Raw genomic sequence first — 57,671 nt, 5'->3', positions numbered from 1 at the left:
AATAGTTCTTCTCTACAAGGAATCGTTCTAAAGACTTCATAAGATGGGAAAGGAATATGTAAAAAGAAACCTATAGTTACGTTCGGTTTCTTTTTGCGAATCATCTCGGGTAGCAATAATAGTTGATAATCGTGTACCCAGATAGTATCATTTTCTCCGAGATTTTCTATTATTACATCTGCAAATTTTTGATTTACCTGTTGATATACTTCCCAACTGTCTTTGTTGAATTCTGTATATTCCATAAAATAATGGAATAATGGCCATAAAGTATTATTGCTAAAACCATAATAGAATCCATCTATTTCTAATTCTGTAAGTGGTACACCAACACATTGATGTTTTTTTAGTGCATTATTAACTAAATTTCTTTTTTCAGTATCTAATTGTTCTTCGGTTAGACCACTCCATCCTATCCAAATGCTATCACTTCCGGAGTGCACAGACTTCATTCCTGTTGCTAATCCTCCAACACTTGGAGTAGTTTTAATAGAATTATTGTCAATTTCTAATTGTAAGGGTAGTCGATTTGAGATTATGATAGTTTTGCTCATAAAGGGTGGCGAAAGTTGGTTGACTAAATTTGATTGATTAAATTTCGGTTCAGTGAATAAAGGTACGTTTATTTAAAAGAACTTGAGGTTATATGGACAATTTGGACTACGGAATTATAGGGAATTGTAAAAGTGCAGCGTTGATTTCTAAACAAGGAGCAATTGATTGGTGTTGTTTGCCAAATTTTGATTCTTCGTCAGTTTTTGCAAAAATTTTAGATGAAAAAAAAGGAGGCTCTTTTGAAATTTTAGTTTCAGATGAATATACTATTTCCCAAAAGTATATCGCCAAAACAAATATTTTAGTTACCGAATTTAATAATGGTACAGATGCTTTCGAAAGTATAGATTTTATGCCTAGATATCAGAATGAAGATGGTACTTATCATACACCTGCTGATATCATACGATATATTAAATTGATTTCAGGAAAGCCATCTTTTAGAGTTAGATATAATCCTAGATTGGAGTATGCCAAAGAGGAAACTTATTCTAAAAAAACTGATGAATATATAAAAAGTATAACAGATAAAGATAAATATGATACTTTATACCTTTATTCGGATTTAGATTTAGAAGCTATTTTAAATTCAGAAGAGATAGTTTTATCTGGTAATGCTTATTTTTTAATCAGTTATCACGAAAAAATTCTAAAGCAATCCTTAGAACTATGTTATCTTAAATTACAGAGAACACGTGTGTACTGGATGAATTGGAGTGAGAAAACTACTTCGTATGCAGTTTACAATGATCAGATTCTAAGAAGTGCATTGGTACTTAAATTGCTTAGTTATGAAAAATCTGGAGCTGTTTTGGCTGCTGCGACTACATCTTTACCCGAAACAATAGGAGAAGTTCGTAACTGGGATTATCGTTTTTGTTGGATTAGAGATGCCTCTATGGTAATAAAAGTGATTTCTGATTTAGGACATAAAAGGGTAGCGCAACGTTTTCTTCAGTTTATTATAGATATTATACCAGATAAAGATGAAAAGATCCAGATTATGTATGGTATTAATGGCGAAAAGGATCTTACGGAGAAAACATTGGATCATTTAAGCGGTTATAAAAATTCTAGTCCCGTACGTATTGGTAATGCTGCTTTTCATCAAAAACAGAATGATATTTATGGGATTCTGATGAATGTAATTTACCAACAATTCGTGAAATTTGATTGCGCCGTAGATGATAGTGAGAGTTTATGGACCATAAGTAAGAGTATTGTTCATATTGTAAATGTAAACTGGGAAAAACCAGACAAAGGTATTTGGGAATTTAGAACAGAAGAAAGACATTTTACATTCTCTAAATTGTTATGTTGGGTGGCTGTAGATAGAGCTATTAAGATAGGAGAGCTTATTGGTAAAACAGAAAATAATACGAGGTGGATTGAGCTTAGAGATCGGATTTATAATGATATTTATAAGAATGCTTGGAATGAAGAGGTACAGGCTTATACCCAATCTTACGGATCCTCTGATTTAGATGCTTCTACGTTATTAATGGAATCTTATGGTTTTATAGAGCCAATGGATCCAAGATTTATAAGTACTGTAAAAGCTACAGAAAAAGAATTATGTAATGATGGGTTATTATATCGTTATAAGAATAAAGATGATTTTGGGTTGCCTTCTTCGTCATTTACTATTTGTAGTTTTTGGTTTATCAATAGTTTAAATAAAATAGGAGAGAAAGCAAAAGCAAAAGCAATGTTTGATCAATTGTTATCTTATAGCAATCACTTAGGGCTTTTTAGTGAAGATATAGACTTTAAGTCTAAAAGATTGTTAGGGAATTTTCCGCAAGCATATTCTCATTTAGCACTTATTGAAACCGCAGTTAATTTTTCTGAAGACGTATCTAAAGATGAACAATTGATGGAAACAATGTTATAAGAGTATCACAACGGAAAATTCCTTTTCTATATTTTTAGAGATTTATTTTACTCAATAAGAACTATAGTACCGAAGATATCAGCATTAATCCAGCCTTGATTTTTATCTTCGCCAGGTACGAAGACAGAACCCATGAAATTTTCTCTTTCTTTACTCGTATCATTATCGTTATAGGCTATAGCGAAACCTAATTTTTGATCTTTAGATAAAACCACAGGATCATTGGCTTTGCCTTCTTGGTAAGTATCATCATATACGGTCAGTTCGAATTCCCATATAGAAACATCATCTTTTGTTGTACGTTTCATTTTTACATGATTATTATAAAGTAATGGTTTTTTCTGTGAATCTAGATCTACAACATTACCATCCAATGCTACATGATATGCAAACGCATTGTTGTTGTATTGATGTTCTCCTCCGGAATTATCGGCGTCTATAAATATCTCAACACAATCATCATCCCACCATAATTTAAGTGGGTCTTTATATTGATCATATAAAATATCATCTTTAATTTCTACTAAAATGTACAAAGCTTCTGGAGTCCAAGTCATTTTATACCTACCAAAGAAATCTTTGATATCTGGAAATTCCCCAATCCAATTCTGATCCATTGGATACCATTTCGTTTGATTCCAGATTGGATCATCCATATCTCCATCTACGTTGGGAGCTATTTCTGCTTTTTTAATATCTCGAATTTGATGATCTTTTTTTTCTTTTTTTGGAAGTGCAGTTTTTTCTGTTGAATCTGCAATTGTTTTATCAGAACTTTTTGGTTCTTGATTTTTGCAAGATATCAATATAATTAGAGATAAAATGAAAGCTATTTTTTTCAAAGTTTGAGTATTATAGTTAATAAATTGAATTTTTAAAGAGTGGAAAGATATTAAAAACAATACGCTTTTTATTGGCGATATATAAAAGTTAAGATTTTGTAAAGTTAATAGAAAAGATATCAGAATTAAATAAGGTTAAAAAAGCGGTCGTTTTATTAAAACGACCGCTTCTTGACTAACATATCAACTTGTGATAATTATTGGTAAGTAATTAGGACAAAAAAATTATTGTTTTACAATTTTAATTCTTTTAAGTTTTTTACCATTTAATGTTATGGTACCAAAATAGATGCCGGATTCTCGCATATCACTTGAATTAATTTCTATAGTTTGATTCCCTACTTGCGTGTTTTGGCTGTATATAGTTTTAGTTTGACCTAAAATATTAGAGATACTAACTTTTAAAACACCATTTTCTGATGTATTTACGCTTAATGTACCTCTATCTTTAATTGGATTTGGCCAAAGAGTAACAATACTTTTCTCTATGATGGAAGTATTCTCTTTATCAGCTGTATCAGCTAATTCCATTGCTCTGTTAGAAGGACAATTATTAGTACAGTTATTAGACCAAGTTCCGGTTCTTTTTCCATTACTGCTTCCGGTTACTATAAACCATCCATCGGTACCTCTTGTGAGATCAACTGTTTGTTGACCATTTCCATTATTGAAAACCACTCCAACATCATTTGTAGCAACTCCATTAGGTAATGTAAATGTTTTTCTACACCAAGATGTACCACTTAAGTTGTTCATAATTGTTCCAGGCCAACCTGCAGTTCCAGACAATGTTTGGTTTGTGGATTTATTATATAAGTACATGTTGGTATTAGTACCCCATCCACCGCCAGGTTTTTGGAAGTTTAATGTTACATCATTAGTTGTTCCTGATCCACTACCACTACAATCGCTAGGACAATTGTCGGACCAACTATTTCCTCGGTACCAACCATTGGCACTTCTCGAAAGATCATCAGTTTGGTTATTTCCATCATTGAAGATGACTCTAAGATTTGCTGCAGAAACACCTGCAGGAGGAGTAATGGTAAAAGAATACCAATCTGTTCCTGAAATGTTCGTCATATTGTTTCCAGGCCAATCACTAGTCCCAGGAAGTGTAGTGTTTGCTCCTGAATCGAATACATAAGCATTGATATTAGATCCCCAACCTGATGGTTTAAAGAAGTTAACAGTATAAGGAGGTACCGTTTCTCCGCCGCCAGTATTTGCACCTTGTGTCCATACTGCATAATCAGTACCAGAAGTTTGTAGTGTCCATCCACTTCCGTTAGGAGACCAATTACCAGATCCTAGTTTCATTGCTAGTGTTCCAGATCTTCCATCGATGTAAGCGGCATATAAATCTCCTCTTGCTTCATCAATACTTATAGTAGATCCAGAGTGAATTCTTACACTTTTTCTTGCTGCAATAAGGTCCTTAATAGCATTTTGTACGCCTGCGCCAGTATCAAAGAAATGAGTCCAGAATACCATTGGGTTTCCAGGATGTGTTAAAATATAAGCATATCCTTTTCTAAGATTTGTCTCTCCACCTGGAAAAACAAAATTTGAGCCACAACATTGTTGTGCGAAACCAGTATCATGATTATCAAGAAAAGTAACTGATTTAGATGGATTGATACCCATCATACCAGAAGGCCTACCTTGACCATCTCTTAAATAAGATAAATTATTATCTCTAATCGCATTTTGTAAACTTACTTTTGTGTTAAAATCAAAAGCAGAAGATGAACCTTGTGTTCTATTCACAAAATTATTCGTTTGTACTCTGCTACTTTCTAGTAATTCTCCTACCGCAAAGTAAGGGTTTGTAGCATCGTTGTATTCTTTATTATATATAGGATCATATCCGTGAACAAAATCATACCTCCATCCATCAAAACCAAGATCATCTTGTAACTTTTTCATCCATTTTATAATCTCTGCTCTTACTGCTGGATTTCTGTGATCTAAGTCTCTGGCAGCTGCAAATCCTCCACTAGAACCATCTGCTTTTAAATCAAATCCAGGTACAAAATCATTATTAATACTAAACTCTACAGGACCATTTACAAAATTTCTACCTTCATCATCGGCTGTAATATAAAATGTTGGCCAAGCCGGATTTGTAAATGTAACTGCGTCGTTAGTACCTACTCGATGATTCACTACAATATCGCTTATTACTTTAATGTCTAAATTATGATATTGATCGATCAATGACTTCAGTTGATTAGTAGTACCATAGGCGCTATCGAAGTTATTAATCTCTCTAGGCAGATATCCTTGTGGGGCGGCAGAATTACTTGGAGGAGGCATCCAGATTAGGTCAATTCCTGCATCACTGATGGTATTTCTAACACTAGAAACAACATCATACCAAGTTTGACCTGCAGGTTGGTTTTGTACATTCCAGTCAAAAGCCTGAAACATTACATCTTCATCTTGTGCCTGTAACTGTAAAAATGGTAAGCAACATAAAAAGCTTACCAGGATTTTTAAGAGGTTTTTTCTTTTCATTTTAAGATTTTTTGTTCTGTTGAAAACAGTAGTTTGTAATAAGTGAGTAAGTTTTTTTCGCAAATTTTCGTTCTTAGGTAAATAAGAATATGAAATAAATAACTTATGGAAAGACGTATATATACAAGAAAATAGAAGTTTGTCTGACAACCAGCGAAACTTACTTTGTTTGTTTTAATGAAAAGATAATCAAGAATTTGGTGCTCTTAATTATAAAAACAGTAATTATGACGACTATAGATAAGTGATTTTTTCAAAATTTTTATTCAAAAAAACAGGTTCTATTTATTCTGACTGATTAGTTAATAGAACTATTTTATTTAATTAGAGTAGCTCAAATAATTTCGAAATTTTCGGAGGAGGGGAAATTGATTTCATAATTCATAAGTTTTAGTTTGTAAAAGTGTTTCTTGTGTTAAATTTCTACTAAGTTATTACGAAATATTCAATTCTTATCTTCCGAAAAGTTACTACAACGTTTTCGTGTTGATAAATTCTCATTATTTCACATAATATATTGAAAAACAACATATAATTAACAGTTGTTTATTGTGTTTGTAAAAATTTGAGGCTCTTTTAATGAATTATTAGCGTACTTATTTATTGTTTTTTTAAAAATTTCTTAATGAACTATAATGTGATATTTCCATAATATTAAATTAGATTAATGTTTTGATAATCATTTGGTAGTAAGAAATTTAGATTAGTAAAGTATTTTAGTATAACTAACTTAAATATATCAAATCATGAAAATTCAATTTAAATTTTTAGTAAACATCTTTTTGTTTTTATTTTTATTAAACTCTTGTGATAATCAAGAGGACTCCAATAATGATGAAACAATTGGATTAGAAATTCATCAAGAAGATCAATTAGAAGGAAAAAAAGAACTTAACGGTTTCCAGATAGCATATAAAGTTGTAGAAAAATCGAATTATTATACTGTTAAAGTAGCGATAAATGATGTAAGGCTAGTCGCTTCAATAGATTATGATACAGAATTTATTGAAATCGATGGTAAGAATGTTGTGTTATCTAGTAAAGAGAAAGAAACATTATTAATGATAGGAGAAGAGATCTCTGCATATCTATTTAAGGATGGTTCTGTGGATGATTTTACGATGGCAGAATTCACCTTATTGAAATTACTAGAATATTGGGCTAAATCTCCAAGTAATTATAGTTACGAAAAAATTGTTTTTAAAGGGAACCAAACCAATCTAGTGAAAGGTAATGTTGATGGAATAACTTGTATTAGAAAAAATACATATGTTACTGCTGTGTACGATGATAATGAAGGCCAAATATATAGAGATCGTGAATTAGTAAATGGTGATCGTTGTTTAGGCCGTTGCGGTTTTGGTTGTCCGGGTGTTTTTTCTATCGCTAGTGCTTGGACTAAAGATTGTTTAGATCATGATCAATGCGGACGTGTATTAGGTGGAAGTACGAATCCTTTTGATCGTAATTGTGGAGATGAATATGCGCAAGCTGCTGATGATTTCCTTTTTGGAGTATTACGTGGATGTAGAGGGTAGATAAAATTTGATAAATAAAAAAACCGTCTTTCCCCAACAGAAAGACGGTTTCTTAAATCAAAATTAAACAACTTCCTAGTTTTAATCCTTAGGAACGGATATATTATTATTGTTATGAAAAGCAGTATCCGTTTTCGGCAGCTACTTTATCAGCAATTTTTGTTCTTAATGCAACCACATTTGGTTGGTTCGCATATTTAGTGAAACGTTTAAGTCCCATTAACATCATGCGTTGCTCATCTCCTTCAGCAAAAGAAACGATTCCTTCTTTTCCTTTTTTAATAACGATATCTACTGCGTTATATAAGTATAATTGAGACATTGCAATTTGAATCTCTTGAGAATCTTCTCCAAAACGCTTAGCATTTTTCTCTGTACGTAGAATTGTAGATTCCGCCATATAGATTTCAATTAGAATGTCAGAGGCAGCCATTAATAATTGTTGGTGCTCTTCTAATTGCGGACCAAATTTCTGCATAGCAGCTCCTGCCACCATTAAGAATACTTTCTTTAATTTTGCAATGATCTCTTTTTCTTCTGCAAATAAAGCAGAGTAATCAGGAGTGTCAAAAGAAGGAATTCCTGTTAATTCATCAGCAACCTTCATAGCAGGATTTAAAAGATCTACATGACCTTTCATTGCTTTCTTTACTAGCATACCTACAGCTAACATACGGTTGATCTCATTAGTACCTTCATAGATACGAGAAATACGAGCATCTCTCCAAGCAGATTCCATAGGAGTATCTGCAGAGAATCCCATTCCTCCAAATATTTGAATACCTTCATCTGTAGTATTCTGAACATCTTCAGAAACCGCTACTTTTAGTATAGAACACTCGATAGCGTATTCTTCAACTCCTTTTAATTCAGCTTCTTGATGTGTATTTCCTTCCGCTTGTCGGATAGCAATTCTATCTTCGATATTTTTTGCAGCACGGTAACTTGCAGATTCATCTGCATAGGTATTCGTAGCCATTTCAGCGATCTTAGATTTGATTGCTCCAAAATTCATAATTGGAGTTTTAAACTGAATACGCTCATTAGCATATTTAGTAGCTTCTCCAATTACTCTACGTTGCGCATCTAAACAAGCTGCTGCTAATTTGATACGTCCAACGTTTAAAGCATTCATCGCAATTTTAAATCCATTACCTCTTTCTGATAACATATTCTCTACAGGGACCTTAGTGTCACTAAAGAAAACTTGACGAGTAGAAGAGGAGTGGATACCTAATTTCTTTTCTTCATCACCTAATGAGATACCGTTAGAATTGTTAGGATCATATTCTACAATAAATCCAGTGATATTTTTGTCATCCTCAATACGAGCAAAAACAATCATTACATTACAGAATCCTGCATTAGAGATCCACATTTTTTGACCTGAGATCAAATAATGTTTACCATCTTCTGATAATACAGCTTTTGTTTTTCCAGAATTTGCATCAGATCCTGCGCCCGGTTCTGTTAAGCAATATGCTCCCATCCACTCTCCAGTAGCTAATTTCGAAACATATTTCTTCTTTTGCTCTTCGTTTCCATATAATGATATTGGCATAGTACCGATACCTGTATGTGCTCCAAAAGCAGTACTAAATGATCCTGTAGCACCTGATATATAATCACATACTAACATTGTAGAAACAAATCCCATTCCTAGACCGTCATATGCTTCTGGTACGGCAACACCAAGAAGACCAAGTTCTCCGGCTTTTTTCATACACTCTGCAGTAAAAGCATAATCTTTTGATTCGAATTTTTCCCAGTGTGCCCAAAGTTCTCTATCTACAAATTCTTTGGTACTATCACGCATCATCTTTTGCTCTTCAGAAAAATCTTCTGGAGTAAATACATCTTCAGCTTTCGTTTCTTTCACAAGGAATTGTCCTCCTCTAAGAATGTCTTTATTTAAAGTTTCTGTACTCATTTTATTAGTGTTATTTCTTTATTCTATTTTTTTAGTTCAAAAATTCAAAAATACCTGCAGCACCTTGTCCCGTTCCAACACACATGGTTACCATTCCGTATTTACCTTTCATATCACGTTTGCGCATCTCATCAAATAACTGAACAGAAAGTTTAGCTCCAGTACAGCCAAGTGGGTGACCTAAAGCAATAGCACCTCCATTTACGTTCACTATATCTTGATTGATGTTTAGCTCACGCATTACCGCTAATGATTGTGAAGCAAAAGCTTCATTAAGTTCAATCAGATCGATATCATCTTGTTTTAAACCAGCTTGTTTTAATGCTTTAGGAATAGCCTTTACAGGACCGATTCCCATAATTCTAGGCTCTACACCGGCTGCAGCATAGTTTACAAGTCTTGCGATTGGCTCTAGGTTTAATTCTTTTACCATATCCTCACTCATTACCATTACAAAAGCTGCACCATCACTCATTTGAGAAGAATTACCAGCAGTCACACTTCCGTCAGCTGCAAATACAGGTCTTAGTTTACCTAATACTTGTTTGCTAGTTCCGGCACGTGGTCCTTCATCTTTATTTACGGTGTATGATTTGCTAGCTTTTTTACCATTTTCATCAACATAAATCTGTTCAACATTGATAGGAACAATTTGATCCTGAAAACGATCCTCTGCTTGCGCTTTTAAAGCTTTCATATGAGAATTGTAAGCAAACTCATCTTGATCTTCTCTAGAAACATTAAATTGATTGGCAACCGCTTCTGCAGTATTTCCCATTCCCCAATAGTAATCTTCATGACCAGACTTTGCTAAATCATAGTTTAATTCTGTTTTGTATCCAGTCATAGGAACTGAACTCATGCTTTCTGCACCACCAGCTATAATACAATCTGCCATTCCAGCTTGTATTTTTGCAGTAGCCATACCTATGGTTTCAATTCCAGAAGAACAGAATCTATTTACAGTAACACCTGGTACATCAATAGATTCTAATCCCATCAATGATATTAAACGTGCCATATTAAGACCCTGAGATCCTTCTGGCATAGCATTACCAACAATAACATCATCAATACGGCTTTTGTCTAATTGTGGTAGCTCTTTCATCATATGCTGAATTGTTTCAGCAGCTAACTCATCAGTTCTTTTAAATCTGAACACTCCGCGAGGCGCTTTTCCTACGGCTGTTCTATATGCTTTTACTATATATGCGGTTTTCATTTCTTTTTCTTTTTTCTAGTTTCTTAAAGGTTTACCTTTCTTAAGCATATGTTCAATACGCTCTAACGTTTTGCGTTCTGTACATAAAGACAAGAAAGCTTCGCGCTCTAGATCTAATAGGTATTGCTCTGTTACAAGGGTAGGTTCTGATAAATCTCCTCCAGCCATAACATATCCTAACTTATTTGCTATTTTATGATCATGCTCTGAGATATATTTACTTGCTTCCATTGAATCTGTTCCAACTAAAAACATACCTAGTGCTTGTTTTCCAAGGACTTTTACATCTTTTCTTCTAACAGGTTGTGTATATCCTTGTTCTGCCATTAATTTTGCATATGCTTTCGCTGTAGCGATCTGACGATCTTTATTAACAACAACTATATCTTTTCCTTTTTGAAGTAAGTTTGTATCAAATGCTTCGTAAGCAGAAGTGGATACTTTAGCCATACCAATAGTTAAGAAATGTTCCTGTAATACATTAAGTTCTACATCATCTTTCTTAAAAAGATCTGAAGCTCTTAAAGCCATTTCTTTTGATCCACCACCACCAGGGATTACACCAACACCAAATTCTACTAATCCCATATAGGTTTCTGCAGCAGCAACTACTTTATCAGCGTGCAATGAAATTTCGCATCCACCACCTAATGCCATGCCGTGAGGAGCAACAATTGTAGGGATCGAAGAATAACGCATACGCATCATAGAATCTTGGAAATACTTAATAGCCATATTTAGCTCATCGTATTCCTGCTCTACAGCCATCATAAAAATCATTCCGATATTTGCTCCAACAGAAAAGTTAGCGGCTTGATTACCTACAACTAATCCCTGGAAGTTTTTTTCAGCCATATCAATAGCTGTATTTAATCCTGCAAGTACATCACCACCTATAGTATTCATCTTACTTTGGAATTCTACATTAAGGATTCCATCGCCAAGATCTTCTACTACAACACCGCTGTTTTTGAAAACTTCTGATGATTTACGAATATTATCAAGAATGATAAATGCGTCTTGTCCAGGAACTTTTACTTGTTCCTTTTTCGGAATGTCGTAATAATTAGTAGCTCCATTCTTTACAGTGTAAAAAGAAGTACTTCCTGAAGCGATCATATCATGTACCCAAGCAGCTGGTTCGTACCCTTCTGCTTTCATTATTTCGATTCCTTTTTCTACTCCGATAGCATCCCATATTTGGAAAGGTCCGTGTTCCCATCCAAATCCTGCTTTCATGGCATCATCAATCTTATAAAGATCATCAGTGATTTCAGGGATGCGATTTGATACATATGCAAATAATGCAGCAAAACTTTTACGATAAAACTCGCCTGCTTTATCTTTTCCGGCTACAAGTACTTTAAAACGATCCACTACTTTATCAATAGTCTTGGTCATTTCTAAAGTAGTAAATGAAGCTCTTTTTTTGCTTCTATATTCTAAAGTGTCAAGATCTAAAGAAAGGATTTCCTTTTTTCCTTCTGGCGAAACACTCTTTTTATAAAATCCTTGTTTTGTTTTACTCCCTAACCATTTGTTCTCCATCATTGTATTGATGAAAGCAGGAAGTTTAAATAATTCGTGACGTTCATCATCAGGACAATTATCAGCAATACCGTTAGCCACATGTACTAAAGTATCTAACCCTACTACATCAACTGTACGAAAAGTAGCAGATTTAGGGCGTCCTATTACTGGACCTGATAATTTGTCTACTTCTTCTATAGTTAATCCCATATCTTTTACCATATGGAATAAGCTCATAATACTAAAAATACCTATTCTGTTTCCAATAAAAGCTGGAGTATCTTTAGCTACTACTGATGTTTTTCCTAAGAATTGTTCTCCATATCCGTTAAGGAATTCTAGAACTTCTGTAGAAGTATTTGGACCAGGAATAATCTCAAATAATTTTAAGTATCGTGCCGGGTTAAAGAAATGTGTTCCACAGAAATGTTTCTGGAAATCTTCACTTCTTCCTTCATTCATAAATTTTATTGGTATACCTGAGGTATTGGAAGTTATTAGTGTTCCAGGAGTTCTATGTTTCTCCAGGTTTTCAAAAACTAGTTTTTTGATATCCAGTCTTTCTACTACTACTTCTATGATCCAGTCTACGTCTGCTACTTTTGCAACATCATCTTCTAGGTTACCCGTAGTGATACGATTTGCAAATTTTTGACTGTAAATAGGAGAGGGTTTAGACTTAAGAGCGGCGGTTAGTGAATCATTTACTAACCTATTACGAACCACTTTGCTTTCTAATGTAAGACCCTTGGCCTTTTCTTTGTCGTTTAATTCTCTTGGTACTATATCTAACAATAGTACTTCGACGCCTATATTAGCGAAATGACATGCAATACCGGATCCCATAATTCCTGAACCAACTACTGCAACTTTTTTAATGACTCTTTTCATTTTTTTTAACTTCTGGTTGTTAAGATGTTATAGATTCTTGTTTTGTGTATATTTTCTTCGTAGCAATGAGATCATTGATCAATTGAAATACTTCTAAGAAAGTATCTAACTTTTCTTTAGAAACATGTTTTCTTACGGCATGATCAAATGTAAAAACTACGTCTTTTGAAAAATTTCTCATTTCTACACCGAAAGGTGTTAGATAAATTAAAACACCACGGCCGTCTTGAGGATTCTTCTTTCTAAAGATTAATCCTTTTTCTTCCATGGTTTTTAAAGTTCTAGATAAACTGGTGGCTTCCATACCCATTTTAGGGCCTAATGAGGTAGATGGTGTTCCGTTTTCAGGATCAATGCTAATTAAAGCAAAACCTGTTGCCATTGTACTACCTTTTTTACCTGCTTCTTCGTTATACATCTTGGCAACTGCCATCCATGTAGCTCGTAGTGCATAATCAATCGTTTTTTCTCTCATTCAGAAAATTTGTTATGCAGTAAAGGTAAGAAAAATTTACTATGCACGCATAATAAATTGTGTAAAAAATCAAAAAAAGAGTAAGTAATTTACGTTTTTCTATTGAATTAATAAAAAAACTCCTCATAAAATGAGGAGTTTACTGATTTAAAGTTAAAGTTTTACACTATACATTTGTAATCAGTGAATTGAATTAGCCATAAATTTTACTGTATAGATCTTGGTATTTTGCCTTGATCACTCTTCTTTTTAATTTCATTGTAGGGGTAAGGTGTTCCGCTTCAATACTCCATTCATCAGATGTAAGTTCGAATCGTTTGATGCGTTCCCATTTTCCAAATTTTTCATTATGTTCATCTACTTCTTCTTGGAAACGATCAATTACTATCTGATTACTAACAATTTCTTCATTAGTAGTTCCAATAGATATACCTTTTCGGTTTGCCCAGTCTTTTACAAATTCGAAATTTGGTTGGATAAATGCAGCTGGCATTTTTTCTCCATCTCCAATTACCATTATTTGTTCAATAAAACGAGATTGTTTCATTGCGTTTTCGATTACTTGAGGCGCTACATATTTTCCACCTGAAGTCTTGAACATTTCTTTTTTACGGTCTGTAATTCTTAAGAAACCTTCATTATCTATTTCTCCTATATCTCCAGTATGAAAATATCCATCTTTTAATACTTCTTTACTTTTTACCTCATCTTTGTAATATCCCATCATAACTTGAGGACCTTTTACAAGAATTTCTCCGTCTTCCGCAATTTTTACTTCGGTATCCGGAAGCATTTTTCCAACAGTACCAATTTTAAACCCTCTGTCTCTAATATCATTAACGGAGACTACAGGTGACGTTTCGGTTAATCCATAACCTTCCATTACGTTAATACCAGCAGCATTGAACACTCTAGCTAGTCTGGATTGTAAAGCAGCACTACCGGAAGCTATTACTTTAAGATTTCCTCCTAATGCTTCTTGCCATTTACTAAATATTAATTTTTTGGCAATACCTAATTTCTTTTCATACCACCAACCATTTGCTTCATATGGTTCATATTCAAGACCAAGCTCTACCGCCCAGAAAAACAATTTCTTTTTGATACCAGTGAGGTCAGCTCCTTTAGCAATAATTTTATCATATACTTTTTCTAGAAGTCTAGGAACAGCAGTCATCATATCCGGCTGTATCTCTTTTAAGTTGTCACTTATAGTTTCTAGAGATTCTGCAAAGTAAATACCAATACCTCTATACTGGTATAGATACATTAACATTCTTTCATAAATATGGCAAACCGGTAAAAAACTCAATGCTTTAACTTCTCCTCCAAAATCTGCAAATCTCGTAGAGCTATGTAAAGCGTTAGATACAATGTTTTTATGACTTAGCATTACACCCTTAGGTCTCCCAGTGGTTCCAGAAGTATAAATTAATGTAGCTAAATCGTCTTCTTTAACAGAAGCCATTATTTTTTCTACTTCTTCTTGATTACTATCATCTTTACCAAGTTCTAATACTTTATTCCAGCTATCACATCCATCAAGATCATTAAAAGAATATACTCCTTTTAATGAAGGGACATTGCCTTTTATGTTATTTACTTTTTGTAAAACTTCATCATCAGATACAAAACAATAAACAGATTCTGAGTGATTTAGAACATATTCGTAATCTTCTTGGGAAATAGTAGGGTAGATAGGTACATCTTGTGCAGCGATCTGTAAAACTCCAATATCCACAATATTCCATTCAGTTCTATTATTGGAAGAAATAATTGCGACCTTATCATTAGGCTTAACTCCTAATCGTAATAGACCACGACTAATCTGATTTGCTTTATCTACATACTCCTTAGTTGAAGTTGCAACCCACTCACCATTATATTTCGTAATTAAAGCTTTGTCTAAGTTGTATTTTTCTAATTGATAATGCGGAAAATCAAATAATCTAGTAATTGTATTCATACGTTGTTTCAGATATTTTTACTCTGTTTAAAAGACCTTCAGTTAACTGTATTTTTAAGAAAAATGATAGTTAACCGTTATTATAAAGTTGCACAAAATTTATTTTATATTCTTAAAATTCTCGTACTTTTTATTCTATAGAGAATTTTTTGAAAATTACTATGCGCGCATAGTTTCGCAAATTATAAAAAATCTAACAATACACAACCCTAATATATAAAAAAAGGAGCTATCTTTTGATAACTCCTTAAGTTTTATGGGATTTAATTGAATAATTATTGTTTTAGAATTTTAAAAGTTTTGACGTTTTCTTCCATTTCAATCGTTAAAAAGTACAATCCTACATTTAATTTTGAAATATCAAATTCTTGATTTCCAGAAACTTTGTTTTTTGTAGCAACCTTTTGTCCAATGACATTTCTTAAATGTAGATTGAAATTGGAGGAAGAAGTTGCTGATATTTGCAGTAGATCTTTTACGGGGTTTGGAAAAACTTTGAATTCTGAAAATAAATTTTCTTCAATAGTTAATACATTTTCATTGATACCATTTATTATTAAATCATCGAAAAAGAATCCATCACTTTCGATGTCACTATCTGAAACAAATTGAAAACGTATTTTAATCGTTTCTCCTAAATAATCACTAAGATCAATTTCTTCTAATATCCAATCCGTTTGAGTTCCATCGTATAGAGGCTCTCCTGTTGGTTGACCTGGATTTGTACTTCCCGAGTTGGTAAATTTTCCACATTGAGGAGTCCAAGAAGATCCATTATCGATAGAAACTTCAAATTGAGTATAGTCCCAATTATTTTCGATATCCCATTTGGCATTAAATTGAACATTAGCAAAAGCCGCTGTGGTAAGATCGATACTTTGGGCAAGTTCAATTGTTTTGTTTTCATTAGCGCCATAGTTTCCAGTAGGAGATTCAGTTATTGATGCATTGGCAGAAACAAATGTAGTTGTTGTTGTGGACCATCCAGATTGCGTATAATCTGTTAAACTATTAGCGTCATTATTTACAATACTCTGTAATGATCCATATTTTTTAATGACATTTATGGATTCAGTAATCGTACCTCCATCTATTTCAATAGTATAAGAGATCTCATCACCAACTTTTATTGTATTATCAACGTTGATCTGGATATTATCTGTAATATCTTCTCCGATTTGGGTATTGTTATACGTTTTAGTGTTACCAACGCTAGTAATATTATTTGATATTGGTATAATAGCTACAGTAAAGTTTCCATTTCCAGTTATACCAAGTCTTTTTAGTGTATACTCTGCATTAAAAGAAGTCATTTCTCCTACAAAAAGGCTTCCTGTACTTGCTAATTGTGCATAATTGTTAGTCATTTTTGCAGCGGTAAGATTTAGATACATCATTTCTTTGCAGATCCCATCTATTTGGTTAAAAGCAGGCCAGAAGGCGGTACCAACTTCTGGAGTAAAAGAAAATATTTTATTGTGAGATGATGATACACCTCCGTACATAAAATCATCACTATCACCAGCAAATGGAGCGTCTCTTAATGGGTTATAACCGTTTTGAGAAGTAAGTTCGGCTCCTATTGCAATAAAAATATCCTCATCAGGAGTTGGCGTATTGGCAGCATAGGAATATGGGAAATATAATAACTCGCCAAAAGTATGGTTGTTTAAAGCAATGACAAACTCGTGTTGTTCAGTAAACCATTTCATTGCTTGGTTTTCTACCTCAGAAAAAGCGCTAGTACCGTGATAGGTTTGATCATTTGTATTACTAGATGAGCCTGGACCTCCCCAAGTAGCTGCTGTAGAATTTCCATTAGGATAGTGGTCGTAATTTCTATTATTATCAACCCCGTGTGTATTGAATCTATTTTTTCTCCATAATCCACCTCCGTTTGGATTTGTTACTTGATTATAAAGATATCCGTCTGGGTTTATGACAGGTACGAAATATAACTCAGTATTATCTACAATTTGTTTAATATCAGGATCAGTATTGTAATTCTCTAATAAATACCACATATAATAGATAAGTTGCGATAAACTTGCAGGTTCTCTCGCATGATGTATGGCATCATATAATATTTCAGATTCGTTTTCATCTACATTAGGATTATCAGAAATACGCACCCATTGTATTGTATTTCCTCCTATGGATGGAGAAACGGAATTATCAGGTGTACCATTCGTAACAAATGTACCGATGTCCGCTCTTGCCGAAATTAATGTTGGGTATTGTACTCGCATGGCATCAAGATTATCTAACATTTCTTGATAAGTTAGATATCCGCCCATAGATCCAAGAGAAAAGTTAGATGGAGTTGGGTAGTTGTTAACGGTTCCGTTTCCGGACGGACATGTTAAATTCTGAATCGCTTTTTGATTTTTCGCTATCTCATTTCTTCGTATAAAATCGGCCTCTGCATCTTCAATTATAATTTCTACATTAAACCCAAGACCTTTTGCAGTCTGAATCTCTTCATTAGAAAAATCGGAAATAATGAACATCCCTCGTTTATGTTGTCCGTGGTCCATTGGTACTCCAGCGTCCATTAAGATCTTAAAATTAGCTGAAGTATTATAAATAATTTTTGCTCTGCTATATGACGGTTTTGTTTGCGCTATAATCGTGGCCGAGACCAAAAAAAACAGGAAAATAATTTTTTTTTTCAAGGGTTTAGGTGTTTAGGTTTTAAAATAGTTAATAGCAATGGGATAAAAATACTGATTAAATCTTCAATCGTAATATTCCATTGATCAATCTAACTAGTATAGATATATAACAGTTAGACTATAATAAACCCTAAACAGATTAAACTAATAATGTACTGAATTCGTATAACTATTGATTTTTAATCCACTTTCTAGCATTTACGAAAGCTTCTATCCATGGTGATACTTCATCCTGTCTTCCTTCGGGATAATTTGCCCAATTCCATTGAAATGTAGAACGTTCTATATGTGGCATCATTACTAAATGACGTCCAGATGTGTCGCACATCATAGCAGTGTTATAATCTGACCCGTTAGGATTTGCAGGGTATCCTTCATACCCATATTTAGCAACAATGTTATATTGATCCTCAGAAAGAGGAAGGTTAAATTTCCCTTCACCATGAGAAATCCATACTCCTAATGTGCTTCCTGCTAATGTGGATAACATAATCGAATTGTTTTCTTGTATTTTAACAGAAGTAAAATTGCTTTCGTGTTTATGAGAATTATTATGATGCATTTTCCCATGCTCGCTATGCTCAGGATTGATTACTTCTAATTCCATAAATAATTGACACCCATTACAAATCCCTACGGATAAGGTATCTTCTCTTTTGAAAAAGTTTTTGAGTGCAGTATTTGCCTTTTCGTTATAAAGAAAAGCGCCGGCCCAACCTTTTGCGGAACCTAAAACATCACTGTTAGAAAATCCACCTACAGCTCCAATAAATTGGATGTCTTCTAATGTTTCTCGACCAGATATTAGGTCAGTCATATGAACATCTTTAACATCGAAACCTGCTAAATACATAGCATTTGCCATTTCACGCTCAGAATTACTTCCTTTTTCACGGATGATAGCAGCTTTAGGTCTTGGTTGATCATTAGTAATTACTGGAAGCTGTCCTGTAAAATGTTTAGGGAAACTATATTGTAAAGCTTGATTTTCAAAATTTTCAAAACGATCTTTTGCTAGATTATTGGCAGTTTGCTTTTGATCTAATAAATAGGATGTCTTGAACCAAGTTTTTCTAAGTTTTTCGATATCAAAATTGTAAGAATCATCTACATTTTTAATTTCTAATGAACCTTTATTGGTTACTGTACCAATATTGAAAAACTGGATGTTATTCTGAGAAAGTACGGTCTCTATATTACAATTATTAGCACTTTGGAATACAATACCAGCGTTTTCAGCAAATAGTAACTTGATAGTATCTTGTTCTCCAAGTTTAGAAAGGTCTAAGGTTGCTCCCAGATTAATATCTGCAAAACATAATTCAAGTAGTGTAGTAATTAACCCTCCAGAAGCAATGTCGTGTCCAGCAACTATTTTATTTTCTCTTATTAGTTGTTGGATAGTATTAAAAGTGTTTTTAAAACTTTGAGCATCCTTAATATTAGGAGCTTTAGAACCAATTTTATTTGTTATTTGTGAAAAAGATGAACCACCTAATTCATAATTGTCTTGTGATAAATTGATATAATAGATATCTCCACCATTTTTTTGAAGAACTGGCTCTATCACTTTAGTAATATCATTACAATTGGCAGCTGCAGAAATAATTACAGTACCCGGAGAGATTACTTCTTCATTAGGATATTTTTGCTTCATCGAAAGAGAATCTTTACCAGTAGGCACGTTGATTCCTAAATCAATAGCAAAATCGGAAATTGCTTTTACTGCTTTATACAATCTGGCATCTTCACCTTCATTTTTACAGGGCCACATCCAGTTTGCCGATAGAGAAATAGATTGTAATCCATCTTTAAGTGGAGCCCAAACGATATTGGTTAAAGCTTCTGCGATAGAATTTTTGCTTCCCGCTTCGGGATTAATAAGTCCAGAAATAGGGGAGTGTCCAATAGATGTAGCGATACCTTCTTTAGAGGTGTAATCTAAAGCCATTACTCCACAATTATTAAGTGGTAATTGTAAGGGTCCAGCACATTGTTGTTTGGCAACTTTTCCACCTACACAACGGTCTACTTTGTTTGTTAGCCAATCTTTACAAGCAACAGCTTCTAACTGCAATACTTGTTCTAGATAGTCATGAATATTTTCTTTTTGATAAGATATCTCCTTATAATTACGATCAATTGTTTTGTCATTCATGATCGTTTTAGGAGAACTACCGAACATATCTTCTAGTGCAAGATCCATTGGTTTATCACCTTTGGTTTTTGATTGAAAAGTAAAACGATCATCACCTGTAACATCACCTACTTGATACATTGGAGAACGTTCACGATCAGCTATACGTTCTAAAGTGTCAATATCTTTTTGCCCAATGACTAATCCCATACGCTCCTGAGATTCATTACCAATAATTTCTTTTGCAGAAAGGGTAGGATCTCCAACAGGTAATTTATCAAGATCAATTTTTCCTCCTGTTTCTTCTACTAATTCAGAAAGACAATTTAAATGACCTCCAGCTCCATGATCATGAATAGAAACAATAGTATTTGTATCACTTTCTACCATACCTCTAATAGCGTTGGCAGCACGTTTTTGCATTTCTGGATTAGAACGTTGGATTGCATTTAATTCGATTCCACTACTAAATTCCCCAGTATCTGCAGAAGATACTGCAGCTCCACCCATACCAATTCGATAATTTTCTCCACCAAGAATAACGATTTTATCACCAGTTTCAGGTTTGTCCTTTAGTGCTTGTTCGTTCTTACCATATCCGATACCACCAGCTTGCATAATAACTTTGTCAAAACCTAATTTACGAGCATCTTCTTCGTGTTCAAAAGTTAATATAGATCCAGTAATTAAGGGTTGCCCAAATTTGTTACCAAAATCTGAAGCTCCATTAGAAGCTTTGATTAAAATATCTACTGGAGTTTGATATAACCATTTTCTTTCTTCGACCGACTGTTCCCAAGGACGATTTTCTTCTAATCGAGAATAGGAGGTCATATATACAGCAGTTCCCGCTAGCGGTAAAGAACCTTTTCCACCTGCAAGACGATCTCTAATTTCTCCACCAGAACCTGTAGCAGCGCCATTAAATGGTTCTACTGTAGTAGGGAAATTGTGTGTTTCAGCTTTAAGTGAGATTACACTTTCGTAAGGTGTTTCTTGATAAAAGTCTGGTTTGTCAGCACTTTTTGGCGCAAATTGAGTAACCTTAGGACCTTTTATAAAAGCTACATTATCTTTGTATGCAGAAACAATATCATTAGGATTTGTTTCTGAAGTTTTCTTTATCAATTTAAAAAGAGAGGTTGGCTGTTCTTCTCCATCGATGATAAAAGTACCGTTGAATATTTTGTGTCTACAGTGTTCTGAATTTACCTGAGAGAAACCAAAGACTTCCGAATCTGTAAGTTTTCTTCCGATTTTTTTAGAAACTTCTTCTAAATACACTACTTCTTCTGCGCTTAATGCTAAACCTTCTGCTTTATTATATACATCGATATCATCAATTTCTAGAATGGCTTCAGGCTCAATATCAATGGTATAAATATCTTGGTTTAAATTAGAATACTTTTGCGAAAGCATAGGGTCAAAATCAGTGTAATTTTCAGTAACCGCTTCGAACTCTTCAATTCTGATAATTCCCGATATCCCCATATTTTGAGTGATTTCCACTGCGTTGGTACTCCATGGAGTTATCATAGCGGCCCGTGGACCAACAAAAAAAGCGTCAATAGACGCCGTTGAGATTTTAGGTTGGTTGCCAAATAACCATACTAATTTTTTGATGTTTTCTGTTGAGATTTCGTCAGTGGTTTGTACTGCAAATACTTTCTCATTTTGGTTTCCGAAGAAGTGGATCATGCTCCCAGACTTTGTGTTGTTTTTAATAAGCTGCAAATTTACTACTTTTCTTAAGAAAGTATTGTATAAAACTTTATCGTAATGATAGAGTTATTCACTAAATTTTAAACAACGATTAAAAATAAAAAAAAGCGGCTTTTCTAGCCGCTTTTCGTTTTATCGTATGATTACCTTTTTGGTAATACTTCTTTTAGAAGAAATAATTTCTAAGAGCAGCACACCTTGAGGTAAATTATTTAATTGAATGGTTTCGTCAATATTCTTTTTAGAGACTATTCGCTTACCAGTAATATCATAAACATTTACTTCATTATTTACACTATTTGAAATGTCTATCGTCAGTCTTCTATCTAAAGAAGGGTTTGGATATACCGTTATAAGGTTATCCAGATCAAGATCATCCACCCCTAATGTTGGATCATAGCAGGTCCAGGATAAATCATCAATAATTACTCGGTCACTAGTTGTAGCTTTATCAGTAAAAGAAACTATAATATTTCCAGTTACATTGATGTTATTAATAGTAGTCGTTTCTTGAACATCGCTATAAGGTATTGTTCCCACTTCAGTTCCGTTAACTCTAATGGTAAATGTTCCTGTACCACCACTAAAGGCTCTTAGCGTAGTAACAGTAAGTGATCCAATTCCTCCAGAAATTGAAGAAGAAGTTAGTTCACCATTTCTAATAGTAATTGCACTTGCAGTTAATGTCTGGTCTGTTCTGGCATCCGTAGCGGTCCATTCTCCTCCGTCATCACCAGTCCAAGTACGTTCGGAATATGAACTAGAAGCGGCTCCAATATTACCAAACGTTTCTGTAGCACAAGCAGTTCCGCCAGTTCCTCCAGTTAATGTGGTTCCGTTCACAGGAGCACTTTGAGAGGATTCGTTTCCTGCAGCATCTTTTGCCAATACTGTAAAAGCATATGTTGTTTCCGAACTTAAACCACCTACTGTGGTGGTTGTAGAAGAAACAGATTTATTAAAAACACTATTTACATATATATCATACTCAGTTACGGCTATATTATCTGTAGAAGCTGTCCAAGACAAGTCGATACTATTAGAAGTTTCATTAGATACCATTATGTTAGTAGGTGATGTTGGAGCTTCTGAATCAATTACAGTACTCCATATCATTTCTACGTATTCTGGGTGATCAATAAATGGATTTCTGTTACTCTGTCTTCCAAAAATTGCATTATTTCTGTCGATTTCTCTTGTTGATACAGGATCTTGATTATGCCAAGTTATAAGAATGTTTAAAAAGGTTTGATCAAAAACTTGATCACTTGTTCCATTAAACATGGTATATGAATAACCAGCTACGTCATCTTCATAGCGAGTGGCAAAGTAAAAATGCATTCTGGCAATATCTCCTTTAAACTCATCTATTGGCTCAAAAACGGTAGCTGCATATCCTGCTGAATATCCTGAATTTACATTATTCCCTCTTTTAGAACCATTTGTGGTAGTTAAGTTAGCTGTTTCCACTCTTCCAAATGGTAAACTACCACGAGCACCATTTACGAATTTGTCAGAAGGAACCACAAAATGAGCATCTGAACGTTGAGGAGTTACTTGATTAAAAACAGATTGTGGTATTATATGTTCTCTATTGTAAAATTCTCCTTCTGAAGTTCCTCCAGATCCAGGGTCTTGATCTGTAAAGTGAGTATATTCGTAATCATCAGCTCCTGTCGGGTTTTCTGAGTACATATCTAGTACACTTCCGTTATTTTCATAATATGAGTCAGAATCTGACGCTACATATGTAGTGTACAGCCCGCTATATCCGGGATCTGTTGATTGAAACTCTGGAGATAATCCATCATTATCACTATCAATAATATTTTTTAATTGTGTTTTTAGCGTATATCCTGATCCAGTAGCAGAATTATAATATCCGGTAGGAACTTGACTATATCCTATATAAAATGTACAAAGTGCAATAAGAAGTAGTTTTGTTTTCATTGTTTGTTACGTAAGTTGAGTTATTTTCTTTCTAGCAATGCCATGTAAAATCCATCATATCCAGATTCTGAAGAAAGCACTTTTTTATCTTTTATAAAAGTAAAACCTTTTCCTATTTCTTTAGTTAAGAAAGCTTTAACTTGATCTTGATTTTCAGAAGGAAGTATGGAGCAAGTTGCATATACCAGCTTTCCACCTGGTTTAACCATTTTAGAATAACTTTCTAAAATCTGTGATTGAGTTTGTTTAATTTTATCTAGAAACTCTGGTTGCAATTTCCATTTAGCATCTGGATTTCTACTTAAAACACCTAATCCACTACAGGGAGCATCGATTAAAACGCGATCTGCTTTGGCACGTAGTTTCTTGATATCTTTAGAACTCTCTATAGTTCTTGGCTCTATATTATGAGCACCTGCTCTTCTTGCTCTTCTTTTAAGTTCTTTTAACTTATTGCCATAGATATCCATGGCAATTATTTGCCCTTTATTTTCCATTAAAGCAGCCAGGTGTAGTGTTTTTCCTCCTGCTCCGGCACAAGTGTCTACTACTCGTTGACCAGGTTTTACATCTAAGAAATCGGCTACCAATTGAGAAGAAGCGTCCTGTACCTCGAAGAATCCCTTTTTAAAAGCTTCTGTAGAAAAGACATTAGCTCTTTCTGTGAGCTGAAGCGCTGATGAATATCCTTTTATAAATTCGGTATCTATATTTTCATCTTCAAGGATACTTCTAAGTTTATCTCTAGATATTTTTAATGCATTAGTTCTAAGTACTACAGGTGCTTGTTCATTTAAAGCAGCAATTTCCTTTTCCCATTTTTTTCCAAGCTCTTTTTCGCCTAATTCATCCATCCAATCAGGAATAGATTCTCTAAACTTGCGAATTTGACTTAATTCGTCGAAACGACCTTTGATACGTCTTGTTGGTGTAGGAACAATCTGTTTCCAATCGGGTAAAGTAATTCCTCTAAGTGTCGCCCAAACCGCAAAAATCCTCCAAAGATTTTCTCTTGAAAATGGTTCCGAAACATCAGCAATCTCTGCATAAAGACGTTTCCATCGTACAATGTCATAAACGGTTTCTGCAACAAAACTTCTGTCGCGAGAACCCCATCTTTTGTCTCGTTTTAGTAATTTCTGAACTACCTTATCCGCATAAGCTTCTTCATTAAAAATTTCATTGAGTCCATCAATTACAGCAAAGACCAGATTTCTATGTAAACGCATCCTTTATTTTTTTAAGGTTTGCAAAGGTAATCCTTTGCTTTAGAATAGTGTTATATTTGGTTTAAAAATATTGGGTATGAGATTTTTACTGTCACTAATTGTTGTAATATCTCTTTTTAGTTGTAGTACTGAAAAGCGTATGATCATTAAACATGATTTTTCTGCGGTAACAGTAATGCCTTTTTATAATGATACAGTAAGCATAAGAGCTATCGAAATAAGTGATGATCAATTAATGTTTGCTGGAAGTAATGGAATATATGGAACTTTTGATATTGATGAGAAATTTAATATAAATAATAAGAAAATTGACATCTTAGGTTTTGAAGGAAAGAAAAATCAATTTAGAGCTATTGCACAAACCAAAACGAACTTTTTTGTATTGAGTATTGAATCGCCAGCGCTATTGTACCAAGTAAATAAGGAAAGTAGAGAGGTGAAATTGGTTTATAAAGAACATCATGATAAAGTATTTTATGATGCTATGGTGTTTTGGGATGATACTGAAGGAATTGCCATGGGAGATCCAACAGACGGATGTTTATCTGTTATAATTACCAGAGATGGAGGCGAAACTTGGAGCAAACTTTCTTGCGATGTATTACCCAATACAGCAGAAGGTGAGGCTGCGTTTGCGGCTAGTAATGGAAATATAAGAATAATAGGTAATGATGTTTGGATTGTATCTGGAGGGATAAAATCCAGAGTGTTTTATTCATCAGATAGAGGTAATAGTTGGGATGTTTCTACAACCCCTATACTTCAGGGAACCGAGACTTCGGGAGCTTATTCATTGGATTTTTATGATAAAAGTAATGGAATAATTTTCGGAGGAGATTATACAAAACCAGAAGTAAACAAAAAAAACAAAGCCATTACCAATGATGGAGGTAAGAATTGGAATTTAATTGCTGATGGAGTGGGAGCCGGATATAAGAGTTGTGTACGTTATGTACCTAATAGTGGAGGAAAAGAAATTGTAGCGGTTGGCTTTACAGGAATATCTATTTCAAGTGATTCGGGAAACACTTGGAAAGATATTAGTAAAGAAAGCTTTTATACAATTCGTTTTATAAATGATAGTATTGCAGTTGCTGCTGGAAAAAATAGGATGGCAAAATTAATTTTTAAAACAAAAAAAGTAAATGATCAATAGGCTTCATTTACTTTTTGTACAATATAGGTAAGATCTATTATTACTTTCCTTGCCGCCTATTACGTAATTGTTTTAATAGACGTTTATTGAAATCCATTTCTGCTTTTACCAGTTTTAGGATTTTTTTATGCGGAATCACTTGTCTTAAATCTGAAATTAGTTTTTTACGAGTAAGGAATTTTTTTTCTTCTGCTTTAATGTAGTTGTTTAAAAATTCTTCTGATTCTTTTTCACTTAAGTTTTCGAAACCATTTGCCTCTTTTATTGCTTTAATTGACTTACGCTCCTTTCTTTTGAACCCTTCCATAGTCTCCTCATGCTCATTATAAATAGGCCAAAATTGTTGTGCTTCCTTGCTGCTCAAGTCTAGTTGTTCCGTTATGTAAGCTATTTTTAAAGCTTTTACTTTTCCTCTAGGTCCTCTTTGACCAAAAGAGAAGTTAATAGTAAAAACGATAATAAATAGTAGTAATATCTTTTTCATGTGCTCTTTTTTATTCAACATATATAATTTCATCCTCTAATTCTTCATCTGATAAATAGTTTTCTAATTCTTCATCAGTAATATCTTCGTCACTAAATGTATTCGTTAGGTTAATTTCTTCGTCTAATAATTCTGCAATTTCAGAATCACTAAATTCTGCATTTCCTTCATCGAAATATTCTTGAATATCTACTATATCAACAGAATCAAAACTAAAAGAATCTTGTCCTTTATTTATTGATATAGAAATTATAATAGCTATCATAGCAGCTATACCAGAGATATATAAAATGTTTTTCCGAGATAAAAGTGATATTATTTTAGATTCTTGATTGGTATTTATTGTTTTTTGTAGAATAGTGTTCTCTACATTTTCAAAGTATTTGTCAGGAGCGCTTAATCCTGTTTTGATACTACCAGCAAGTATAGAGGATTCCTGATTCTCAGAATTTACGTTTTTAAATATATCGCGCTCAAGCTTATCAAAATAGTTTTCTGGAACTTTTAAACCAGAGTTAGCTTTATTGGGGAGTGCAGAATTGACTTGATCATCTTTAGAAATTTTTTCAAAAAGTTTCTCTTCGAAATTCTCGAAATAATCACTGGGAACTTTAAATCCTCCTTTTTTGTTATGTAAATTATTTTTTTTCACTATATCTAGGACGCTGTAAATGTAAAAAGGTTTAATTAGTTTTTAAATATTCTTCAATTTTTTTAGACGCTAGATGGTAAGAAGCTTTTAGAGCTCCCTCGCTAGTTTCCAAGATTTCAGAGATTTCTTTATATTTTAATTCTTGAAAATATTTCATATTGAATACTTGTTGTTGTTTTTGAGGTAATAATGCTATTGCTTTTTGTAGCTTAAGTTGGATTTCATCTCCTTCAAAATATACATCGGCTTCTAAGTTTTCAATAAGTTGTTTTTGTAGTTCTTCATTACTAATATTATACTTTTTTGCTTTTTGGTTCAAGAAGGTGATTGATTCATTGGTTGCAATTCTATACATCCAAGAATATAGTTTACTATCCCCTTTAAATTTTGAAATGTTCTTATATACTTTTATAAAGACATTTTGTAGGATATCATCGGTGTCGTCATGATTTTTGACCATATTTCTTATGTGCCAGTATAACCGTTGCTTATACATAGATACAAGCTTAGTAAAGGCATTATTTATGTCTTTATCTGTTTGTAATGCTATAAGTAAGTCCTCTTCTTGAATATTCAATAGTAAATAATGATTTAAGTAATGATTAGTATACGCTAGTTTACTATTAGACTAAAATAACAAAAAAAGGTTTAATATGATGTTGAATTATTTTATTTGTAAGAATTTGTAGGAATAATTATATTATTTAGGTTAAAACAATATATTTTTTAGACAAAATACACAATAAATTTGTTTTATTAAAAAAATGTATTATCTTTACATTGTAATTTAGAAAAGATACTTTCACATTTTTTAAATGTAGAGTTCAAAAAAATAATTTTAGTTTTTATTTTATATTAAGCCCCTATATTAAGATGATTTGTTTCAATTAAAAGAGTGTTTCCGCACTCTTTTTTTTGTTTTCATTGTTTCTTTAGTTTCTTATTTTTTTATTATTAAAGTAAGAAAAATACTACTTTATTGTTGTTTTTGATTTAATTTTTGTGTTTTAATACATTTTTTATAGATAAAAAACACATAAAGTTTGCGAGTTTAAAAAATTATAATATCTTTACATTGTAAATAAGAGTTAACGCTTTCATTTTCCCCAAGATGAAAGATTTTAATAAAAGTGAGTTTTAATTTTAGATTAAGCCCCTAAATTAAGATGATTTGTGTGAAGAAAAAGAGCGTGGAGACGCTCTTTTTTGTTTATACGCATATTTGCCTTCATATACTATAATTAAATAATAAGTATTTGATAAGTAACAAAAAAGTAGGTTTTTACTGACTTTTTAATTGTTTTATGTGTTTTTAAATGTTAAAAAGCATATTTTTACAGATAAAATACATTTTTTGTTTGCGTTATACAAAAATAGTTCTATCTTTACACTGTGAAAATGAGTTAGTACTTTCATTTCCCCCAAAATGAAGGTTTTTATAAAAGTGAGTTTTAATTTTAGATTAAGCCCCTAAATTAAGATGATTTGTGTGAAGAAAAAGAGCGTGGAGACGCTCTTTTTTGTTTATATGTATTTGATAATCTGAATTTTAATTATCAAATGATTGCATGGTAACTAGTTTTTGGTATGCACCATTTTTAGCAATAAGTTCTTCGTGAGTACCTTGTTCTACAATACGTCCTTTTTGCATTACAACGATTAAATCAGAATTTTGTATAGTTGATAGCCTATGTGCTATTACAATACTTGTTCTATTTTTCATCATATTTTCTAAGGCAGATTGAACTAAACGTTCACTTTCTGTATCTAATGCTGAGGTAGCTTCATCCAGAATCATTATGGGCGGATTTTTAAGTACTGCTCTTGCAATAGAAAGCCTTTGTTTCTGCCCACCACTCAGTTTATCACCACTATCGCCAATAACGGAATTAAGTCCTTCTGGTTTTTCTTTTACAAATTCCCAAGCATTAGCAACTTTTAGAGCATTAATAATCTCTTCATCGGTCGCATCTTCTTTACCAATTAGTAAATTATTTTTAATAGTATCATGAAATAAAATAGAGTCCTGAGTAACTAAGCCCATTAATCCTCTAAGAGAATTTTTGGTAATATCTTTAATATCAGTACCATCAATTTTTATAGCTCCCTTGTTTACATCATAAAATCGGGTCACTAAGTTTGCTATAGTAGATTTACCACTACCTGATTGACCAACTAAGGCTACTGATTTTCCTTTTGGGACAGTAAGGTTAAAATCGTTTAAAACATATTCTTCTTCATATTTAAATGAAATATTTTCTAGCTTTATATCAGTAGTAAAGTCGTTTTTAGTTGTAGCTTCTGTTTTATCTTTTAATGGAGATTCTGTATTAAGAATTTCTAATACACGTTCTGCTGCCGCATTTCCTCTTTTTACACCATAACTTGCTTTAGAAATAGCTTTGGCAGGAGTTAGAATGTTATATGCAAGTCCCATATAGACAATAAAAAGACCTGGATCTAATGATTTTTCAACGAGTACCATTTGACCACCATACCATAATAGTATAGCTATTACAGTAATTCCTAAAAATTCGCTTGTAGGCGATGCTAGGTTTTGCCTATTTAATAGTGAATTCGAAAAATTGTAAAACCTTAATGTAGATTCTTGAAACTTTTTCCCAAAAATATTCTCGGCATTAAACCCTTTAATAACTTTTAATCCTCCTAACGTTTCTTCTACTATGGATAGAAAGTACCCTTGCTCTTTCTGAACTTTATCAGAGTGTTTTTTAAGTTTTTTTCCGATTAAGGAAATTAAAAAACCTGAAACTGGAATAAAAATAAAAACAAATATCGTTAGCTTCACACTAATTAATAACATCGCACATATAGTGAATATAATCATTAGCGGTTCTCTTACTATCAATTCTAATATTGATAAAAAGGAATGTTGAATCTCCAATACGTCTGTAGAAATTCTGGCGATAGTGTCTCCTTTTCTTTTTTCTGAAAAGTAGGAAAGAGGAAGGTCTATTGTTTTTTGATATAATTCATTTCGAATATCTTTTAATACTCCATTTCTTAAAAACGTAATGAAATACATAGCTAAATAGCTAAAGATATTTTTCATGAAAAACATAGTAATGACTAATACAACCATAAATAGGAGTACATCATCATTTCCTTGTTCTGCTTTTTGAGTAACAAAATAGTTAAGATAACTTTCCGCGTATTCTCTAATGTTTAAAATACCATTCCATTCAGGCTCTTGACTAACTCTTTTAGTCTGGTCAAAAAGAACATTTAACATTGGGAATAAAGATACCATTGCAAGTGTTCCAAATAGCGCATAGAAAATATTTGATATGATATTTAATATTGCATATATTTTATAAGGTTTCGCAAAGCGAAGGATTTGTTTAAAGTAATTCATTAATTATTTTAGAAACGGTAATAACCGTCATTTAAGTTAATTGTAAATCTTTTTTGATTGCTGCTATTTTAGTATTCAGTTTTTGTTCCACAGTATCAAAAGCTGACAAATCGTCAATAGATTCTTGTACACTCATATAGAACTTGATTTTTGGCTCGGTTCCACTTGGTCTTGCAGCTATTTTGCTTCCTGCTTCAGTGTAAAAAATCAATACATTAGATTTTGGGATTTCCATCGAATGTTCAGTTTTATCTAAAGTATTTGTTGCTATGCTTGTTTGATAATCTTCAATTAATACAATCTTTTCTTCAGCGATCTCGGTAGGAGGATTGTTTCTTAAATCGATCATTGTTTGCTTGATTTCCTCAGCTCCTTTTATTCCTTTTTTTACAAGAGAAACAAGGTTTTCTTTGTAAAAGCCGTGATCAACATATAGGTTTAATAGCTCTTTATAAAATGAACTTCCATGAGATTTTGTGTACGCAACAATCTCACAGGCCAGAAGGGTAGAGGTAACGGCATCTTTATCTCTAACGAAGTCACCTACCATAAAACCAAAGCTCTCTTCACCACCACCAATAAAATGTTTGTCAGGGAAGTCTTTAATAAGTTTAGCGATCCATTTAAAACCAGTAAGTACTTCTTTGTATTCTACCTCATATGCTGCTGCAAGGTTTTTCATCATTGGAGTGGATACGATAGTAGAGGCAATAAATTCGTTTCCTTTTATTCCTTTTGATTTATAATGTTTTAATAAAAACCAAGTCATTACAATCATGGTTTGATTTCCGTTAAGTAATTGTAATTCTCCGTTAGTATTTCTAACAGCAATCCCTAGTCGGTCGCAATCTGGATCTGTTCCGATTACAATATCGGCATTCACTTTTTCGGCAAGTGCTGTTGCCATTGCAAGTGCTTCTGGCTCTTCTGGATTTGGAGATTTTACAGTTGGGAAATTACCATCAGGTACTTCCTGTTCTTTTACAATATGTACATTGCTGTATCCTGCCTTCTTCAAAGTTTCAGGAACCGCAGTGATGGATGTGCCATGTAGTGAGGTAAATACAATGGTCGTATTATCTTTTGCTTCTTGTGTAGCAGCAAAACTTCCATTCTTTACACTATTCTCTATAAAAGGAGTATCAATTTCTTTATCTATTTTTTTTATAAGTTCTGTATTTGCATCAAACTTAATATCAGCATAATTCAGAGTGTTTATTTCGGCAATGATTTCGCCATCTTGTGGTGGTACTAATTGTCCTCCATCTTGCCAGTATACTTTGTATCCATTATACTCAGGAGGGTTATGACTAGCAGTTAGTACGATTCCACAATGGCATCCTAATTCTTTTACAGCGTACGAAAGTTCTGGTGTTGGTCGCAAACTAGAAAATAGATAAACTTGTATGCCATTAGCAGAAAATACATCGGCTACTAATTGTGCCAGTGTATCACTATTATTTCTACAATCGTATGCGATTACTGCCTTTGCTTGTTCACCATGGAATTGTTTCTGTAAATAATTACTCAACCCTTGTGTACTTTTTCCTAAGGTGTATTTATTTATGCGATTTGTTCCTACTCCCATAATACCTCGCATACCACCAGTTCCAAACTCTAAGTCTTTGTAAAAACTCTCCTTTAATACATCAGAGTCTTGTTGTTGTAGTTTTACAATTTCTTCTTGCGTTTGTTTGTCAAAAACAGGTGATAACCATTCTTCAACTCTAGTGTGGATTAAGGATTCTGAAACTTGCATTTGTTTAGGTTTTGTTGATAAAAGTATTATTTAATTTTGTTAGAAAATTCCTGTAAAAAGGAAGATCCACGTTAAATTTAAGTTATTTAATAATCTAATGATAAAAGGGGTGTTCGTTTATATTTTTATTATACAATAGAGGGTTATAAATGTATTTTTTCAGAAATATGATATCGTTCTTTATCACGTTTGCTGGTTAACATAATTTCTCCTAGAAAGCCAGCTAAGAAAAACTGCGTTCCTAGTATCATCGATGTCAAAGCGATATAAAATTCTGGTCGCGAGGCTATCAATCTTCCTGTTTTTTCTATAAAGAGTTTATCTATCCCTAAATATAATGAAAAACAGAACCCTATTATAAAAAGAATTGTACCAATCAGACCAAAGAAATGCATAGGTCGTTTTCCAAAACGTGACATAAACCAAATGGTGATCAAATCTAAGAACCCATTTACGAAACGGTTCATCCCGAATTTAGTTTTACCATATTTTCTCGCTTGATGTAAAACAACTTTTTCGCCGATCTTATTAAATCCTGCATTTTTTGCTAATACAGGTATGTAACGATGCATTTCTCCATGAACATCTACCTGCTTAACTACTTGATTTTTATATGCTTTTAATCCGCAATTAAAATCGTGCAACTTTAAACCAGATGTTTTTCTTGCAGCTGCATTAAAAAGTTTAGAGGGTAAATTTTTAGCAATTACAGAATCATATCGTTTCTTTTTCCAACCAGATATTAAATCGTATCCATCTTTAATGATCATATCATACATCTCCGGAATCTCCTCTGGATTATCTTGTAGATCTGCGTCCATAGTAATGATTACATCACCTTGCGCTTCTGCAAAACCAGCATGTAACGCTTGCGATTTACCATAATTCTTAAGGAATTGTATTCCCTTTACATTTTGATCTTGTTTTGATAGAGAGGTAATAGTATCCCACGATTTATCGGTACTACCATCATCAATAAAAAGAATTTCATACGTATATTGCTTGGATTGCATAACTTTTACAATCCAATTATAAAGTTCGGTAAGTGATTCTTGCTCGTTAAGCAATGGTATGACTACAGAAATATCCATACTATGATGATGCTACTTTAGTTTTAAAAACAGAACCTGCAATTAATGATATCACAGCTCCAATAAATATGAACCATATGGTATACATGATTACACCGATATAGGATTTACTACTATCTTGGTTTTCTAAATTTTGTTTTACCTGATCCAATTGCTCGGGAGTAAACTGTTCTGTAAAACGTAATGTCATATTAGTTTGAAAATCAGGATCTATATAAACATCATATATATATGCCATAGAACAGTAACATAAGCCAACTATACCCATTATTATAATCCCAACTTTTAATGCATCAGTAATATTTAATACACTTTTATGTGTTTTATACTTTTTGATTACATATATAATGATAACAATCTCCAATATCAACGCGATCAAAAAAGTAAGATAATATAAGATGGGAGATATGTTTAATATTCTTGATAGGTAATCCAACGCTACTCTAGCGATACCGGTGGATATAGCTATGGTAATAATATAAGTAAGAAAATTTTTATGAGAAACCCCCATTGATAATTTAGTAAAATGATTTGGTTGACAAATATAGGTATTCCATTTATAGAAAATTACATAAAAAAATTGGATTGCCGTTTAGGCAATCCAATTGTATTTTTTACTTTATGTGTGTTCTAGTATAAAGGTTCTTTCTTTTTTATTGCTAAAGAAGCTAATAATCCAATAATGATATATATAAGCATTCCCCAGAACCAACCTTTTATTTGATTAACAAGGCTAAATTGATTTTCTTCTTGCATTTTTGCTACCGCTTTCTCAATTTCTGATTCTGGTGTTCCGAATTTTTCCATGAAACCAACAGTAGATTCTATAATTTGTTCGTTAATAGCCGTGGCTGCATCTGGATCAACTGCAACATATATTAAAATAGTAATAACTGTACTAATTAATGTTCCTATGGCAACGGTTATTAAATAAGAAGTAAATGCTTTTTTGAAGTCTATAAAACCTCCTAGTAACTTTCTGCTTTTTACTGCAGATACGATACCGAATACAATAATCATAACAGATATACCAATTCCGGCCATCCAATTAGTATACATTCCTTGATATACAGTATAGGCAAGAACAGTTACAAGTGATAGGACTACTCCTAAAATCACCCCAAGAGATATCGCATTAGATTTAACAGATTTTTCCATAATTATATAGTTTTGGTTATTTAGATATAACACATAAGTACACAAATTTACGAATTTGTTACATTTTGCTCAGAAAAATATTAATATGTATGTATAATTTAGTGTGGAGCTGGTTTACTTAAAAGGATCTCTTTTTTTTCTTATTACAAGTCCAACGATTAGTGATAGGAAAAATCCAATAAAGAAATTTTCGACAATTGCTATCCCGATTAATACTAGAGGAGAAGTAAACTTTTGGGTAATGGCTATTTTTCTGTCAATATTTTCTTGAGTCAAATCTTTAGAAACCTCTGCAATTCGTTTAATTTGTTTGTTTTCTAGTTGAGTAATTATTTCAGGATCAATTACTTGCATTAACATTATTTTCCAAAGAATAGCAATTAATCCTCCTAGCATCGTTATTCCAATTCCAATTTTTAAGGCTTCCTTTAGACTAATGAATTCATTTTTCTTTTTGTAAGCTATTAAGCCTAACATATTACTAAAAACGATTATTAAAAAAAGAATTAAGTAATGAAAAAGATTTTGATTAGTATAATATCCAGTTAAATAGATAACAAGGCTAAAAATAACACTAATAACTCCTAAAAAAGCACCATATTTTAGGATATATGTTTTTATAGGAATACTCTTACTCTTCATTGTTTTATTTTGGGTTGTTAAACTGTTTTCTCCCATCAAATATACTAAAATGTTAATAACAAGAGAGTTGTTTTTTACTTTTTAGATCAAAAATTGATAAAAAAAGACTACATTTACGTTATATAATTACGGTTAAACCATCGTTTTTGTTGTTTTTTACAAGTCAAAGATAATAAAAGTAGAAATGTAGTTTAGCTGTTTTTTTAGCTTTTTAACTCCCAAAATTTAATAATATGAAAACAAAATTACTTTACGTAGCTAGTTTTATGCTTGTTTTATTTACATCTTGTTCAGTAGAAGAAAATAATCAATTATCAGATCAAGAAAAAGATCTTAAAGTAAAAAGTTTGGTAAAAACTTTTGCTGAAGAAGTTCAACCTTCTGCTAGCTATAAAAAAATTATAGAAGAGATAAAATTAAGATCCAAAAACTCTTCTGGATATACGGAAGAAGAGTTAGAACTTTTGGAACAAGAATTTCTAAGTCAACAAAGTGAGGATTTTGTTATGCTGTATCATTACGTAGTTAATTTAAATTTATCCGAAGAGGAATTGAGAACTTTTGTGATGGAATACTTTTCTTTAAAGAATGAAAAAAGTGTTCGAATGAAGAATGATGGTGATGATTGTGCATTTTCAAGTGCGGTGGGTTCATTATTCTTTGGTGTACTTTCTAGATTAATATGTGAAGTTCAAAATGAACAAAATGGAGATGATTAATTCAAATAAATTATTTTATTTAATCTTGCTATTTTATAAAAAATGTTTAAATTTGCACCTCGAAAATGATAATATAATATAAATGAGAAAAGATATTCACCCAGATAATTACAGACTAGTTGCCTTTAAGGATATGTCAAATGATGAGGTTTTTTTAACTAAATCTACTGCGAATACTAAAGAAACACTTGAAGTTGATGGTGTTGAGTATCCGTTAGTGAAATTAGAAATTTCAAGAACTTCTCATCCTTTCTATACAGGTAAATCAAAACTTATAGATACTGCAGGACGTATCGACAAGTTCAAAAACAAATATGCTAAATTCAAAAAGTAATTTAGTACATAACGATTTTAAGAAGCCTTTCTTTTCAGAAAGGCTTTTTTGTTTTTATACGTTACCGTATTTTTGATTCGCAATACAAATTTTTCACTTTTAGAGTTATGAATTATATTCTTTTTGATGGAGCTTCCAGACATTCACTTCTTCCTTTTACGTATACCAGACCTGTTGCTGATATTAGAATAGGAATTTTGACCATTCGAGAGAAATGGGAAAAATATTTAGGGTATGCTACTTCTACGATTACAGAGGATTATCTTAGTGAGAAATATCCAATGGTAGAATTAGAGGAGAACGTGATGATCAATGCTTCATTTCTTCCAACAGAAAATTTGGTAAGGATGGTTTCAAATTTAGAGTCAGATCAAGCTATTTTTTATGATGATGAGCCAATTGCTTTTTATGCAAAAGAAGATCAAGAGGTAGATTTTGATGTGTATGAAGTGATACAATATAATTACGATGTGTTTACGGTTAAATATACTTGGGATATTTTTTCTAAAAATGAACGGGCAATCAAAGAAGATTTTGATTTGTTGACTAAGGATAGAGAAAGTCAAGCGATACCAGAAAGTAATAATGTAATTGCACCAGAAAAAGTTTTTTTAGAAGAAGGTGCTAAATTAGAGTTTACTACGCTCAATGCTTCTGCAGGACCTATTTATATTGGTAAGGATGCAGAGATTATGGAGGGGAGTTTAATCAGAGGGCCTTTTGTGTTGTGTGATCATGCTACTGTAAAAATGGGCGCTAAAATATATGGAGGAACTACAATTGGCCCCCATTCTAAAATAGGAGGAGAGGTTAGTAATTCTGTGGTGTTTGGATATTCTAATAAAGGGCATGATGGTTTTATAGGGAATACAGTATTAGGGGAATGGTGTAATCTTGGTGCAGACACCAATACATCAAATCTTAAAAATAATTATGCTCCAGTGCGATTATGGAGTTATGAAACTGAAGGTTTTGCAAAAATAGGGTTACAATTTTGTGGATTAATGATGGGAGATCACTCTAAATGTGGTATTAATACAATGTTTAATACGGGAACTGTAGTAGGAGTAAATGCTAATGTATTCGGAAGTGGATTTCCACGTAATTTTGTGCCTAGTTATAGTTGGGGAGGAAGTAGTGGTTTTACTACGTATTTGACCAAAAAAGCTTTTGAAGTAGCAAAAGTAGTGATGTCTCGACGCAGTATTGAATTAACTGAAGAAGATCAGAAAATCTTAGAACATATTTTTGAAGAAACCAAAACGTGGCGTAAAAGTTATGAGTAATAAAATTTATTTTTTTTCTACAAAAAAAGGTAGTAATATTCTTTATTACTACCTTTCTTAAATTTGATTTTGCATATATGTTTTATAAACTATAGCATTTTTCTTATTCTTATTGCTTAGTAAAGAAAGACTTAATAGCCTCTTCTCCAGGATCATTTATGGTAAATGTAGTACCCGTTACCTCTTCAAGAGTAATAGAATATGCATCACCGTTTTCGTAATTTGTAGTCGTTCCGTCAATAGTTTCGTTAAAAACCACTAAAGTTAATAATGACTCTTCCTCATCATATGCCCAATATCCTGTAGCTGAATAGTTATATTCTTCTTCGTCTAAATAAGTTGCTTCGCAATTTTCTCTAGAATTGGTATAATCATAATCTCTACTTGTCTCCTTAAATGTCTCAGATAATGTACCATCAGTATTAAATGTAATTGTTGCTAGGTCAATTGTATAACAGTAAGCATCTTCAATAGTAAGGCTAGAATCATTTGTACAGTTAATTGTAGCAGAATCGCATGTTTCTTCACCTACAGTATCGGTATCTGTTTCTCCTTCATATGTGATTTCTTCTTTAGTAAGGTTCCAAGTACCAACTAAGTTAGGGTTTCCTCCCCACGCTTCAACTTCTACACATACTTCTACCGGTTGGCTAATGTTTCCATCAGTATCGTAAATACATATTAAGTAACAAAATTTACCTGGGCTAACAGTGTCTTCAAAATCTACATCAATATTAATTTCTTGATCATTTTGTTTAGAGATCTGTTTGCTTATGTGCTTACTAAATAGCCCTTTTCTTTTCTTTTCATTGGAAGTTACATTTGATCTACCAGGAATAGAAACATTCCAGTATTCATCAGCTGTTGTTCCGCCTTCGGATTGCACCTGGATATAAGCTCCTGCATAATTAGATGGTGCGTCAAAAGTAATATCGAAACCATTTTTCTGAAAACCAGATTGCGAAGTTTCGTCTAAGCTAAAAGGTAGTGTTCCAGTAGGTGTTGGTGCATTTCCAGAAACTTGCGTTCCGTTGTCAATGATAATACCTCCAGATACGTCATCAGGATTAAGAGAGATTTCTTCTGTTGGATCCGGAGTAACTGTTACGATTCCTGGGTTAGAGTCATCGTCACTACAAGATACTGCTGCTAGCATTAAGGATGCTAAGGCAAATACATAGGTTTTTTTCATAAGATTTTGGTTAAAATAATATTAATTGATGGCGAATATAGTAAAAAACATCGATTAAGTGTGTTTTTTAGTCGATAAAGTGTTTTGTTCTTCGTTTAGAGGAATTATAAAAGAGTTATTTTTCTTTCCAAACGCGTTTTAGAACTAAGAAATTTTGCGGATTATTGGTTAATCCTTTTACATTTTTCCGGGTAAAACGAACTACTTGATCGTAGTACAGAGGTACGATAGGAGCGTGGGCAATTACAATCGAATCCATTTTAGCGTAATACGCTTCCCGTATTTTTATATCCTTAATAGAAAAGCTTTCTTCATACAATCGATCAAAAGTTTCATTCTTAAAATGTGTGTAATTAGGACCGTTAGGTGTAAAATTCTTGCTATAGTATGGTGATAAGAAATTTTCGGCATCTGGGTAATCCGCAATCCAACTCGCTCTGAATACATCTAATTCTCCGCTCCATTTCTTTTTTCTGATGGTGGATGGCGGCATCACATCTACAATAATGTTAAGGCCAATCTTTTCTAGTTCACGTTGTATAAATTCACAAATACTTTGATAATTACTATCGGTTGCAATGCTAATGGTTGGGTTTTGGTTTCCGGTAAGTTTGATATATTCTTTAATGAGTTTACGAGATTTTTTTGGGTTATAGGTAAATCCCTTTTGATTATTAAAACCGGGTAAACCTTTTGGAATAAAACCATTCGTGGCAGGAGTTCCAACACCATTTTTTAGATACGTAATCATTTTTTCTCTGTCAAAACCATAGTTAATAGCTTTGCGTAGTAGTTCGGATTTTACTTCATCTTTATCTCCATCCAAGTAGAATCCAAGATACTCGGAGTTTAGATATGGTCCTTTGGATAAGTTTACTTGATCTTTATATTTATCTCTAAGTTTTCCACTTGGAGTTAATAATTCATCTTTGTAAGATGCATCCAGACTATTTAAGAAATCAATTTCTCCTTTCGCAAATTGTAAAAATTCTGTTTGCTTGTCTGGTAAAAATGTTACAGCTACAGCCTCTAAGTATGGTAATTGTTTCCCGTTCTTGTCTTTTTCAAAATATAGTTCATTACGACGTAAGACTAATTTAACGTTCTCTTCCCATAATTTAAATTTAAAAGGACCGGTGCCAATTGGATTCGCTCTGAAGTCACTTCCGTAAAATTCAACAATTTCTTTTGGAACTACTGAGCAATAGCGCATACTCATTAAACCCAAAAATGCTGGAAATGGCTTTTTTAATTGTATCCGGAATGTTGTGTCATTGACTGCTTTGTACGTGTCTACATTTTTTAAAACCCAGTTTCCGGGAGATGCTACTTTTGGATCATTTAATCTATCAAAACTGTATTTGAAATCATTAGCAGTTACGATTCTTGTACTATCTGTAGTTTTAAATTCAGCATGTTTATGAAACTTTACATCGTTTCTTAATGTGAAGGTGTAAATTAAATTGTCATCAGAAATTTTCCAGTTTTTGGCTATATCGGGTTGTATGTTTAAAGAATCATCAAGTTGAATTAAGCTATTAAATAATTGATTAGTAGGCCAAATAATAGATGGGTTACGAGCAAATGCTGGATCTAAGGTAAGTGTGTTAGAGTATTCATTATATCTAAATACTAGATGATCTTTGTTTTCTTCAGAAGGGGTTCCGCAAGAAAAGCACAGTGTGCAGAGGTAAACTATTGCTAAATAGTGAATTATATAAGTTGATTGGTTGATTTTCAATTTTAGTAAACGGATTATTGTTGGTATCTTTGACGGCTTTTAATTACGATACTAACGAAGGTCGGGATCTTTTGGTTAAAAACAAGTGTAAATATAAATAGATTTCTGTCTTTGCAGAAATGACTTCATAATTGTTGATGAGAAAGAAAGTAGCTTTTTATACCTTAGGTTGTAAACTGAATTTTTCGGAAACCTCTACTATAGCTAGAGATTTTACGAATGAGGGTTTTGATCGTGTAGATTTTTCTGAAAATGCCGATATCTATGTGATTAATACCTGTTCTGTAACAGAAAATGCTGATAAGAGATTTAAAACCATAGTAAAACAGGCTCAAAAAGTAAATCCAGATGCTTTTGTAGCTGCAGTTGGTTGTTATGCACAATTAAAGCCAGAAGAGTTGGCTGCGGTAGATGGAGTGGATTTGGTGTTAGGTGCTACCGAGAAGTTTAAAATTACTGATTATATTAATGACTTGTCTAAGAATGAGTTTGGAGAAGTTCATTCTTGTGAAATTGAGGAAGCAGATTTTTATGTTGGGAGTTATTCTATTGGTGATCGTACGAGAGCTTTTTTAAAAGTTCAGGATGGGTGTGATTATAAATGTACATATTGCACAATTCCATTAGCAAGAGGTATTTCTCGTAGTGATACATTAAATAATGTGTTGAAAAATGCAAAAGAGATTTCTGAAAAAGGTATTAAAGAAATAGTACTTACCGGAGTTAATATTGGTGATTATGGAAAAGGAGAGTTCGGTAATAAGAAGCACGAGCATACTTTTTATGAATTAGTACAAGCTCTTGATGAAGTAGATGGTATAGAAAGACTTCGTATTTCATCTATAGAACCTAATCTTTTAAAGAATGAGACGATTGATTTTGTGTCAAAATCACGAACATTTGTACCTCATTTTCATATTCCATTGCAGTCTGGTAGTGACGAGATATTAAAGTTAATGCGTCGCAGGTATTTAAGTGACTTGTATGTAGATCGCGTGCGAAAAATAAAAGAAGTGATGCCTCATGCGTGTATTGGAGTTGATGTGATTGTTGGTTTTCCTGGAGAAACAGATGATCATTTTTTAGATACTTATAATTTCTTATCCGAATTGGATATTTCTTATCTACATGTATTTACCTACTCCGAACGAGAGAATACAGTAGCGGCTTCGTTGGATAATGTGGTTCCGCAAGATGTAAGAAAGAAGAGAAGTAAAATGTTACGAGGTTTGTCTGTTAAAAAACGTAGAGCTTTTTATGAAAGTCAATTGAAAACAGAAAGAACTGTATTGTTTGAGTCAGAAAATAAAGAAGGATATATTCATGGATTTACAGAGAATTATGTAAAGGTAAAGATGCCTTGGAACCCTTCTTATGTAAATACATTATGTCCCGTACAGCTAACAGATATTGATGATGATGGTTTGGTGCGGTTTGAGTTTTTAAAGTAATACCGCTTTAAGGATTCAAAAGTATGTGTGATTGTTAGGCTGAAAACGAGTTGTTTTTTGTCTATACTAGATAAATTAGTACTAATAGAACATAAAAAAACCTGCTGAATAGCAGGTTTTTTTATGTTTCTAAAGATACTTCTATATGTTGATTCCAACAGGAAGTAAATCTTTGTATTTTCTTCTATTCTTTCGCATGAATTTTGCGATAATAGGGCTTGTAGGAACAAGTCTAATATTACGTTCTTCGATAATATTAAAAACAGCTACTATAAATTCTTCGGAATATCCCTTTTCCATTTGCTCCTCGCTCATCACGAGTTTAGTAAGGAATATTTTTCTCTCTTGTTGAGCATATTCGATCTTTGATTTTTGACCTTCAATAGTAGTTTCGAATTGTCTTAAAAATTCGTTGTCTACTATTTCTAATTCCACATCGCTCATGTTCTCCATATTTTTTTTAATTTACTATTGATAAAAATTAAAATGGGTTCTAAAACTCATAATTTTTCTTTGTCAGAAATCTGATAATAATTATAAAAAATTAAGATATTGTGTAGATTAAATTTTAGTATTCCTTACTTAGCCTAACTAAGATTTGTTAGTTAAAATTTTCCCTTTTACAATAATTTAATATCCTGTTTACTTTTTTCTGATAAAGTATTACTATAGTTTTGAGCTGCAAAGATAAGAAAATTAGAACTTTAAAACGTATAAACCATTGTTAAAATACCTAGTATGAAGGAAGTTACCCATGTTTATTTTGTTCCTGGTATGGCTGCAGACGTATCTATTTTTGAATATATAAATCTCTCAGAAGAAAAATATAAAACATATACCATTCCGTGGAAGATTCCCAAAAAAAATGAATCAATGGAGTCTTACGCAAAACGAATGTGTGAAGAAGTTGAACATAAGAAATGTGTACTTATTGGTGTTTCTTTTGGTGGTATTATGGTTCAAGAAATGAGTAAGTACCTTAATGTTAGTAAACTAGTTGTAATTTCTAGTGTTAAGACAAAACATGAACTCCCTAAGCGAATGCGATTAGTAAGAAAGACAAAAGCGTATAAATTGATGCCAACATCATTAGTTTCTAAAATAGATAATTGGGAGAAACTGGCGTTTGGTGATTTTGCAAAAAAGAGAGCTGCGATGTATCAAAAATATTTATCTGTAAATGACAAAACCTATTTGGATTGGGCAATCGAGAAGATAGTTTGTTGGGATCAAGAAGAGGTTATTGATGGAATTGTTCATATACATGGTAGTAAAGATATCGTTTTTCCGATCTCTTACATTGATAACTGTATAACTGTAGAAAAGGGAACTCATGTGATGATTATTAATAGAGCGCGTTGGTTTAACAAGCATCTTCCAGAAATAATTGAGAATTAATAGCCAATATTCCAATATTTTACATTATTTTGGAAACTTAAGAATTTATTCCCCAATAAAACCTACTTAAAGATGAAGATGATAAAAAAAATGTTAGTTTTTTTAGGTGTGCTATTTACCTTTGGAATTTTAGTAAATGCTACACAACAAGAACCTCAGAAGCCAATTGCCCAGGAACTTTTAGAAGAAAAATTGATTAACGACTACAATGTCTATGCAGTTCCTATGCCTGATAACATGAATTTTGCAGGAGAATTAGTTCCTGTAGAAAATCCAGATATTCGAGAACGAATGGATAGGGAGTTGTTGGTTAACACCTATTGGCAATCGAATGGTTTATTGCTTTTTAAAAGAGCGAATAAGTATTTTCCGATTATAGAGCCAATATTGAAAGAAGAAGGCGTTCCAGATGATTTTAAATATTTAGCAGTTATAGAAAGTAGTTTAACTCAGGCTGTTTCTCCAGCTAGAGCTACCGGTTTCTGGCAAATATTAAAAAATACAGGAAAAGAATATGGTTTAGAAGTAAACAACAATGTAGATGAACGTTATCATATCGAAAAGTCAACAAGAGTTGCTTGTAAGTATTTAAAGAATGCTAAAAAGCGTTTTGGAAGCTGGACTTTGGCAGCAGCAGCTTATAATGCTGGTCCTGGAGGAATAAATAAGCAATTAAAAAGACAAAATGCTACTACATATTACGATCTTCTTTTAGGTCAGGAAACAGGAAGGTATGTTTTTAGAATTACAGCAGTAAAAGAGATCCTAAGTAATCCTAAAAAGTATGGGTTTAACTTTACTAAAAATGATTTATACGAGTATATTCCTACTTTTAATGTTTTAGTTGATGAGCCAATAGTAGATTTTAATGAGTTCGCAGCTAAATATAATATCAATTATAAGATTTTGAAATTACATAACCCTTGGTTGCGTGAAACTCATCTTAATAATGGTACCGGAAAGGAGTATTTAATTAAAATTCCAAGAGAAGGGTATTATAAAACTGGACTAGGACAATAATATCTAGTGTTTACCTAAATTATTTCTACATTTTATATTGCCATATCTACAATTATTGTAAAATTGTAGTATGGATACAATGACAATTATTTCATTAGTAGTTATAGGGTTATTGGCTGGCTTTCTTAGCGGCACTATGGGTATTGGTGGTAGTGTAGTAATGATACCTTTATTGATATTATGGGTTGGATTTACACAGCATCAAGCACAAGGTACAAGTCTTGCGGTACTTTCTGTTCCTGTAACTTTATTGGCGGCTTTTAACTACTATAAAGAAGGTCACGTAAATTGGAAGTTCGCTGCTATAATGGCGATTACTTTTATTATAGGAGGCTATTTGGGAAGTAAGTTTGCAGTTTCTCTAAATCAAACGACTTTGAAAAAAATCTTTGGTGGGATTCTTTTACTCGTGGCCTTAAAAATGATTTTTGGGAAATAAACAAAGATATAAATAATTCTTATCTATTGTTTCCTCTCGTTTAAAGAATCTTTCTCTCGTCTATAACGCTCATATTCTTCATCTATATCGCGTTCTTCTTGTGTTCTTGAGTCACCTTTAACTTTAAGCTCTTTTTTATCTTCCTCCGCAGGAACAGCTAATGCACCTTTGGCATCAAGATCAGCTATTAAAAGAGAAACCCCTTTAGATAGAGAATTATAATGTATTGTATAAGAGTTACTGAGAGTTTCGCTAGAATGATGAGTAACAATTTTACGAATATCTAACAATTTTTTATCGCTATCCATAAAGTACATCATAGGGAATCCAAGAGAATGCTTCAGGTTGTTAATGATATAAGAATTTTGATTAGTAAGTTCATTAACATATAATAGTTGAATGTTTTCACTGTACTCACCAACTTTTTCCTTCAGTCTCTCTTTTGTGTCCCAGAATAAGACAATGAAATCTATTTGATCATGAAATTTATCCGATAAGTCATTCAATGCTGGTATTTCTCCAATACCAGGAACACACCAAGTGGCATATGTAATTAAGAATATAGGTTTTTCAATTTCTTTAAAAGAGATTGGTTCTCCTTTTAAAGGACTCATCTTAAAATCATCCATATAAGTTCCAACCAGATGATTTTGAACAAGTGAATCAAATAAGAATTTAGCATATTCTAGATCTTGATCCTTGTATGCTTCATTACTTTTTAAATTATATTTTTTGATATGGGCTGCAACAGCAATTGAAAAAGGAATCTTTCTTTCTAGCTGTCCAAAAACATTTCCTATATATAAAAAAAGTATTCCTAGAATTAATATTTTCTTCATTACAACTTTATTACGCGAGCTAATGTACTATAAAGTCTTTAAAAATAACAGTTTTAGTGTCTTAAAACATTATTTATTAGATTTAGTACTGCCCTTATTTTACCCTTTGAACTACTAGATAACGTAATTATAAGAACAATTAGTGTGCCTAAATCTTTTTCATTTGTTGTTTCATCATAGTGATTTGCTCTTTTAGCATACCATGCTTATCTAATTTCTTAGCTTCGGTAAGTAAATTTTGAGCTTCTCTTTTTCTTCTTTTGGTCATGGCAATACCTGCAAGATTAAGTTTAGCAACGGCTAAATCTTGATTCATGGATAGCCCTAATTTTATAGCTTTTTTGAGATATTTTTCTGCTTGCGTGATATTTGTTTGTGATAACATAATACCTAAAAGATAGTTGTAATATCCTTGTTGCTTAGTGGTAAGAGCACTTTCAGGGTTCTTAATTCTATCTAACCATTTTTTTGCTCCTGGAAAATCTTGTTTACGTAATCTTAAGAATGAAAGTAAAATTAATTCGTTTTTAAAATATAAAAAGACAAAAATCGAAGCTAGTAAAATCAGCATAATTCCATTTCCAATATATCCTTCTATCATTTGCCAAATGGCAGTACCAACAATTAATGCTGCAATTACTAATTTAATGTTTTTGTTGTACATAAAATGTATTATTTTTTTTGTCGCGGCAAAGGTAATAAAAACAATTATAAATATTTTGATATTTAGGTTTGTGAAAGTAAAAACTCTTCGTATATTTGCCCGCAGTTTTGGGATGAGATTCCAACTAGTTTTACAAAAAAGAGATTTCAAGAAGATATATAAAGATAGATAGCAATGAAAAGAACGTTTCAACCATCGAAGAGAAAGAGAAAAAACAAACACGGTTTTAGAGAGCGTATGGCTTCTGCTAATGGTAGAAAGGTCCTTGCTCGTAGAAGAGCTAAAGGCAGAAAGAAGCTATCTGTTTCTTCAGAATTAAGACATAAGCACTAATGATTGTAGTGCGACGAAAATATTTAAGGTGTTACTTTTAGGAGTAACGCCTTTTTTTATATCTAGTTGATTCCTAAATTATTTTTTAAATTTCAATACCAACACCAAAATGCCAAAAAACGAAAAACTCAAAAGTATATTGATCATTGGATCAGGACCAATCATTATTGGCCAGGCATGTGAGTTTGACTATTCCGGATCACAAGCTTTACGTTCTTTACGTGAAGATGGAATAGAAACCATATTGATAAATTCTAATCCGGCAACTATAATGACGGATCCTTCAATGGCAGATCATGTATATCTGAAACCATTGAATACCAAATCTATTATCGAAATCCTTAAAAATCATCCAAACATAGACGCAGTACTGCCAACTATGGGAGGTCAAACTGCCTTAAATCTTTGTATTGAAGCAGATGAGAAAGGAATTTGGAAAGATTTTGATGTAGAGATAATAGGTGTAGATATAGATGCCATTAATATAACAGAAGATCGTGAGAAGTTTAGAGAGCTAATGCTTAAGATCGGAATCGGAATGGCACCACAAGCTACTGCAGGATCTTACCTAAAAGGGAAAGAAATTGCTCAGGAGTTTGGTTTTCCTTTAGTAATAAGGGCTTCTTATACACTAGGAGGTGCTGGGGCATCTTTTGTATATAAAGAAGAAGAGTTTGATGAATTATTGACTAGAGGGTTAGAGACTTCTCCTATCCACGAAGTAATGATTGATAAAGCATTGATAGGATGGAAGGAGTATGAATTAGAATTATTAAGAGATGCTAATGATAATGTGGTAATTATTTGTGCGATCGAAAATATGGATCCTATGGGGATTCATACAGGTGATTCTATTACCGTTGCTCCAGCAATGACTCTTAGTGATAAAACATATCAGCGTATGCGTGATATGGCAATTCATATGATGCGAAGTATAGGAGAGTTTGCAGGAGGATGTAATGTGCAGTTTGCTGTAAGTCCAGATGAAAATGAAGATATTATAGCAATTGAGATTAATCCACGCGTATCTCGTTCTTCGGCATTAGCTTCTAAAGCTACAGGATATCCTATTGCAAAAATAGCGGCTAAATTAGCAATTGGCTATACATTGGATGAATTAGATAATCAAATTACAAAATCTACGTCGGCTTTATTTGAGCCAACATTAGATTATGTAATCGTAAAAATACCTCGTTGGAATTTTGATAAGTTTGAAGGATCTGATAGAAGGTTAGGACTGCAGATGAAGGCAGTAGGTGAAGTAATGGGAATTGGACGTTCTTTTCAGGAAGCCTTACATAAAGCTACTCAGTCTCTAGAGATTAAGAGAAATGGTCTTGGAGCAGACGGAAAAGGATATAAAGATTACGATCAAATAATAGAAAAACTTACCAACGCTAGTTGGGATCGAGTTTTTGTGATCTATGATGCAATCCAAATGGGTATTCCGCTTAGTAGGATATACGAGATTACTAAAATAGATATGTGGTTCTTAAAGCAGTATGAAGAATTATATTTATTAGAAAAAGAAATCTCAACGTATACAATCCAATCATTAACCAAAGATTTGATTCTAGAAGCTAAGCAAAAAGGATTTGCTGATAGACAGATCGCTCATATGCTTGGTTGTTATGAAAGTGAAGTATACAACAAAAGAGACGAGTTAGGAATCAATAGAGTGTATAAGTTGGTAGATACTTGTGCTGCTGAATTTAAAGCACAAACGCCATATTTTTACTCTACTTTCGAAGCGGAAACACAGACAGCCGACGGAGAGATTATTGTTGCTAATGAAAGTGTTGTAACAGATAAAAAGAAAATAGTAGTATTAGGTTCTGGTCCTAATCGTATTGGTCAAGGTATTGAGTTTGATTACTGTTGTGTTCATGGAGTTTTGGCTTCTGCAGAATGTGGATACGAAACAATTATGATTAACTGTAATCCTGAAACAGTTTCTACCGATTTTGACACAGCGGATAAATTATATTTTGAGCCTGTTTTCTGGGAACATATATATGATATCATTCGTCACGAAAAGCCAGAAGGTGTTATCGTTCAGTTAGGAGGGCAAACAGCCTTAAAACTTGCTGAAAAGCTTGATCGATATGGAATTAAGATTATTGGAACAACCTATCAATCACTAGATTTAGCAGAGGATAGAGGTAGTTTTTCTACTTTATTAAAAGAAAATAACATTCCTTATCCAGAGTTCGATATTGCCGAAACGGCTGATGAAGCTTTAGAGGTTGCAGATCGTTTAGATTTTCCAATATTAGTACGTCCATCTTATGTACTTGGTGGTCAAGGAATGAAAATTGTGATCAATAAACAAGAATTAGAAGAACACGTTGTTGATTTGTTGCGCAAAATACCGAATAATAAATTATTATTAGATCACTACCTTGATGGAGCTATAGAGGCCGAAGCAGATGCAATCTGTGATGGAGAGAATGTATATATCATTGGTATCATGGAGCACATTGAACCTTGCGGAATACACTCAGGAGATTCTAATGCTACCTTACCACCATTTAACCTTGGAGAATTTGTTATGCAACAAATTAAGGACCATACGCATAAAATTGCTTTAGCATTAAATACGGTTGGATTGATTAATATACAGTTTGCTATAAAGGATGATGTTGTATATATCATAGAAGCAAATCCAAGAGCTTCTAGAACAGTACCTTTTATAGCGAAAGCGTATGGAGAACCATATGTAAATTATGCTACTAAGGTAATGTTAGGAGAGAAGAAGGTTACGGATTTTGATTTCAAACCACATTTGGATGGATATGCAATCAAACAGCCTGTATTTTCATTTAATAAGTTCCCGAATGTAAATAAGAAACTTGGACCAGAGATGAAGAGTACTGGAGAAAGTATTTTGTTTATTGATGATCTTAAAGATGATCAGTTTTACGATCTATATTCAAGACGTAAGATGTACTTGAGTAAGTAATTTTAATAAAATATAGAATCTTAAATCCCGCTATAACAGCGGGTTTTTTTGTTTGTAAGTGATTATGTTTTTAAAACTAAAGAAAGTTTTAACTTTATACTTTTACCAATACATATATTATGATTAGATTTTTTATTCCTGTTTTTATGTTCTTTAGTTCGATTATGCTCGGACAGGTGAATAGTTTAGAAATCCAAAAGCAAATCGATCAAACCGTTTGGAAACCATTCCAGAAAGCGTATGAATCATTGGACGCAGTATTATTAAACGAGATATATGCAGATGAAGTTTTACGTGTTACACCAGAAGGGATTGATACCAAGAATGTATTTAAGAGTAAGAATGTAGAACGTCTAAAAGCTTCTAAAGAAAGTAATACACAAATAAAATTAGATTTTTGGTTCGATAGTAGGCATACCAATGACGATACTTCGTATGAAGTTGGTTTTTATAAAATAGGAATAACTGCGGATAATAAGACACAATACTTGTATGGACAATTCCATATTGTATTAAAAAAGATCAATGGTATATGGAAAATAACACAAGATTGGGATACTACCACAATTAATGGTAAGTCGATTACTAAAGAAGATTTTGATAAAAAGAACTTTTTACGATTTTGATGTTTTTTAATTTATGCTGCTGATTATGCTACAAGCATGTGATATTTAGAAACGATAATTAGATAATTTCCCAAGGTGTGAAGAAAGTTTTAAGTTGGTTATATCAAACAGTGATTGTTCTGATTATTGTGTTTCTTCTTTTTGAGCTATCGTATCGATTTTCTGTTATTGATTTTTATAAAGCAGAGTTTACTTCTCTAAATGATGCTAATGATATCGAATCTAAGAATATAGATTATTTAGTGTTTGGAGATTCTTTTTCTGCCACAACAAGTAATTATGTTACGTATTTAAGAAGTGTTAGTGATAAAACATTTATAAATTCTGGTGTACAAGGAATAGGAGTGAAGCAGGTTAATACTTTTGTAAATCGACGAATACAGAAATATCAGCCAAAAAATATTATCTATCAAGTATATGTAGGAAATGATCTTATAGATGTCGATCATTTAACGAATTATAAAGCATTATCCTTAATAAGAAATGTATACTGGGATGTATCGGATATGTTTCTGAGTAGTTCTTATGTCAATTATCGGTTGGGGCATTTTAAATCGAGCGTTGCACCAATTAATAAGACGTTTAATGATCAAAGATTTAGTGTAAAGGATTATAATCAGCGAAGCAAATTATATTTTCAGTCGGATTCAGCATACTTATATAAATCGGTAACAGCAGAAGGGAGTTTTGAAAACCGATATAATATTTGGATTGATGAATTAAAAGAATTTATAGAAGGAATCCCAACTGATGTTCATGTCTTTATTGTTTTTGCCCCACATTGTTCGCAGTTAAATTCTTTTTATTTCAATAATATGCGTCAATTGGGAGCAAAGTTTTCTGATGAAACTGAATTTAGGAAAACGGAATATGGTTTTTTTGAAAAAGCTTCTTTGGATATACAACAATATCAAAATGTGACTTTACTAAACCCTTTAGAACAATTACGAGAAAAAGATACGAAAGAGAAAAGACTTTATTATCTTAACGATCCTCATTTAAACGAGTATGGTCAAAAGGTTTTAGGTACTTTTTTAGAAGAGGAATTATTATCAAACGAATAGAGTGTGAGTTATATTTTAGGAATTTCAGCGTTTTATCATGATTCGGCAGCTTGCTTACTTAAAAATGGTAAAATTATAGCCGCTGCTCAAGAAGAACGTTTTACTCGAAAAAAACATGATCCTTCATTTCCTAAAAAAGCAATTGAGTTTTGTTTAAAAGAAGGAGGGATTGATATAGAATCGATCGAGGTAGTCGTTTTTTATGAGAAACCTTTTCTAAAATTTGATAGGATTATTAATTCTATTCAAGCTAACACACCTTTTGGTTTTTCTTTTTTTAGAAAATCTATCAAATCTTGGACAAAAACCAAACTTTGGATTCCCGCAATTATTAAAAAGGAATTAGCATTTACAGGTAGCGTTTTATTTTCTGAACATCACGAAGCACACGCAGCAGGAGCTTTCTTTTCTTCTCCTTTTTCTGAGAGTGCTATAGTTACGATAGATGGAGTGGGAGAAAAGGCTTGTACCACTATAGGCTTAGGTAACAATAATGAAGTAAAGATTATAAAAGAACAACATTACCCACATTCTTTTGGGCTTTTATACAGTGCATTTACCCAGTATTGCGGTTTTAAAATTAATTCTGGAGAGTATAAGTTAATGGGACTAGCTCCGTATGGTAAACCTATTTATAAGGAGTTAATATTAAAACATTTTGTTACAATTACAGATCAGGCAGAAATACATTTAGATCTTAAATATTTCTCATTCGATAAAGGAAAAACTACAATTAACAAAGCATTTTGCGACGTTTTAGGACAATTGGCAAGAAAACCAAATGAAGAAATGACATCGTTTTATTGTGATGTAGCAAGTTCTATACAATCAGTTACCGAGGACTTTTTGGTAAAATTAATTAGGTATACAAAGAAAATAACTAAATCAGACAATGTATGTTTATCAGGAGGGGTAGCGCTAAATTGTAAAGCAAATGGAGAGTTGCTTACTAAAGATATATTTAAAAATATATGGGTGCAACCAGCGGCAGGAGATGGTGGAGGAGCAATGGGAGCGGCTTTCGTGGGATGGTATCATTATTTAAAAAACGAGAGAACTTATATCGATAATACATTACCAGAACAAGCATATCTAGGAATTGGTTATAGTAATGATGCTATAGAAGCTGTTTTAAAGGAACATCAGATTGATTATAGTTTAGTAAATGATAAGGAGTTATGTGAAGAGGTTTCGGATCAGCTTAAAGGCAAAAAAATAATAGGTTGGTTTCAGGGTAAAATGGAGTTTGGACCCAGAGCTTTGGGTAATCGCAGTATTTTGGCAAGTCCGTTATATAGTGATATGAAAAAGCATGTGAATATGAGAATCAAAAAAAGAGAAGGGTTTAGACCTTTTGCTCCCATAGTATTAGAAGAAAAAGCTAAAGATTGGTTTTTGGATAGTATATCTTCTAAATACATGCTTTTTACGTTTAGAAGTGATAAGAAAGAAAAAATACCATCCTGTATTCATGAAGATGGCACAGCTAGAGTTCAAACGCTCTCTTCAGAAGAAAACCCATTGTTACACCAATTAATTTCTTCTTTTGAAGATAAAACGTCTTGCCCTGTATTGATTAATACATCATTTAATGTTAGAGGCGAACCTATAGTTGCCTCTCCGTTAGATGCGTTGAGATGTTTTTTTCAGACAGAAATGGATCTGTTGGTATTAGGTAATTATATAATATATAAAGAAAGGAATAGGAATGTGAGTGAAACACTTTCTAAACAAATACAGTATGAGTTGGATTAGTGGTGTGATAGATATTGTTCAGGATAATAGTAATGCTAAAAGAAAGCAACGACAATTTGGAGGATTGGTATTAGTACTATTATTGTTAATTTTTTGTGTCTCTGTATATAAAGATGGATTTATATTTAATGCAAAACAGATTAATACGACCATTGGTTTTGTGGGAGTGTCAATAATTACGCTTTTGTTACCAATACTGTTTTATCCTTTTCTATTCGTTTGGTTATTTGTTGGTAATATTTTGGGAGAGATCAGTTCTTTTGTTATTTTAGGGATAGTCTATTACTTACTTTTTTTTCCAATTACGTTTGTTTTAAGAATTACAAATAAGAAAAAAGCGACTACTGGATGGATAGATAAAAAAGAAAGTATCGATTATGAAAAATTATATTAGCAATGAATAAATCAGGGATATTTTTAGAGTTTTTGAAGTTTTTGATGCATCAAAAAAAGTATTGGTTGATCCCAATTATTATTGTTTTAGTTTTATTAGGAGCTTTATTAGTTTTTACAGAGAATTCTGTTGTATCACCCTTTGTCTATTCTTTATTTTAAAAACCACATATAAAAAGAGGGATCATTTTAATAATTAAAATAAAATAGTAACATAATTGAAACCAGTTTTTATTCTTTTAACGGGTTTGTCGGGTAGTGGAAAAACTACTTTGGGAAAAGGTTTAACAAATTACTACTCAAGTATAGAAAATAAAGTCTTTCATTTAGATGGAGATGATCTGCGCAAGGCATTGCACTGTGATTTAGGGTTTAGTAAAGAAGATAGACATAAACAGTTAATCTTAACGGCCGAGCTATCGATCTCTTATCTTAAGAAAGGAATCAGTGTTATTGTTTCTCTTATAGCTCCGTATAATGACCATAGATTAGATGCTAAGAAACTTATAGAAAATGAAGGTTTTGATTTTAAACTAATTTATGTTGATTGTTCTATTGAAGGTTGTATAGAAAGAGACCCCAAAGGATTATATAAAAAAGTGCTAAAAGGAGAAATAAAAAATTTCACAGGGATTGATGATCCATACGAACCTCCTAAACAGGTAGACTTACATATACCAACTGAAAAAATAAATTATCAGAGCTCATTAAAAAAAATGATAGAGCATAGTTTTATTAAAACAGAACCTGAAAAATTATAAATAGAGCTACTTTTTTAGAATATGATATATACTAGGTATAAACTCACACACTATAATGGAAACTAAAAGAACGGATTATCTTTTCGTAATGGGGCATATGAGAAGTAGGTCTTCTTTGTTGACTCATATTCTTTTATCACACCCAACTATGGTGGGACTTGGAGAAAGTAACGCGATATATGAGAGTAATTTAAAATTACTTTATATGAAATCTAAGACCTTATTAAAGAATAGGTCTGTTAATTTTTTTAAAAAAACCTATGTAGATCAAATAAATCATAATTCGAAAACTCCCAATCCAAAGATTTTTCAAAAAAAGAATTTTAAAGTGATTATTCTAACACGACCTCCTGATCCATCAGTAGCTAGTATTATGGCACTTACTAAAAAACATTATACACCATGGTCAGATGATAAATCAAAAAAATATTATCATGATCGGATGTCTTACCTAATAAAACTGAGAGAAAAATTATCTAATGATCAGTGTTTAGTTATAAATTCTGAGGAGTTAGTGCGTGCACCAAATGTAATTTTAGATAAAATAAGTGAGTTTTTAGAGATGTCTACACCACTTAAATCGGAATATGAAACATTTAATTTTACAGGTACCAGTGGGGATCCTAGTGCTAATATAAAAGAAGGAAAAATTATTAATAACTCACAGTACATTGATGTTGATACATCTAAATATCCAGAAGAATACGAGTTGTTTAATCAATTGATTAATATGTAATGGATATTAATTGTAATAATCAAAAAAAGATTGGATATGTTTTTTAGCAAAAACATTTCCTTTTTTACTCCAATGCCCATCACAAGTTAAAAACTGTTCTTCAGAATCTTTTATGGAAATTTTATCTGTTTCTAAAAGAAGATCCAAATATTTGATTCCGATAGATTTACAAAAAGCGGACATTTCTTTACCTAAAGGATTATTTTTATGTTTTTTATAATTTTGAATATCTCTTAATACTGGAATTGTAAAAACCATAACTTCTCTTTCCCCAGCTATTGATTTAATCTGTTCTAATGAATACTTTAGGCGATTTAATTGCTTTTCTGAATAATTAAAATATCCGGGAATTTCATCTTCAGATACTATTTTATTATCTTTTTTTATAGATTGTTTTAATACTGATTTAGCATATAAAAGAACGTTGTATGAATATGTGAAATTTTTAAATATTTTTTTAATAGGTTTAAGTTTTTTACTATGCACTCTTGACTTCTGGATGCTATCCAGATGATAGGTCAATGAATAATGCGGATAGTCTCCGACGAGATATGGTCGATATCGGTCCGAATTAATTTTTAAGTTTATTTCATAGTCATCATCAATAAAGTCATTTGCGGGTAAAACACCTATTAAAATGGCATCATGAGTGTAAGAACTAGCTAATGTTTTATATAACATGTAATATTGTGTAGATCCAAAATTACCTGCCATTCCAAAATTTAGATGTGGTATATTTTTTTCTTTTTCTAATAGATTTGATAGTCTGAATTCTCTAGATACACCTACACCTTCGATAAATGAATCTCCAAGAACCAATACTCTCTTATTAGAACTTCTTATAGCTCTTTCTTGATCTCTAAAACCCTTGGAATTGGATTGATAAGTTACATCAAAGCATGTTTTTTTTTGCCTATAATTATTATTTGGGAGATGAGAGGTTCCAAAATTTTTATTAATGTCATACCAAAAACTCTGTGTATTCTCTAAAGAGTATGTAGGGATTTCAATATTAAGATTGCTATTCTTCGTATATATAGCTAGTACTACTTCCAAAAGAAGGAATGTAAAGCCAAATATTAAAATCAATTTTTTAAATAAAGAGATTAAGTACTTCTTTTTAAATAAATTATGATTCATTGAATGAGATGTTCTAATGATGATATATAAGTCCTAAGCTAGTTGATATTATTAATTGATGTAATAATATCATTAGCAATAATTTCACTTATTATAGAATTACCATATTCAGAAATATGGCAATTGTCAATAAATATATTTTCTTTACTAGTGTCAAAACAGTTACTGATATTAATAAAGTTATTTGAGTTTTGTAATATTGAATCAATTGTTAATTGTTGATATAACTTATGAAATACCTTATCTAAACCTTCATGTTTGTTATATTGAAGGTTTTCATATTCGGTTCTTAATTTCTTGGTATAAACAGATGGTTGTAAGTAATTAAAGATATTAAAACGATATTGATTGCTGATAGCGTCCGTAATTTTAATATTATTTCTATATCCTTTTATAATTTCATCAAGTATAGAGTCGTTTATGATGACATCATATTTTTCTTTTTCTACGTGCTTTAATTTGTTTTGTAGTTTTTTAATACCCATATTAACATTACTTGATTTAAGTGCTAATATGAATTGTTTGTTAGATTTTTTGATAGCATCATATGACTGTTTTATTGGTTCCCTAACGTTTTTTAAATAATTAGGGTGTTTTAAAAGTACTTCATTAAAACCATCATAAAAAACAACAATATCTGGTTTTTTTCCTTTTTTTAAAGCTTCTATTAATAGTGCAGTTTCTTGTGATCTGCTATAAGCGGGAACACCGTAGTTGGTAATATGAAATTTTTTTGTTGGCTCTTTTTCTTTTAATTTTTTGGATAATAATGACGGTATTGTCATTATATCTCTAGCTCCTTCGCCAAACATAGTAGAACCACCAAAACAATAGATAGTATATGTAGAATCAGTTATGATAGTGTCTTCATTGATAGTTTTTCTATTACCTTGTACATCAATATTTATTGCTTTACCTGTATATGGTTTAAGTTTATATTCCGTAAATGGATCCCATTCATAGGTTAGCTTATGGTAATCATTGTAAAACTGTTTTATAAAAGGAATATCTTTTTCAGAATATGAATTGGATGCTAAGACACGGTCTATTTTATTAGATTGATGTTGAAATTTTCTGTTTTCGAAAAAAAAACCAAGGATGACTTCTAATATTACTAATAAAAGGAATGATATGAAGATAATGATAATGAAATCCTTAATTTTTTTTCTCATACTTGTAAAGAAGAATTATAGGTCAAACAATTGTTGATTTTATAAAAAAACGACAAATAGAATTTAATATAAGTCTCAAGAGTTTATTATTAGATATTTAATTAAATTTAGTCATAATCTTTAATATCTAGTGATTTTAAAAAAAGTATTTAGTAATCATAGATTATAGTAAAGAAAGATTTGGTTATGATTAAATTTTTAGTTTTTGTGTATGAATAAGGTTTTTCTAGATTTAAATTACTATTCAGAGAA

General features: G+C 32.2%; 48 protein-coding genes (2 of these 48 only partly in view). 20 read left to right on the top strand and 28 right to left on the bottom strand.

Going from position 1 to position 57,671, the window contains the following annotated elements:
- Positions 1 to 554, bottom strand: partial view of a bifunctional alpha,alpha-trehalose-phosphate synthase (UDP-forming)/trehalose-phosphatase gene (locus H526_RS0105550; RefSeq protein ID WP_027392079.1) — the 5' portion only. It extends 1,660 nt beyond the left edge of the window; 554 of the gene's 2,214 nt are visible here — the first part of the coding sequence; its start codon is at positions 552 to 554; the stop codon falls past the left edge of the window.
- A gap of 92 nt (positions 555 to 646) precedes the next feature.
- Between H526_RS0105550 and H526_RS0105545 the strand changes: the two genes are divergently transcribed.
- Positions 647 to 2,449: a glycoside hydrolase family 15 protein gene (locus tag H526_RS0105545; protein ID WP_027392078.1), complete on the top strand. Its 1,803-nt coding sequence runs from the start codon at positions 647 to 649 to the stop codon at positions 2,447 to 2,449.
- Positions 2,450 to 2,496: 47 nt separating this feature from the next.
- Here H526_RS0105545 and H526_RS0105540 read toward each other — a convergent pair whose 3' ends face one another.
- On the bottom strand, positions 2,497 to 3,291 hold the full coding sequence (locus H526_RS0105540) for a sugar-binding protein (RefSeq protein ID WP_245591187.1): 795 nt from the start codon (positions 3,289 to 3,291) through the stop codon (positions 2,497 to 2,499).
- A 225-nt stretch (positions 3,292 to 3,516) separates the two neighbouring features.
- Positions 3,517 to 5,811 (bottom strand): starch-binding protein, encoded by a 2,295-nt coding sequence (locus tag H526_RS30630; RefSeq protein ID WP_051335995.1) that lies wholly within the window; start codon positions 5,809 to 5,811, stop codon positions 3,517 to 3,519.
- A gap of 746 nt (positions 5,812 to 6,557) precedes the next feature.
- On the opposite strand from H526_RS30630, the gene H526_RS0105530 reads away from it, so the two are divergent.
- Positions 6,558 to 7,349 carry a DUF8213 domain-containing protein gene (locus H526_RS0105530; RefSeq protein ID WP_027392076.1) on the top strand — a complete coding sequence of 264 codons (792 nt, stop codon included), beginning with the start codon at positions 6,558 to 6,560 and terminating at the stop codon, positions 7,347 to 7,349.
- Positions 7,350 to 7,461: 112 nt separating this feature from the next.
- Here H526_RS0105530 and H526_RS0105525 read toward each other — a convergent pair whose 3' ends face one another.
- The 9 genes from H526_RS0105525 to H526_RS0105485 all read right to left on the bottom strand — a co-directional run bounded on the left by H526_RS0105525 (position 7,462) and on the right by H526_RS0105485 (position 25,076).
- Positions 7,462 to 9,279, bottom strand: coding sequence for an acyl-CoA dehydrogenase family protein (locus tag H526_RS0105525; protein WP_027392075.1), 1,818 nt, complete (start codon positions 9,277 to 9,279; stop codon positions 7,462 to 7,464).
- A gap of 31 nt (positions 9,280 to 9,310) precedes the next feature.
- Positions 9,311 to 10,501, bottom strand: a complete 1,191-nt coding sequence (locus H526_RS0105520; protein WP_027392074.1) for an acetyl-CoA C-acyltransferase — start codon at positions 10,499 to 10,501, stop codon at positions 9,311 to 9,313.
- Between the two features lie 15 nt (positions 10,502 to 10,516).
- A complete protein-coding gene (locus H526_RS0105515; RefSeq protein ID WP_027392073.1) occupies positions 10,517 to 12,922 on the bottom strand; it encodes a 3-hydroxyacyl-CoA dehydrogenase/enoyl-CoA hydratase family protein in 2,406 nt (801 codons plus the stop codon).
- Between the two features lie 19 nt (positions 12,923 to 12,941).
- Positions 12,942 to 13,397: a MarR family winged helix-turn-helix transcriptional regulator gene (locus H526_RS0105510; protein ID WP_027392072.1), complete on the bottom strand. Its 456-nt coding sequence runs from the start codon at positions 13,395 to 13,397 to the stop codon at positions 12,942 to 12,944.
- Between the two features lie 193 nt (positions 13,398 to 13,590).
- Entirely contained in the window at positions 13,591 to 15,363 is a 1,773-nt protein-coding gene (locus tag H526_RS0105505) for an AMP-dependent synthetase/ligase (RefSeq protein WP_027392071.1), read from the bottom strand.
- A gap of 275 nt (positions 15,364 to 15,638) precedes the next feature.
- Positions 15,639 to 18,038: a M14 family metallopeptidase gene (locus tag H526_RS0105500; RefSeq protein WP_035084557.1), complete on the bottom strand. Its 2,400-nt coding sequence runs from the start codon at positions 18,036 to 18,038 to the stop codon at positions 15,639 to 15,641.
- A gap of 169 nt (positions 18,039 to 18,207) precedes the next feature.
- A complete protein-coding gene (purL, locus tag H526_RS0105495; RefSeq protein ID WP_027392069.1) occupies positions 18,208 to 21,873 on the bottom strand; it encodes a phosphoribosylformylglycinamidine synthase in 3,666 nt (1,221 codons plus the stop codon).
- A 156-nt stretch (positions 21,874 to 22,029) separates the two neighbouring features.
- Positions 22,030 to 23,847, bottom strand: coding sequence for an endonuclease (locus tag H526_RS0105490; RefSeq protein ID WP_027392068.1), 1,818 nt, complete (start codon positions 23,845 to 23,847; stop codon positions 22,030 to 22,032).
- Positions 23,848 to 23,867: 20 nt separating this feature from the next.
- Positions 23,868 to 25,076, bottom strand: coding sequence for an RsmB/NOP family class I SAM-dependent RNA methyltransferase (locus tag H526_RS0105485; protein ID WP_027392067.1), 1,209 nt, complete (start codon positions 25,074 to 25,076; stop codon positions 23,868 to 23,870).
- 76 nt (positions 25,077 to 25,152) lie between these two features.
- Between H526_RS0105485 and H526_RS0105480 the strand changes: the two genes are divergently transcribed.
- Positions 25,153 to 26,232, top strand: coding sequence for a sialidase family protein (locus H526_RS0105480; protein WP_027392066.1), 1,080 nt, complete (start codon positions 25,153 to 25,155; stop codon positions 26,230 to 26,232).
- A 40-nt stretch (positions 26,233 to 26,272) separates the two neighbouring features.
- On the opposite strand, the gene H526_RS0105475 is transcribed toward H526_RS0105480, so the two are convergent.
- The 9 genes from H526_RS0105475 to H526_RS0105435 form a co-directional block, all read right to left on the bottom strand.
- Entirely contained in the window at positions 26,273 to 26,716 is a 444-nt protein-coding gene (locus H526_RS0105475) for a hypothetical protein (RefSeq protein WP_035084715.1), read from the bottom strand.
- A gap of 10 nt (positions 26,717 to 26,726) precedes the next feature.
- Positions 26,727 to 27,368, bottom strand: a complete 642-nt coding sequence (locus tag H526_RS0105470) for a hypothetical protein (RefSeq protein ID WP_027392064.1) — start codon at positions 27,366 to 27,368, stop codon at positions 26,727 to 26,729.
- Between the two features lie 31 nt (positions 27,369 to 27,399).
- Entirely contained in the window at positions 27,400 to 27,939 is a 540-nt protein-coding gene (locus tag H526_RS0105465; RefSeq protein ID WP_425387465.1) for an RNA polymerase sigma factor, read from the bottom strand.
- Between the two features lie 978 nt (positions 27,940 to 28,917).
- Positions 28,918 to 30,744, bottom strand: a complete 1,827-nt coding sequence (locus H526_RS0105460) for an ABC transporter ATP-binding protein (RefSeq protein ID WP_027392062.1) — start codon at positions 30,742 to 30,744, stop codon at positions 28,918 to 28,920.
- A 31-nt stretch (positions 30,745 to 30,775) separates the two neighbouring features.
- Positions 30,776 to 32,503, bottom strand: a complete 1,728-nt coding sequence (locus H526_RS0105455; protein ID WP_027392061.1) for a phospho-sugar mutase — start codon at positions 32,501 to 32,503, stop codon at positions 30,776 to 30,778.
- A gap of 143 nt (positions 32,504 to 32,646) precedes the next feature.
- Complete coding sequence (locus tag H526_RS0105450; protein ID WP_027392060.1) at positions 32,647 to 33,594, bottom strand: glycosyltransferase family 2 protein; 948 nt, start codon at positions 33,592 to 33,594, stop codon at positions 32,647 to 32,649.
- A gap of 1 nt (position 33,595) precedes the next feature.
- Positions 33,596 to 34,105, bottom strand: coding sequence for a DUF4199 domain-containing protein (locus tag H526_RS0105445; protein ID WP_027392059.1), 510 nt, complete (start codon positions 34,103 to 34,105; stop codon positions 33,596 to 33,598).
- Positions 34,106 to 34,224: 119 nt separating this feature from the next.
- Positions 34,225 to 34,752: a DUF4199 domain-containing protein gene (locus tag H526_RS0105440; RefSeq protein WP_027392058.1), complete on the bottom strand. Its 528-nt coding sequence runs from the start codon at positions 34,750 to 34,752 to the stop codon at positions 34,225 to 34,227.
- A gap of 114 nt (positions 34,753 to 34,866) precedes the next feature.
- Positions 34,867 to 35,394: a DUF4199 domain-containing protein gene (locus H526_RS0105435; RefSeq protein WP_162144476.1), complete on the bottom strand. Its 528-nt coding sequence runs from the start codon at positions 35,392 to 35,394 to the stop codon at positions 34,867 to 34,869.
- 233 nt (positions 35,395 to 35,627) lie between these two features.
- Here H526_RS0105435 and H526_RS0105430 point away from each other — a divergent pair, with 233 nt between their 5' ends.
- The 3 genes from H526_RS0105430 to H526_RS0105420 all read left to right on the top strand — a co-directional run bounded on the left by H526_RS0105430 (position 35,628) and on the right by H526_RS0105420 (position 37,733).
- Positions 35,628 to 36,113, top strand: a complete 486-nt coding sequence (locus H526_RS0105430) for a hypothetical protein (protein ID WP_027392056.1) — start codon at positions 35,628 to 35,630, stop codon at positions 36,111 to 36,113.
- Positions 36,114 to 36,195: 82 nt separating this feature from the next.
- Positions 36,196 to 36,447 carry a type B 50S ribosomal protein L31 gene (locus tag H526_RS0105425; RefSeq protein WP_027392055.1) on the top strand — a complete coding sequence of 84 codons (252 nt, stop codon included), beginning with the start codon at positions 36,196 to 36,198 and terminating at the stop codon, positions 36,445 to 36,447.
- Between the two features lie 107 nt (positions 36,448 to 36,554).
- Positions 36,555 to 37,733 carry a GlmU family protein gene (locus H526_RS0105420; protein WP_027392054.1) on the top strand — a complete coding sequence of 393 codons (1,179 nt, stop codon included), beginning with the start codon at positions 36,555 to 36,557 and terminating at the stop codon, positions 37,731 to 37,733.
- A 109-nt stretch (positions 37,734 to 37,842) separates the two neighbouring features.
- On the opposite strand, the gene H526_RS0105415 is transcribed toward H526_RS0105420, so the two are convergent.
- Positions 37,843 to 38,925, bottom strand: a complete 1,083-nt coding sequence (locus H526_RS0105415) for a hypothetical protein (RefSeq protein WP_027392053.1) — start codon at positions 38,923 to 38,925, stop codon at positions 37,843 to 37,845.
- Between the two features lie 115 nt (positions 38,926 to 39,040).
- Entirely contained in the window at positions 39,041 to 40,666 is a 1,626-nt protein-coding gene (locus H526_RS0105410; protein ID WP_245591186.1) for an ABC transporter substrate-binding protein, read from the bottom strand.
- A gap of 137 nt (positions 40,667 to 40,803) precedes the next feature.
- On the opposite strand from H526_RS0105410, the gene mtaB reads away from it, so the two are divergent.
- A complete protein-coding gene (gene mtaB, locus H526_RS0105405; RefSeq protein ID WP_027392051.1) occupies positions 40,804 to 42,117 on the top strand; it encodes a tRNA (N(6)-L-threonylcarbamoyladenosine(37)-C(2))-methylthiotransferase MtaB in 1,314 nt (437 codons plus the stop codon).
- Positions 42,118 to 42,258: 141 nt separating this feature from the next.
- On the opposite strand, the gene H526_RS0105400 is transcribed toward mtaB, so the two are convergent.
- Positions 42,259 to 42,561: an N-acetyltransferase gene (locus H526_RS0105400; RefSeq protein WP_027392050.1), complete on the bottom strand. Its 303-nt coding sequence runs from the start codon at positions 42,559 to 42,561 to the stop codon at positions 42,259 to 42,261.
- 294 nt (positions 42,562 to 42,855) lie between these two features.
- Here H526_RS0105400 and H526_RS0105395 point away from each other — a divergent pair, with 294 nt between their 5' ends.
- The 3 genes from H526_RS0105395 to H526_RS0105385 all read left to right on the top strand — a co-directional run bounded on the left by H526_RS0105395 (position 42,856) and on the right by H526_RS0105385 (position 44,974).
- Positions 42,856 to 43,515 (top strand): alpha/beta hydrolase, encoded by a 660-nt coding sequence (locus H526_RS0105395; protein ID WP_035084552.1) that lies wholly within the window; start codon positions 42,856 to 42,858, stop codon positions 43,513 to 43,515.
- Between the two features lie 72 nt (positions 43,516 to 43,587).
- Positions 43,588 to 44,535 (top strand): lytic transglycosylase domain-containing protein, encoded by a 948-nt coding sequence (locus H526_RS0105390; protein WP_027392048.1) that lies wholly within the window; start codon positions 43,588 to 43,590, stop codon positions 44,533 to 44,535.
- A 70-nt stretch (positions 44,536 to 44,605) separates the two neighbouring features.
- Positions 44,606 to 44,974 (top strand): sulfite exporter TauE/SafE family protein, encoded by a 369-nt coding sequence (locus H526_RS0105385; RefSeq protein WP_027392047.1) that lies wholly within the window; start codon positions 44,606 to 44,608, stop codon positions 44,972 to 44,974.
- Positions 44,975 to 44,997: 23 nt separating this feature from the next.
- On the opposite strand, the gene H526_RS28390 is transcribed toward H526_RS0105385, so the two are convergent.
- A complete protein-coding gene (locus H526_RS28390) occupies positions 44,998 to 45,813 on the bottom strand; it encodes a TlpA family protein disulfide reductase (RefSeq protein ID WP_051335992.1) in 816 nt (271 codons plus the stop codon).
- Positions 45,814 to 45,961: 148 nt separating this feature from the next.
- Complete coding sequence (locus H526_RS0105375) at positions 45,962 to 46,477, bottom strand: membrane protein (RefSeq protein ID WP_027392046.1); 516 nt, start codon at positions 46,475 to 46,477, stop codon at positions 45,962 to 45,964.
- A 174-nt stretch (positions 46,478 to 46,651) separates the two neighbouring features.
- On the opposite strand from H526_RS0105375, the gene rpmH reads away from it, so the two are divergent.
- The 9 genes from rpmH (at position 46,652) to H526_RS0105335 (ending at position 55,107) form a co-directional block, all read left to right on the top strand.
- Positions 46,652 to 46,810, top strand: coding sequence for a 50S ribosomal protein L34 (gene rpmH, locus H526_RS31420; RefSeq protein WP_081414554.1), 159 nt, complete (start codon positions 46,652 to 46,654; stop codon positions 46,808 to 46,810).
- Between the two features lie 109 nt (positions 46,811 to 46,919).
- A complete protein-coding gene (carB, locus tag H526_RS0105370; protein WP_027392045.1) occupies positions 46,920 to 49,772 on the top strand; it encodes a carbamoyl-phosphate synthase large subunit in 2,853 nt (950 codons plus the stop codon).
- Between the two features lie 119 nt (positions 49,773 to 49,891).
- A complete protein-coding gene (locus tag H526_RS0105365) occupies positions 49,892 to 50,398 on the top strand; it encodes a nuclear transport factor 2 family protein (RefSeq protein WP_027392044.1) in 507 nt (168 codons plus the stop codon).
- A gap of 77 nt (positions 50,399 to 50,475) precedes the next feature.
- Positions 50,476 to 51,462, top strand: a complete 987-nt coding sequence (locus H526_RS0105360; RefSeq protein WP_027392043.1) for a hypothetical protein — start codon at positions 50,476 to 50,478, stop codon at positions 51,460 to 51,462.
- Positions 51,463 to 51,465: 3 nt separating this feature from the next.
- Positions 51,466 to 53,217, top strand: a complete 1,752-nt coding sequence (locus H526_RS0105355) for a carbamoyltransferase family protein (protein WP_027392042.1) — start codon at positions 51,466 to 51,468, stop codon at positions 53,215 to 53,217.
- Complete coding sequence (locus H526_RS0105350) at positions 53,204 to 53,611, top strand: SxtJ family membrane protein (protein WP_027392041.1); 408 nt, start codon at positions 53,204 to 53,206, stop codon at positions 53,609 to 53,611. The genes H526_RS0105355 and H526_RS0105350 overlap by 14 nt, the downstream gene beginning before the upstream one ends.
- A gap of 2 nt (positions 53,612 to 53,613) precedes the next feature.
- Complete coding sequence (locus H526_RS32305; protein WP_256439425.1) at positions 53,614 to 53,772, top strand: DUF5989 family protein; 159 nt, start codon at positions 53,614 to 53,616, stop codon at positions 53,770 to 53,772.
- Between the two features lie 56 nt (positions 53,773 to 53,828).
- The gene (gene cysC / locus H526_RS28385; protein WP_035084546.1) at positions 53,829 to 54,371 is read left to right on the top strand and encodes an adenylyl-sulfate kinase; all 543 of its coding nucleotides are present in this window, start codon (positions 53,829 to 53,831) and stop codon (positions 54,369 to 54,371) included.
- Positions 54,372 to 54,426: 55 nt separating this feature from the next.
- Positions 54,427 to 55,107 carry a sulfotransferase gene (locus H526_RS0105335; protein ID WP_118385569.1) on the top strand — a complete coding sequence of 227 codons (681 nt, stop codon included), beginning with the start codon at positions 54,427 to 54,429 and terminating at the stop codon, positions 55,105 to 55,107.
- Positions 55,108 to 55,113: 6 nt separating this feature from the next.
- On the opposite strand, the gene H526_RS0105330 is transcribed toward H526_RS0105335, so the two are convergent.
- Together H526_RS0105330 and H526_RS0105325 are read right to left on the bottom strand one after the other, a co-directional pair.
- Positions 55,114 to 56,247: an SGNH/GDSL hydrolase family protein gene (locus tag H526_RS0105330; protein WP_027392039.1), complete on the bottom strand. Its 1,134-nt coding sequence runs from the start codon at positions 56,245 to 56,247 to the stop codon at positions 55,114 to 55,116.
- 38 nt (positions 56,248 to 56,285) lie between these two features.
- A complete protein-coding gene (locus tag H526_RS0105325; RefSeq protein WP_027392038.1) occupies positions 56,286 to 57,419 on the bottom strand; it encodes an SGNH/GDSL hydrolase family protein in 1,134 nt (377 codons plus the stop codon).
- Positions 57,420 to 57,630: 211 nt separating this feature from the next.
- Between H526_RS0105325 and H526_RS0105320 the strand changes: the two genes are divergently transcribed.
- Positions 57,631 to 57,671, top strand: the 5' portion of a protein-coding gene (locus H526_RS0105320; protein WP_027392037.1) for a glycosyltransferase family 4 protein. Its footprint extends 1,063 nt past the window's final position; 41 of the gene's 1,104 nt are visible here — the first part of the coding sequence; its start codon is at positions 57,631 to 57,633; its stop codon lies off the right edge, out of view.

The sequence above is a fragment of the Aquimarina latercula DSM 2041 genome (assembly GCF_000430645.1).
Lineage (GTDB): Bacteria > Bacteroidota > Bacteroidia > Flavobacteriales > Flavobacteriaceae > Aquimarina > Aquimarina latercula.
Note: the sequence above shows the minus strand (reverse complement) of the source record. Positions and strands in the feature narration are given on the sequence as shown.

Excerpts from the sequence above, each read along its gene's own strand:
- H526_RS0105420 (WP_027392054.1), top strand. The coding sequence starts at position 36,555 with ATGAATTATATTCTTTTTGATGGAGCTTCCAGACATTCACTTCTTCCT.
- carB (WP_027392045.1), top strand. The coding sequence starts at position 46,920 with ATGCCAAAAAACGAAAAACTCAAAAGTATATTGATCATTGGATCAGGA.
- H526_RS32305 (WP_256439425.1), top strand. The coding sequence starts at position 53,614 with ATGAATAAATCAGGGATATTTTTAGAGTTTTTGAAGTTTTTGATGCAT.
- mtaB (WP_027392051.1), top strand. The coding sequence starts at position 40,804 with ATGAGAAAGAAAGTAGCTTTTTATACCTTAGGTTGTAAACTGAATTTT.
- H526_RS0105400 (WP_027392050.1), bottom strand. The coding sequence starts at position 42,561 with ATGAGCGATGTGGAATTAGAAATAGTAGACAACGAATTTTTAAGACAA.
- H526_RS0105460 (WP_027392062.1), bottom strand. The coding sequence starts at position 30,744 with ATGAATTACTTTAAACAAATCCTTCGCTTTGCGAAACCTTATAAAATA.
- H526_RS0105525 (WP_027392075.1), bottom strand. The coding sequence starts at position 9,279 with ATGAGTACAGAAACTTTAAATAAAGACATTCTTAGAGGAGGACAATTC.
- H526_RS0105325 (WP_027392038.1), bottom strand. The coding sequence starts at position 57,419 with ATGAGAAAAAAAATTAAGGATTTCATTATCATTATCTTCATATCATTC.
- purL (WP_027392069.1), bottom strand. The coding sequence starts at position 21,873 with ATGATCCACTTCTTCGGAAACCAAAATGAGAAAGTATTTGCAGTACAA.
- H526_RS0105455 (WP_027392061.1), bottom strand. The coding sequence starts at position 32,503 with ATGCAAGTTTCAGAATCCTTAATCCACACTAGAGTTGAAGAATGGTTA.
- H526_RS0105330 (WP_027392039.1), bottom strand. The coding sequence starts at position 56,247 with ATGAATCATAATTTATTTAAAAAGAAGTACTTAATCTCTTTATTTAAA.
- H526_RS0105530 (WP_027392076.1), top strand. The coding sequence starts at position 6,558 with ATGAAAATTCAATTTAAATTTTTAGTAAACATCTTTTTGTTTTTATTT.
- H526_RS0105335 (WP_118385569.1), top strand. The coding sequence starts at position 54,427 with ATGGAAACTAAAAGAACGGATTATCTTTTCGTAATGGGGCATATGAGA.
- H526_RS0105390 (WP_027392048.1), top strand. The coding sequence starts at position 43,588 with ATGAAGATGATAAAAAAAATGTTAGTTTTTTTAGGTGTGCTATTTACC.
- H526_RS0105545 (WP_027392078.1), top strand. The coding sequence starts at position 647 with ATGGACAATTTGGACTACGGAATTATAGGGAATTGTAAAAGTGCAGCG.
- H526_RS0105510 (WP_027392072.1), bottom strand. The coding sequence starts at position 13,397 with ATGAGAGAAAAAACGATTGATTATGCACTACGAGCTACATGGATGGCA.
- H526_RS0105515 (WP_027392073.1), bottom strand. The coding sequence starts at position 12,922 with ATGAAAAGAGTCATTAAAAAAGTTGCAGTAGTTGGTTCAGGAATTATG.
- H526_RS0105425 (WP_027392055.1), top strand. The coding sequence starts at position 36,196 with ATGAGAAAAGATATTCACCCAGATAATTACAGACTAGTTGCCTTTAAG.
- H526_RS28390 (WP_051335992.1), bottom strand. The coding sequence starts at position 45,813 with ATGAAGAAAATATTAATTCTAGGAATACTTTTTTTATATATAGGAAAT.
- H526_RS0105435 (WP_162144476.1), bottom strand. The coding sequence starts at position 35,394 with ATGAAGAGTAAGAGTATTCCTATAAAAACATATATCCTAAAATATGGT.
- H526_RS0105365 (WP_027392044.1), top strand. The coding sequence starts at position 49,892 with ATGATTAGATTTTTTATTCCTGTTTTTATGTTCTTTAGTTCGATTATG.
- H526_RS0105385 (WP_027392047.1), top strand. The coding sequence starts at position 44,606 with ATGGATACAATGACAATTATTTCATTAGTAGTTATAGGGTTATTGGCT.
- H526_RS0105395 (WP_035084552.1), top strand. The coding sequence starts at position 42,856 with ATGAAGGAAGTTACCCATGTTTATTTTGTTCCTGGTATGGCTGCAGAC.
- H526_RS0105485 (WP_027392067.1), bottom strand. The coding sequence starts at position 25,076 with ATGCGTTTACATAGAAATCTGGTCTTTGCTGTAATTGATGGACTCAAT.
- H526_RS0105430 (WP_027392056.1), top strand. The coding sequence starts at position 35,628 with ATGAAAACAAAATTACTTTACGTAGCTAGTTTTATGCTTGTTTTATTT.
- H526_RS0105505 (WP_027392071.1), bottom strand. The coding sequence starts at position 15,363 with ATGAATACAATTACTAGATTATTTGATTTTCCGCATTATCAATTAGAA.
- H526_RS0105440 (WP_027392058.1), bottom strand. The coding sequence starts at position 34,752 with ATGGAAAAATCTGTTAAATCTAATGCGATATCTCTTGGGGTGATTTTA.
- H526_RS0105350 (WP_027392041.1), top strand. The coding sequence starts at position 53,204 with ATGAGTTGGATTAGTGGTGTGATAGATATTGTTCAGGATAATAGTAAT.
- H526_RS0105475 (WP_035084715.1), bottom strand. The coding sequence starts at position 26,716 with ATGAAAAAGATATTACTACTATTTATTATCGTTTTTACTATTAACTTC.
- H526_RS0105450 (WP_027392060.1), bottom strand. The coding sequence starts at position 33,594 with ATGGATATTTCTGTAGTCATACCATTGCTTAACGAGCAAGAATCACTT.
- H526_RS0105490 (WP_027392068.1), bottom strand. The coding sequence starts at position 23,847 with ATGAAAACAAAACTACTTCTTATTGCACTTTGTACATTTTATATAGGA.
- rpmH (WP_081414554.1), top strand. The coding sequence starts at position 46,652 with ATGAAAAGAACGTTTCAACCATCGAAGAGAAAGAGAAAAAACAAACAC.
- H526_RS0105415 (WP_027392053.1), bottom strand. The coding sequence starts at position 38,925 with ATGAAAAAAACCTATGTATTTGCCTTAGCATCCTTAATGCTAGCAGCA.
- H526_RS0105445 (WP_027392059.1), bottom strand. The coding sequence starts at position 34,105 with ATGGGGGTTTCTCATAAAAATTTTCTTACTTATATTATTACCATAGCT.
- H526_RS0105480 (WP_027392066.1), top strand. The coding sequence starts at position 25,153 with ATGAGATTTTTACTGTCACTAATTGTTGTAATATCTCTTTTTAGTTGT.
- H526_RS0105375 (WP_027392046.1), bottom strand. The coding sequence starts at position 46,477 with ATGTACAACAAAAACATTAAATTAGTAATTGCAGCATTAATTGTTGGT.
- H526_RS0105520 (WP_027392074.1), bottom strand. The coding sequence starts at position 10,501 with ATGAAAACCGCATATATAGTAAAAGCATATAGAACAGCCGTAGGAAAA.
- H526_RS30630 (WP_051335995.1), bottom strand. The coding sequence starts at position 5,811 with ATGAAAAGAAAAAACCTCTTAAAAATCCTGGTAAGCTTTTTATGTTGC.